At 60.4% G+C, this 52,769-nt stretch carries 53 protein-coding genes and 2 pseudogenes (1 of these 55 only partly in view); 25 read left to right on the top strand and 30 right to left on the bottom strand.

Translation table 11 applies throughout. The annotated features are described in order from the left end of the window. On the bottom strand, positions 1-368 hold a 368-nt coding region (locus AC3WTM_RS12975; protein WP_256586119.1), incomplete at its 3' end, for a hypothetical protein. 443 nt (positions 369-811) lie between these two features. Between AC3WTM_RS12975 and AC3WTM_RS12970 the strand changes: the two genes are divergently transcribed. Further along, positions 812-1,534 carry a GNAT family N-acetyltransferase gene (locus tag AC3WTM_RS12970; RefSeq protein ID WP_102671368.1) on the top strand — a complete coding sequence of 241 codons (723 nt, stop codon included), beginning with the start codon at positions 812-814 and terminating at the stop codon, positions 1,532-1,534. A 250-nt stretch (positions 1,535-1,784) separates the two neighbouring features. On the opposite strand, the gene AC3WTM_RS12965 is transcribed toward AC3WTM_RS12970, so the two are convergent. After that, positions 1,785-2,915, bottom strand: a complete 1,131-nt coding sequence (locus AC3WTM_RS12965; protein ID WP_102671369.1) for a DmpA family aminopeptidase — start codon at positions 2,913-2,915, stop codon at positions 1,785-1,787. Positions 2,916-2,983: 68 nt separating this feature from the next. Beyond that, on the bottom strand, positions 2,984-4,087 hold the full coding sequence (locus AC3WTM_RS12960; RefSeq protein WP_102671370.1) for an extracellular solute-binding protein: 1,104 nt from the start codon (positions 4,085-4,087) through the stop codon (positions 2,984-2,986). Positions 4,088-4,197: 110 nt separating this feature from the next. Between AC3WTM_RS12960 and AC3WTM_RS12955 the strand changes: the two genes are divergently transcribed. Next, positions 4,198-4,971, top strand: coding sequence for a helix-turn-helix transcriptional regulator (locus AC3WTM_RS12955; protein ID WP_102671371.1), 774 nt, complete (start codon positions 4,198-4,200; stop codon positions 4,969-4,971). A gap of 107 nt (positions 4,972-5,078) precedes the next feature. Here AC3WTM_RS12955 and AC3WTM_RS12950 read toward each other — a convergent pair whose 3' ends face one another. Beyond that, positions 5,079-6,014, bottom strand: a complete 936-nt coding sequence (locus tag AC3WTM_RS12950; RefSeq protein WP_102671372.1) for a class I SAM-dependent methyltransferase — start codon at positions 6,012-6,014, stop codon at positions 5,079-5,081. Positions 6,015-6,293: 279 nt separating this feature from the next. Between AC3WTM_RS12950 and AC3WTM_RS12945 the strand changes: the two genes are divergently transcribed. From AC3WTM_RS12945 to AC3WTM_RS12925, 5 genes are all read left to right on the top strand, one after another. Then, positions 6,294-6,911 (top strand): cytochrome b/b6 domain-containing protein, encoded by a 618-nt coding sequence (locus tag AC3WTM_RS12945; protein ID WP_102671373.1) that lies wholly within the window; start codon positions 6,294-6,296, stop codon positions 6,909-6,911. Further along, positions 6,908-7,693: a molybdopterin-dependent oxidoreductase gene (locus AC3WTM_RS12940; RefSeq protein ID WP_090456473.1), complete on the top strand. Its 786-nt coding sequence runs from the start codon at positions 6,908-6,910 to the stop codon at positions 7,691-7,693. Before AC3WTM_RS12945 ends, AC3WTM_RS12940 begins: the two co-directional genes overlap by 4 nt. Positions 7,694-7,746: 53 nt before the next feature. After that, positions 7,747-8,001: a pentapeptide MXKDX repeat protein gene (locus AC3WTM_RS12935; RefSeq protein ID WP_102671374.1), complete on the top strand. Its 255-nt coding sequence runs from the start codon at positions 7,747-7,749 to the stop codon at positions 7,999-8,001. Positions 8,002-8,171: 170 nt separating this feature from the next. Then, positions 8,172-8,579, top strand: a complete 408-nt coding sequence (locus AC3WTM_RS12930; protein ID WP_102671375.1) for a response regulator — start codon at positions 8,172-8,174, stop codon at positions 8,577-8,579. 60 nt (positions 8,580-8,639) lie between these two features. Further along, complete coding sequence (locus tag AC3WTM_RS12925; protein WP_102671376.1) at positions 8,640-9,302, top strand: HAD-IA family hydrolase; 663 nt, start codon at positions 8,640-8,642, stop codon at positions 9,300-9,302. 104 nt (positions 9,303-9,406) lie between these two features. Here AC3WTM_RS12925 and AC3WTM_RS12920 read toward each other — a convergent pair whose 3' ends face one another. Further along, positions 9,407-10,066 (bottom strand): methyltransferase family protein, encoded by a 660-nt coding sequence (locus AC3WTM_RS12920; protein WP_102671377.1) that lies wholly within the window; start codon positions 10,064-10,066, stop codon positions 9,407-9,409. Between the two features lie 159 nt (positions 10,067-10,225). On the opposite strand from AC3WTM_RS12920, the gene AC3WTM_RS12915 reads away from it, so the two are divergent. Next, positions 10,226-11,218, top strand: coding sequence for a pyridoxal-phosphate dependent enzyme (locus tag AC3WTM_RS12915; RefSeq protein WP_102671378.1), 993 nt, complete (start codon positions 10,226-10,228; stop codon positions 11,216-11,218). Here AC3WTM_RS12915 and AC3WTM_RS12910 read toward each other — a convergent pair. Further along, positions 11,212-11,532, bottom strand: coding sequence for a DUF2388 domain-containing protein (locus tag AC3WTM_RS12910; RefSeq protein ID WP_102671379.1), 321 nt, complete (start codon positions 11,530-11,532; stop codon positions 11,212-11,214). The two genes, AC3WTM_RS12915 and AC3WTM_RS12910, sit on opposite strands and share 7 nt — an antisense overlap. Before the next feature lie 118 nt (positions 11,533-11,650). Between AC3WTM_RS12910 and AC3WTM_RS12905 the strand changes: the two are divergent. After that, positions 11,651-12,760: pseudogene (locus tag AC3WTM_RS12905) on the top strand (NAD(P)/FAD-dependent oxidoreductase). A gap of 72 nt (positions 12,761-12,832) precedes the next feature. Beyond that, positions 12,833-13,429, top strand: a complete 597-nt coding sequence (locus tag AC3WTM_RS12900) for a DinB family protein (protein ID WP_102671380.1) — start codon at positions 12,833-12,835, stop codon at positions 13,427-13,429. Between the two features lie 60 nt (positions 13,430-13,489). On the opposite strand, the gene AC3WTM_RS12895 is transcribed toward AC3WTM_RS12900, so the two are convergent. From AC3WTM_RS12895 to AC3WTM_RS12880, 4 genes are all read right to left on the bottom strand, one after another. Next, the gene (locus AC3WTM_RS12895; RefSeq protein ID WP_102671381.1) at positions 13,490-14,632 is read right to left on the bottom strand and encodes an RHS repeat-associated core domain-containing protein; all 1,143 of its coding nucleotides are present in this window, start codon (positions 14,630-14,632) and stop codon (positions 13,490-13,492) included. A 296-nt stretch (positions 14,633-14,928) separates the two neighbouring features. Then, entirely contained in the window at positions 14,929-15,213 is a 285-nt protein-coding gene (locus AC3WTM_RS12890) for a DUF6124 family protein (RefSeq protein WP_102671382.1), read from the bottom strand. A gap of 401 nt (positions 15,214-15,614) precedes the next feature. Beyond that, on the bottom strand, positions 15,615-17,018 hold the full coding sequence (locus tag AC3WTM_RS12885) for a sensor histidine kinase (protein WP_102671383.1): 1,404 nt from the start codon (positions 17,016-17,018) through the stop codon (positions 15,615-15,617). Further along, positions 16,996-17,679: a response regulator transcription factor gene (locus tag AC3WTM_RS12880; RefSeq protein ID WP_090456447.1), complete on the bottom strand. Its 684-nt coding sequence runs from the start codon at positions 17,677-17,679 to the stop codon at positions 16,996-16,998. The genes AC3WTM_RS12885 and AC3WTM_RS12880 overlap by 23 nt, the downstream gene beginning before the upstream one ends. A 133-nt stretch (positions 17,680-17,812) precedes the next feature. Between AC3WTM_RS12880 and AC3WTM_RS12875 the strand changes: the two genes are divergently transcribed. Then, positions 17,813-18,163, top strand: a complete 351-nt coding sequence (locus AC3WTM_RS12875) for a YdcA family protein (protein WP_102671384.1) — start codon at positions 17,813-17,815, stop codon at positions 18,161-18,163. Between the two features lie 148 nt (positions 18,164-18,311). On the opposite strand, the gene AC3WTM_RS12870 is transcribed toward AC3WTM_RS12875, so the two are convergent. Continuing rightward, positions 18,312-18,917 (bottom strand): glutathione S-transferase family protein, encoded by a 606-nt coding sequence (locus AC3WTM_RS12870; RefSeq protein WP_102671385.1) that lies wholly within the window; start codon positions 18,915-18,917, stop codon positions 18,312-18,314. Positions 18,918-19,287: 370 nt separating this feature from the next. On the opposite strand from AC3WTM_RS12870, the gene AC3WTM_RS12865 reads away from it, so the two are divergent. From AC3WTM_RS12865 to AC3WTM_RS12855, 3 genes are all read left to right on the top strand, one after another. After that, on the top strand, positions 19,288-19,692 hold the full coding sequence (locus AC3WTM_RS12865; RefSeq protein WP_007935965.1) for a TraR/DksA family transcriptional regulator: 405 nt from the start codon (positions 19,288-19,290) through the stop codon (positions 19,690-19,692). A gap of 234 nt (positions 19,693-19,926) precedes the next feature. Beyond that, complete coding sequence (locus AC3WTM_RS12860) at positions 19,927-21,534, top strand: methyl-accepting chemotaxis protein (RefSeq protein ID WP_492574078.1); 1,608 nt, start codon at positions 19,927-19,929, stop codon at positions 21,532-21,534. Positions 21,535-21,662: 128 nt separating this feature from the next. Then, positions 21,663-21,866, top strand: a complete 204-nt coding sequence (locus AC3WTM_RS12855) for a hypothetical protein (protein WP_090457950.1) — start codon at positions 21,663-21,665, stop codon at positions 21,864-21,866. Between the two features lie 5 nt (positions 21,867-21,871). On the opposite strand, the gene AC3WTM_RS12850 is transcribed toward AC3WTM_RS12855, so the two are convergent. From AC3WTM_RS12850 to AC3WTM_RS12840, 3 genes are all read right to left on the bottom strand, one after another. After that, positions 21,872-22,108 (bottom strand): DUF2789 domain-containing protein, encoded by a 237-nt coding sequence (locus tag AC3WTM_RS12850; RefSeq protein WP_007973758.1) that lies wholly within the window; start codon positions 22,106-22,108, stop codon positions 21,872-21,874. Between the two features lie 129 nt (positions 22,109-22,237). Beyond that, positions 22,238-22,468, bottom strand: a complete 231-nt coding sequence (locus AC3WTM_RS12845) for a hypothetical protein (RefSeq protein ID WP_007973761.1) — start codon at positions 22,466-22,468, stop codon at positions 22,238-22,240. Between the two features lie 160 nt (positions 22,469-22,628). Next, on the bottom strand, positions 22,629-22,877 hold the full coding sequence (locus AC3WTM_RS12840; RefSeq protein ID WP_102671386.1) for a hypothetical protein: 249 nt from the start codon (positions 22,875-22,877) through the stop codon (positions 22,629-22,631). 433 nt (positions 22,878-23,310) lie between these two features. Between AC3WTM_RS12840 and AC3WTM_RS12835 the strand changes: the two genes are divergently transcribed. From AC3WTM_RS12835 to AC3WTM_RS12820, 4 genes are all read left to right on the top strand, one after another. After that, positions 23,311-23,760: a hypothetical protein gene (locus AC3WTM_RS12835; RefSeq protein WP_172435400.1), complete on the top strand. Its 450-nt coding sequence runs from the start codon at positions 23,311-23,313 to the stop codon at positions 23,758-23,760. Then, positions 23,760-23,963: a hypothetical protein gene (locus AC3WTM_RS12830; RefSeq protein WP_102671387.1), complete on the top strand. Its 204-nt coding sequence runs from the start codon at positions 23,760-23,762 to the stop codon at positions 23,961-23,963. Before AC3WTM_RS12835 ends, AC3WTM_RS12830 begins: the two co-directional genes overlap by 1 nt. A gap of 118 nt (positions 23,964-24,081) precedes the next feature. Next, the gene (locus AC3WTM_RS12825; RefSeq protein ID WP_102671388.1) at positions 24,082-25,095 is read left to right on the top strand and encodes an ABC transporter substrate-binding protein; all 1,014 of its coding nucleotides are present in this window, start codon (positions 24,082-24,084) and stop codon (positions 25,093-25,095) included. Between the two features lie 118 nt (positions 25,096-25,213). Further along, on the top strand, positions 25,214-25,651 hold the full coding sequence (locus AC3WTM_RS12820; protein WP_102671389.1) for a DUF3995 domain-containing protein: 438 nt from the start codon (positions 25,214-25,216) through the stop codon (positions 25,649-25,651). A 130-nt stretch (positions 25,652-25,781) separates the two neighbouring features. Here the strand turns inward: AC3WTM_RS12820 and AC3WTM_RS12815 are convergent, their stop codons facing one another. The 7 genes from AC3WTM_RS12815 to AC3WTM_RS12785 all read right to left on the bottom strand — a co-directional run bounded on the left by AC3WTM_RS12815 (position 25,782) and on the right by AC3WTM_RS12785 (position 33,052). Beyond that, on the bottom strand, positions 25,782-26,144 hold the full coding sequence (locus AC3WTM_RS12815; protein ID WP_090456437.1) for a Na+/H+ antiporter subunit G: 363 nt from the start codon (positions 26,142-26,144) through the stop codon (positions 25,782-25,784). Beyond that, entirely contained in the window at positions 26,141-26,419 is a 279-nt protein-coding gene (locus tag AC3WTM_RS12810) for a K+/H+ antiporter subunit F (protein ID WP_102671390.1), read from the bottom strand. Before AC3WTM_RS12810 ends, AC3WTM_RS12815 begins: the two co-directional genes overlap by 4 nt. Continuing rightward, the gene (locus AC3WTM_RS12805; RefSeq protein ID WP_102671391.1) at positions 26,416-26,904 is read right to left on the bottom strand and encodes a Na+/H+ antiporter subunit E; all 489 of its coding nucleotides are present in this window, start codon (positions 26,902-26,904) and stop codon (positions 26,416-26,418) included. The genes AC3WTM_RS12810 and AC3WTM_RS12805 overlap by 4 nt, the downstream gene beginning before the upstream one ends. Beyond that, on the bottom strand, positions 26,901-28,586 hold the full coding sequence (locus tag AC3WTM_RS12800; protein ID WP_102671392.1) for a monovalent cation/H+ antiporter subunit D: 1,686 nt from the start codon (positions 28,584-28,586) through the stop codon (positions 26,901-26,903). Before AC3WTM_RS12800 ends, AC3WTM_RS12805 begins: the two co-directional genes overlap by 4 nt. Next, entirely contained in the window at positions 28,583-28,927 is a 345-nt protein-coding gene (locus tag AC3WTM_RS12795) for a Na+/H+ antiporter subunit C (protein WP_007986256.1), read from the bottom strand. The genes AC3WTM_RS12800 and AC3WTM_RS12795 overlap by 4 nt, the downstream gene beginning before the upstream one ends. Continuing rightward, positions 28,927-31,845: a monovalent cation/H+ antiporter subunit A gene (locus tag AC3WTM_RS12790; protein WP_102671393.1), complete on the bottom strand. Its 2,919-nt coding sequence runs from the start codon at positions 31,843-31,845 to the stop codon at positions 28,927-28,929. The genes AC3WTM_RS12795 and AC3WTM_RS12790 overlap by 1 nt, the downstream gene beginning before the upstream one ends. 274 nt (positions 31,846-32,119) lie before the next feature. Then, complete coding sequence (locus tag AC3WTM_RS12785) at positions 32,120-33,052, bottom strand: DMT family transporter (RefSeq protein ID WP_256586118.1); 933 nt, start codon at positions 33,050-33,052, stop codon at positions 32,120-32,122. A gap of 84 nt (positions 33,053-33,136) precedes the next feature. Between AC3WTM_RS12785 and AC3WTM_RS12780 the strand changes: the two genes are divergently transcribed. Then, the gene (locus AC3WTM_RS12780; protein WP_102671395.1) at positions 33,137-33,700 is read left to right on the top strand and encodes a helix-turn-helix domain-containing protein; all 564 of its coding nucleotides are present in this window, start codon (positions 33,137-33,139) and stop codon (positions 33,698-33,700) included. 15 nt (positions 33,701-33,715) lie between these two features. Then, positions 33,716-35,134 (top strand): FAD/NAD(P)-binding protein, encoded by a 1,419-nt coding sequence (locus AC3WTM_RS12775; RefSeq protein ID WP_102671396.1) that lies wholly within the window; start codon positions 33,716-33,718, stop codon positions 35,132-35,134. A 684-nt stretch (positions 35,135-35,818) separates the two neighbouring features. Here AC3WTM_RS12775 and AC3WTM_RS12770 read toward each other — a convergent pair. Together AC3WTM_RS12770 and AC3WTM_RS12765 are read right to left on the bottom strand one after the other, a co-directional pair. Then, complete coding sequence (locus AC3WTM_RS12770) at positions 35,819-38,065, bottom strand: Ig-like domain-containing protein (RefSeq protein ID WP_102671398.1); 2,247 nt, start codon at positions 38,063-38,065, stop codon at positions 35,819-35,821. A gap of 35 nt (positions 38,066-38,100) precedes the next feature. After that, on the bottom strand, positions 38,101-39,447 hold the full coding sequence (locus tag AC3WTM_RS12765; protein WP_102671399.1) for a hypothetical protein: 1,347 nt from the start codon (positions 39,445-39,447) through the stop codon (positions 38,101-38,103). A gap of 279 nt (positions 39,448-39,726) precedes the next feature. On the opposite strand from AC3WTM_RS12765, the gene AC3WTM_RS12760 reads away from it, so the two are divergent. The 4 genes from AC3WTM_RS12760 (at position 39,727) to AC3WTM_RS12745 (ending at position 45,468) form a co-directional block, all read left to right on the top strand. Continuing rightward, entirely contained in the window at positions 39,727-41,196 is a 1,470-nt protein-coding gene (locus tag AC3WTM_RS12760; protein WP_102671400.1) for a sensor histidine kinase, read from the top strand. A gap of 173 nt (positions 41,197-41,369) precedes the next feature. Beyond that, entirely contained in the window at positions 41,370-42,470 is a 1,101-nt protein-coding gene (locus tag AC3WTM_RS12755) for an SCO family protein (protein ID WP_371918621.1), read from the top strand. Between the two features lie 102 nt (positions 42,471-42,572). Next, entirely contained in the window at positions 42,573-44,066 is a 1,494-nt protein-coding gene (locus AC3WTM_RS12750; RefSeq protein WP_102671402.1) for an ATP-binding protein, read from the top strand. After that, positions 44,035-45,468: a sigma-54-dependent transcriptional regulator gene (locus AC3WTM_RS12745; RefSeq protein ID WP_102671403.1), complete on the top strand. Its 1,434-nt coding sequence runs from the start codon at positions 44,035-44,037 to the stop codon at positions 45,466-45,468. Before AC3WTM_RS12750 ends, AC3WTM_RS12745 begins: the two co-directional genes overlap by 32 nt. Positions 45,469-45,471: 3 nt before the next feature. Here AC3WTM_RS12745 and AC3WTM_RS12740 read toward each other — a convergent pair whose 3' ends face one another. Then, the gene (locus AC3WTM_RS12740) at positions 45,472-45,849 is read right to left on the bottom strand and encodes a hypothetical protein (RefSeq protein WP_102671404.1); all 378 of its coding nucleotides are present in this window, start codon (positions 45,847-45,849) and stop codon (positions 45,472-45,474) included. A 171-nt stretch (positions 45,850-46,020) separates the two neighbouring features. Between AC3WTM_RS12740 and AC3WTM_RS12735 the strand changes: the two genes are divergently transcribed. Continuing rightward, positions 46,021-46,833: a class I SAM-dependent methyltransferase gene (locus tag AC3WTM_RS12735; RefSeq protein ID WP_102671405.1), complete on the top strand. Its 813-nt coding sequence runs from the start codon at positions 46,021-46,023 to the stop codon at positions 46,831-46,833. A gap of 45 nt (positions 46,834-46,878) precedes the next feature. Here the strand turns inward: AC3WTM_RS12735 and AC3WTM_RS12730 are convergent. The 6 genes and pseudogenes from AC3WTM_RS12730 to AC3WTM_RS12705 form a co-directional block, all read right to left on the bottom strand. Then, positions 46,879-46,965: pseudogene (locus AC3WTM_RS12730) on the bottom strand (addiction module antidote protein); the annotation flags it as partial. Positions 46,966-47,027: 62 nt separating this feature from the next. Beyond that, entirely contained in the window at positions 47,028-47,822 is a 795-nt protein-coding gene (locus tag AC3WTM_RS12725) for a ChbG/HpnK family deacetylase (RefSeq protein WP_102671406.1), read from the bottom strand. Then, positions 47,794-49,011, bottom strand: coding sequence for a GNAT family N-acetyltransferase (locus tag AC3WTM_RS12720; RefSeq protein WP_102671407.1), 1,218 nt, complete (start codon positions 49,009-49,011; stop codon positions 47,794-47,796). Before AC3WTM_RS12720 ends, AC3WTM_RS12725 begins: the two co-directional genes overlap by 29 nt. A gap of 4 nt (positions 49,012-49,015) precedes the next feature. After that, positions 49,016-49,702 carry an N-acetyltransferase gene (locus AC3WTM_RS12715; RefSeq protein WP_102671408.1) on the bottom strand — a complete coding sequence of 229 codons (687 nt, stop codon included), beginning with the start codon at positions 49,700-49,702 and terminating at the stop codon, positions 49,016-49,018. Positions 49,703-49,786: 84 nt separating this feature from the next. Then, a complete protein-coding gene (locus AC3WTM_RS12710; protein ID WP_102671409.1) occupies positions 49,787-51,706 on the bottom strand; it encodes a hypothetical protein in 1,920 nt (639 codons plus the stop codon). Beyond that, positions 51,703-52,769 carry the 3' portion of a lipopolysaccharide biosynthesis protein gene (locus tag AC3WTM_RS12705; protein ID WP_102671410.1) on the bottom strand. 238 nt of this gene lie beyond the right edge of the window, so the window shows 1,067 of its 1,305 coding nt (coding positions 239-1,305); the start codon falls outside the window, past its right edge; its stop codon occupies positions 51,703-51,705. Before AC3WTM_RS12705 ends, AC3WTM_RS12710 begins: the two co-directional genes overlap by 4 nt.

The following is a 52,769-nucleotide window of genomic DNA, read 5'->3' as shown; positions in this document are numbered from 1 at the left end:
GTGGGGATTTTGAAGGATGTCTGCAGGGCTGGCGGCAGCACGTTGTCGGTCGTTGGCGTGGTGCGGGTGCCGTACACACCATTGGGCAGGGCGTAGGCGCCCTGGTTGGTGGGAGGCATGGTCTCTATGGCATCCAGCGCAGCCTTGGGGTCGGCCGGCGGGTTGGTATACGCCGAAGGATCTGTTGGCGGCGGCGGGCTGACATCGTCAAGCGGTGCTGCGTTGACGATGCCGAAGCTGACGTTGATCAGCATCACAGCGACGATGCCCGGTTTGCTGAAAAAGCTGAGCGATTTGAGGTCAGTTTTGTTTTTCATCTTGTTTCCTCGGGGCGCGTCGGTGTGGCTGACGTTCTCAAATCGCTCGATGCAATAGGTGCGCCAATCGCGGGGAAATTTGGGGGAAACAAAAACCTGTTTGATATCAAAAGGCTGGCGGTTTGGGTTTCGGTCCTGATGGCGCAGTAGGTGGGAATCCTCAAAGTTGGGGGCTTTCACCCACCCGTTCTCCCCCGTTCATACCCGATGTCGGTGTGGTGGTAACCGCTTTCGCGAGCAGGCGAGCTCCCACAGCAGATTGAGGTGTGGGCAATACCGCTGTCCCCTGAAGGAGCGGGCCTGATCGCGAAGAGGCAAGTTCATCCAGCACAATGTGTGCCGGACTCACTGTTGTCGGCCTTGAAAACGCAACCAGGCGTCCGCCGGCGATGCGCATGGCTCAAAGAGGGTGTATGTCTGTCCATCACCTTCGGACCGGATGTGCCAGGCGCGCTATGATAGGCGGCCCTTGCCTCCCGGAGCCTGTCACCGCAATGCCCCTGATCAGCCATTTCAAGACCCCGTGCCCCGAGCACATCAATAGCCAGATCCTGCAGATGGTGGTCGACAACCTGACCGACATCAGCATGGTCGCGATCCCGCCCAGCAACCTGCTGTACAACCTCTATCAATACGCGATCGGCTATGAGGTGCACCTGTATCTGGAGGCGCTGAACGGTGAAAAAGGCATTGCCGTGGAGTTGATCGTCGCCACGGACGAAGACGACCCGCAAAAGGTGACGGGCTTTGTGCTGTATCTGCCGGTGCAGGACGACCCCGAGGCCTGCGGCGTGGCGTACATGGCGGTGCAGGCCGAGTATCGGCGCCAGGGCGTGGCCCGGCGGATGCTGCGGGAAATGGTCGGTCGCTACCCCCATGCCGAGCTGACCTGCTCGGTGGCCAAGGTGCCGTATTTCGAGGCGATGGGCTTTGAGGTGGTGGGCGTGCGTGCGACCCAGGTGTTGATGAACACTCGCGACCACGCTACCGCTGGCTTGATGGCGCTGCTGGATGTGGCGTCGATCTACAGCTCGCTGGAAGTGCGGCAGATTCATACCTACCTGCTGCAAAAGCATGGCAAGCGGGCCATGACCGACGCGGAAAAACAGCGCGACCGGCATCTGGACCAGTTGACGCGCAAGGCTCAGGCGTTTGTGCGGGGGCGGTTGGGTGACGATGCCGTGCCGGCCGCTGGCCCTCGGTTGCGCCTGGTCTGATCGCACTCTCCTGAACCCCCACAGATCCCCTGTGGGAGCAAGCTCGCTCCCACAATGAACAGTGTTGGTTTTCAGAGGTAAAAAAAGAGCCTCAAAGCTCTTGATGGGGAGGAAGTGGAGCCGTGAGGCTCAAGATGCGCATGAAACAAGTGGTGAGCTTGGTAGGGGTTCAGTTCACTCACCACTTACGCAGCGGCTTGCGCAAGCAAGCGGCTGCGTAAGTTCATCCTAAAAAGACCGAGTGTTTCACTCAAGTACCGCTAGTCGCATCCCCTGGCCAGCCGGCGCGGCGCAACGCCTTGAGCAAGGTTTCTGCATCCAGCCCCTGCACCCCATGCCCGTTGCCTTCGGCGGTGTCGGCGGCGAGCAGGGCATTGATGATGGCTTCTTCCACGGCTTCGGTGGCGGCCAGAAACAGTTCGCTGATGTGGTCGTTGTTGACCATGCTCAGATTGTGGGTAGTCGGTGCTTTCTTGCTCTCGTAAGCAGCTGGTGGCACGTGATCGTTACCGGTGGCGAAGGCGATGAAGATGTCGCCGCTGTGGTCTTCATTGCCGCCGCCGGTGCGGGCCAGGCCGAGGCTGGCGCGCTGGGCCAGGCGTGTGCACTGGTGCGGCAGCAACGGCGCATCGGTGGCCAGGCAGACCACGATCGAACCCATGCCAGGATGGGGCAGCGAGGCCTTGAGGAACGGCGAGTCGACCTGTTCCATGTAGCGCCCGACCGGATACCCGTCGACGCGCAGTTCATTGCGAATGCCGTGGTTGGCCTGGACAATCGCCCCGACTGTCCAGCCCCCCTGGGCACTGTTCAAGCGGCGCGACGCGGTGCCGATGCCGCCCTTGAACTCGTGGCAGATCATGCCGCTGCCACCGCCGACATTGCCTTCGGCCACCGGACCGCCCGCTGCCGAGCGCACAGCCTGTGCCACATGTTCAGGTTTTACGTGAAAACCGTTGATGTCGTTGAGCAGGCCGTCGAAGGTTTCCAGCACCACTGGCATATTCCAGTAAAGGCGCCCGTCATCCGGCTGCTGCTCGCGGTCGAGCACGATCAGCGCGTCGCGCACCACGCCCAGGCTGTGGGTGTTGGTGAAGGCGATTGGGCTGGTCAGTAAGCCTGCCTCGCGTATCCACTCCAGCCCCGTGGCATCGCCGTTGCCGTTGAGCACATGCACGCCGGCAAAGCAGGGTTGCTGACTGGTGGAGCCGGCGCGCGGTTCGATGACGGTGACGCCAGTGAGGATGTCGCGGCCATTGGCCGTGCGGCCTCGTACGTCGCTGTGGCCGACCCGTACGCCGGGGACGTCGGTGATGGCATTGAGCGGACCGGGTTGCAGTTGGCCGATTGGGATGTTCAGGTCGCGGGAGCGTGGTTTCATGGTTTTCTCATCTTCGATTCGTGGCAGAAAAAATATTCTTTGGACACCACGGACACTGTGGTGTCCGGTCATTGACCGTTTTTGACCTTGCTCCAGATCCGCGTGCGCACGCGCTCGGTAGCGGGTGGCAGTGGCTGGAGGGTGAACAAAGTGGCCATGGCTTTGGCGGACGGATAGACGGCCGGGTTGCTGCGGGTCGCTTCGGCCACCAGAGTGGTGGCGCTGCGGTTGCCGTTGGGGTAGTTGAGGTGGTCACTGACCGGGGCGATGACTTCGGCGCGCATCAGGTAGTCGATGAAGGCCATGCCTTGTTCCGGGTGCGGAGCATCCTTGAGCAGCACTAGCGTATCGAACCACACCGGCGCGCCTTCCTTCGGCAAGCTGTAGGCGATCTTCACGCCATTGCCGGCCTGCTCGGCGGTGGATTTGGCTTCGAGCATAGCGCCGGACCAGCCCACCGCCACGCAGATGTTGCCGTTGGACAGGTCGCTGATGAACTTCGACGAGTTGAAGTAGGCGATGTGCGGACGCAGTTTCAGCAGCAGCGCTTCGGCCTTTTTGTAGTCCTCAGGGTTGGTGCTGTTGGGCGGCAGGCCGAGGTAGTGCAGGGCAACCGGCAGCATCTCCGACGGCGAGTCGAGCATGGCCACGCCGCATTCGCCGAGTTTCGCCAGGTTCTCTTCCTTGAACACCAGATCCCAGGAATCCACCGGCGCCTTGTCACCCAGCAGCGCGCGCACTTTATCGATGTTGTAGCCGATACCGTTGGTGCCCCACAGGTAGGGTACGGCGTACTGGTTGCCCGGATCGCTGTTGGCCAGTTTGGCCAGCAGTTCGGTGTCCATGTTCTTGAAGTCCGGCATCTGCGCACGGGGCAGGGGGGCGAGGGCGCCGGCCTTGATCAGCGTGGGCAAACTGAAGTTGCTGGCCACCACCACGTCGTAGCCGCTGCGGCTGGTGAGCAACTTGCCTTCGAGCACTTCGGCGCTGTCGAAGGTGTCGTAGACCGGTGCAATTCCGGTATCACGCTTGAAGTCCTGCAGGGTGGTGGGACCGATGTAGTCGTACCAGTTGTACACGTGCACCGTCGGGGCTTCGACCGCAAAAGCCGACAGCGAAACCGCCAGACAGGCACCCAACCCCAGATTGAAATACAAGCGGTGACGACTCATGATGCGGCACTCCTGGCCTATTGCGGCCGGTGGTAATCAGGAGTTTGCAGCGTATCGACCTGGGTGGCCTTCACCCATTCCCATCATGGGTTACTCAAAAGGGGTAGTGCGTGGACGCGTTGTTGAAAGAGTTGCCGGTGCATCAGGGGCTGGCGCGGGTCTTTACGGCGGTGGGGCAGGACAGTTTCTGGCGTGCGCTGGTCGATACCCTGCGTTTGCTGGTGCCGCTGGATAACGCGCTGGTGGCGCTGATGCGCCCGGGGCATGTGCCGCGCCTGCTGATTGACTTCGATGCCAAGGGCAACAGTGATGAGCAGGAAGAGCTGGCGGATTACCGCGCCGGCATGTACCTGCTTGATCCGTTCTATCAAGCTGCTTGCGCCGGCATCGCCGACGGTTTGCACAGCCTTGATTCGGTGGCCCCCGACCAGTTTCAGCACAGTGAGTACTACCTGAGTTACTTCAGCACCGTGGTCGGTGGGGATGAATTGCAGTTCATGGTTAACGTTGATGGCGCCGTGCTCGGCCTGTCCCTGGGGCGTTCGACACGCTTCAGCCTAGAGGAGCAGGGCCGTCTGCTGTGCGTGCGCGACTGGGTGCTGGCGGCGATGCGCCGACACCTGGATTTGCTGCCATTGGAGGGGCCGGTCGCCGAACCACCGGCCGGTGATCTGGCGACCTTGCTTGATCGCTTCGACGCACGCCTGACACTGCGGGAAATCGAAACCGCGCGCCTGATTCTCCAGGGGTTCTCCAGCAAAGCCATCGCCCAGCAAATGGGCATCTCCCCGGAGACGGTGAAAGTGCATCGACGCAACCTCTATCACAAGCTCAACGTGAACGGGCATGGCGAGTTGTTTGCACTGGTGCTGCAGCCACGATAAGTCCGTTGACCCTGGTGACCATACCGACGTCTTCGCTCCAAGAGGTGTCGTGAGCGCCGCCAATCCAGTGTGGGAGCGAGCCTGATCGCGAAGGGCATGACTCGGTGTTACTGCCGAAACACCAACGCCTTCAACCCACACTCGAGATCGGTATCCGGAAACTCCGGCGGATTCTCCAGCCGTTGTTCGAACCGCAGGCTTGGCGCCTCGTGTGTCACGCCATCGATCAGGAAATCAGCTCCGAAGGCCGGGTCGTTCATGCATGCCAGCACGGTACCCTGGGGGCTGAGCAATTCCGGCAACCGGCGCAGCACGCGCTGGTAGTCCTTGGTCAGCAGGAAGCTGCCTTTCTGGAACGACGGCGGGTCGATGATCACCAGGTCATAAGGCCCCTTGCCGATAACCTTGCCCCAGGACTTGAACAGGTCGTGGCCGAGGAAACTGACCTTGCTCATGTCGTGGCCGTTGAGCCGGTGGTTGTCACGGCCACGGTTCAAGGCCGGGCTCGACATGTCGAGGTTGACCACGTGGTTCGCGCCGCCTTCGATGGCCGCCACCGAAAATCCGCAGGTGTAGGCGAACAGATTCAATACCCGCTTGCCTTCGGCGTTGGCCCGTACCCAGTCGCGACCGTAGCGCATGTCGAGGAACAGCCCGGTGTTCTGTTTGCGGCCCAGATCCACCCGGTATTTCAGGCCACCTTCGGTGATTGTCAGTTCGTCGATCTCTTCCCCAAGCAGCCACTCGGTGGTGCTTTGCAGCAGGTAGCGGTGTTGCAGCAACAGCGTATGGGCGCCGGACCGGGCCCACTGCTCAGACTGGGTGATCGCCATCAGCAGCAGCTTCAGGTCTTCCAGCTGCGCCGCTTCCGGCTCCTTGAACAACGCCACCAGCACCACGCCCTGCAACCAGTCCACGGTCACTTGCTCCAGCCCCGGCCAGCAGCGGCCACGGCCGTGGAACAGACGGCGGGTTTCGGCGGGGGGTGTTGCCAGTGCCGTCAGCAAGTGGTCGTGAAGGGTGGAGAGGGCGTCTGCGTTCATTGGTCTGGGTCGGCAATTTGCGGGGGCGGCATTTAACCATAATTGCACAACCGACGGACCACCACAGAACACTGTAGGAGCGAGCTTGCTCGCGATGGACGTCAACGAAATCGCGCCCATTCTGAATAAACGCAGTGTCATTGAATGCATCGCGAGCAAGCTCGCTCCTACAAGTGTCCGGCGGTAGTAGTTATCACGTTTAATTTAACTTTACGTGAGGATTTGGCGATCTTCCGGCTCCCATACTCGGCTCCAACGAACAACAAACGGGAGCCGGACATGTCGCAGACAACTGCTTCACCCAAGGCCAGCCATCCACGCTGGCTGCGGCTGACCCATTGGTTAAACGCCCTGGCGGTGCTGGTGATGGTCACCAGCGGTTGGCGCATCTATAACGCCTCGCCGATCTACGATTTCAGCTTTCCCAATTCGATCACCCTCGGCGGCTGGCTGGCAGGCGCGCTGCAATGGCACTTCGCGGCGATGTGGTTCCTGGCGATCAACGGTCTGATTTACCTGGCCTTCAACCTGTTCAGCGGGCGCCTGAAGCGGCGTTTCTTCCCGGTGTCGCCCAAAGGCGTGTTGCACGACCTGTGGGCTGCCTTGCGGGGAAAACTCGGGCACGCCGACCTCAATCATTACAACCAGGTGCAGCGTTTTGCATACCTGTTCGTGATGGTCGACATCCTCCTGTTGGTGCTCTCCGGGCTGGTGTTGTGGAAGTCGGTGCAGTTTCCGCTGCTGCGTGAGTTGCTGTTCGGCTACGAAGGTGCGCGTCGTGTGCACTTCTTCGCCATGGCCCTGTTGGTGGGGTTCGTGGCGGTGCATCTGGTGATGGTCGCAGTGGTTCCAAAAACGCTGTGGGCCATGATCGTCGGCCACAAGGAGCAGGTATGAAAAAGCGCATTCAGGTAGCCGGGCTGGACGAGGATTCGATCCTCACCGACGCCCGCAAGATCCTCGCCCCGCAGATCGAGGACCGCTCCCGCCGCTCGTTCCTGTTGCGCGGCCTGACCCTTGGCGGCGTGGCGATGCTGTCCGGCTGCAACATCACTGACAACGACAGTGTTGAGACTGCGCTGTCGTCCATGTCGCGCTTTAACGACCGGGTGCAAGGCTGGCTGTTCAACCCCAACGCGATGGCGCCGACCTATCCCGAATCGATGATCACCCGGCCGTTTCCCTTCAATGCCTTCTACGGCATCGACGAAGCGCCGACGGTAGAGGAGGAGGGCTATCGCCTGGAAGTCACCGGCCTGGTCGCCGACAAGCGCAGCTGGCGCCTTGAAGAGCTAAGGGCCATGGCCCAGACCGAGCAGATCACCCGGCACATTTGCGTCGAAGGCTGGAGCGCGATCGGGCGTTGGGGCGGCGTACGCTTCAGCGATTTCCTCAAGCGCATCGGCGCCGACACCGATGCCAAATACGTCGGTTTCAAATGCGCCGACGACTACTACACCAGCATCGACATGGCCACCGCGCTGCATGCTCAAACCCTGTTGGCACTGACCTGGGACGGCGCGGTACTGCCGCGCGAATACGGCTTCCCGATGAAGCTGCGCATGCCCACCAAGCTTGGTTACAAGAACCCCAAACACATTCAGGCGATTTTTGTCAGCAACACCTACAGCGGCGGTTACTGGGAAGACCAGGGCTACAACTGGTTCGGTGGCAGCTGATGAACGTCCGAAACATTCACCGTCCGCAACCCCGTGCTCCAAGGAGAACCATCATGAAAAAGTTGACCACTGTTGTTCTGTCCATGTGCCTGGCCGTTGGTGCTGCCTCCGTATTCGCCGCGACGGCTGTTGATAACGGCAGCATGAGCAAGGACTCGATGTCCAAAGACGGCATGTCCAAGGATGCGATGAAGAAGACCGATTCGATGTCCAAGGACGCCATGTCCAAGGATGCAATGTCCAAGGACGCGATGAAGAAAGATGCCATGTCCAAGGACAGCATGAGCAAAGACGCCATGTCGCAATAATCAAAGGCAACACAAACCCTATGGGAGCAAGCAAGCGCGCTCCCATAGGGTTTTCCTATTGTTGATCTGCTGTATCAAAATTGAATTTCCACCGATTCAGCTGCTCATACCTTTTAGGTGGCGGATCAGACCCCGCGATATCATCGAGACAATCAGGGAGCGGCACGGTCATGAGTCGAGTACCGACAGCGGGTGGGGATCTTCCTGGCGGGTTGATTCTGGTGGTTGAGGACGACCCGCTGATCCTGGAGTTTCTCTGTGAAATTCTTCAGGAGGAAGGTTTTGTCGTCGAGCCGAAAATCAGCGCGGACGCGGCAGTGATTTATCTGGAGCAGCATGCGCCACAGGTGGGCATGCTGCTGACAGACATCACCATGCCCGGCACGCTCAACGGCGCGGACCTGGCCAACCAGTTCGGCGATCGCTGGCCGGACAAGCCGATCATGATCATGTCCGGTTTCGAAACCCCTGAAAGCTCAGGCGTGCGGCACGCGGTCTCTTTCATCAAGAAACCCTGGATGATTGGCGGGCTGCTCGATTGCGTGGACCAGACCTTCAAGTCCAAACGACTCAACTGACCTGCGCGCAGATGCTACATTGCCGGGCAAATCCGTCCGGCACCTACGAGGTTCTTTTCCTTGTCCGATAACTCTGTATTCAACTCAACTTACCGTGCCTTTCTGCTCGATATGGACGGCACCGTTCTGACGTCCATTGCCGCCGCCGAGCGGGTCTGGACCACCTGGGCGATACGCCATGGTGTCGATGTCGACAGCTTCCTGCCGACCATCCACGGTGCCCGCGCCATCGACACCATCAGGCGCCTGGACTTGCCCGGGGTGGATGCCGAGGTCGAAGCCGCGTGGATTACCGAAGCGGAAATCGTCGACGTCGACGGGGTATTGGAAGTGGCTGGCGCGGCAAAATTCTTGCGGTCCTTGCCAGCCGGCCAATGGGCCATCGTCACTTCCGCCCCGCGGGAACTGGCGTTGCGGCGCATGGCGGCGGCAGGGATACCGGAGCCTGACGTCATGATTACGGCCGAGGACGTCACGGCCGGTAAACCCGATCCGGCGGGGTACACACTCGCGGCCCGGCGCTTGGGCGTCGAGCCTGGGCAGTGCCTGATTTTTGAAGATGCCACGGTGGGGATTCTGGCCGCCGAGGCGGCGGGGGCGGACTTGATGATTGTCACGGCGACCCATGAGCAGCCGATCGAGACGTTGCATGCGACGTTGGCAAGTTATGAATCGGTGCGGGTTCTGGTGGATGCCGCAGGTCTGCGCCTGCACGCCGTCTAATGTGGGAGCGAGCTTGCTCGCGATAGCAATTTTCCAGTCAAATCAATAGCAAACAGGTAGACGCTATCGCGAGCAAGCTCGCTCCCACAGGGGCCTGCGTTTCTTCAGTAAAGCCCAGGGATCAACCGCCAGGAGCGGGCGCAATAGGCCTCGTATTCGCTGCCGAACTGCGCCCTCAGCAAGGCCTCTTCCGAGTGAATGCGTGCAATCAGCGGGATCAGCGTCAGCGCCACCAATATCAATCCGACACCAGAACGAAAGGCCAGCGCCCAACCGATGCCGATGACCATCATCCCCAGATAACTGGGGTTGCGCAGGTTGCGGTAGATCCCCTCGGTGACCAGTCGATGCCCCGGCTGAATGGCCACCAGCCCACTGAAGCGCTTGCCCAGCACAAACACCGGCCACAACCGCAGCGCGCCGCCGGCGATGAACAACAGCGCCCCAAGCCAGCGCACGCCTTCACCACCAAAGGTCCAGAAATCGATGCGGTCGGTATAGGCCGGCAGATAGCCGCTCAGCAACCCGATCACCCCGAAGGCCGGAATGACCCAGCGGTTGGCCCGGTCTTCGCGTTCCCCCGAACTCAGGTTGACCTCGGTGAACAGCGACGCGACAGCCATGATCAGGGTGGCCAGGGCAACGACAACCAGTGAACCGTGACTGAAATAGGCTGCGAAACCACCCAGTCCCCAGATCGCCAAGGCGAGGTAGGCGAGGGTGCTGATGACGGCGAAAAACGCCAATTTTGCCGAGATCTTCATGGTGCCTCCACGAATTAGCTTACCTCTAAGTGTAGGAGCCTGCGCCAGACCGCTGAGACGGTCACCCCGGACCGGGTGAACTAAACTTGCATGAGAGAACCGTTCACCGCTGGCTCGTTGACCTGTTCCGCGAGCCGGTGGCGTGTAACAGGAACCGATATGCTTCACATCCGAACGCCTTTGATCCTGCACCCTGGCCTGTCTACCCCGACCCGCCGTATCTGGCTGAAACTGGAAAACCTGCAACCTGGCGGCTCGTTCAAAATACGCGGCATTGGCTTGCTGTGCAGCCGGGCGGCGCAGCAGGGCAAGCGCAAGGTGGTCTGTCCCTCCGGTGGTAACGCGGGACTGGCCACGGCCATGGCCGCTGCATGCCTGGGGCTCAAGGCATGCATCGTGGTACCGCACACTACCCCGCAAAGCACCCGGGCGCGGATCAGCAATACCGGCGCCGAGGTGATCGTCCACGGCAAGTTCTGGGACGAAGCCAATCAACGGGCCCGGGAACTCGCCCAGGACCCGCGCAGTGAATTTGTGCCGGCCTTCGACCACCCGGTGTTGTGGGAAGGGCACAGCACCATGGTCGATGAAATCCTCGAAGACTGCCCGCCAGTGGATGTGCTGGTGACATCGGTGGGCGGCGGTGGCTTGCTGGCGGGGCTGCTCACTGGCCTGATACGTCATCGGCACACCGATTGCCGCATCGTTGCCTGCGAAACCGAAGGCGCGGCATCATTCGCCGCGGCGGTGGCGGCCGGGCACCCGGTAAAACTGCCGAAAATCGATACGGTCGCCACGTCCCTGGGCGCCGCACAAGTGGCCGCCTGGCCGGTCAAGCACATCGGCGAATTCCCCCATGAGTGCGTGGTGCTCAGTGATGATGAGGCGATCATGGGCGTGGTGCGTTACGCCAATGATTTGCGTCAGCTGGTCGAACCTGCGTGCGGGGTTTCATTGGCGATTGCCTACCTGGATCACCCGGCGATTGCCGACGCCAATGACGTGGTGATCGTGGTGTGCGGCGGGGTGAGTATCAACGCGCAAATCGTGGCCGGGTGGGCACGTTTGTCCACTGGCAAGCACGCCAGGCAGGGCTGGAAACGCTATCCTGGTGTCACAAGCCCCACCGCTGGCGATGACGATCTTCAGTGATCGGTGGTAACGCCTTCCTGGACGAGAATGGCGCGGGCCAGGTCTTCGTCGCTTGCAGTGTTGAGGGCGGGATTGTCCTGGCGGACCTTTTTCAACAGCGCCTCCAGGTAAGCACCACGAATCGCACCGCCGCTGGCGACGAAGCTGGAAGCGTCATCCCGGGCGGGAATCATGAGTTTGTCGTCTTTGAACGTCGAGTACAGCGAGGCGGATACCCCGGCTGAAGTGGCGACGTCACTCGCATCCACATCGGCCAGAGCCGAGCCAAAGGGTAAACAAAGTACCAAGGAAGAAATGATAAATAGGCGGCGCATGACGGTGTCCTCCGACAGCATGAAGCATAAGGGAAGTACCACATAATTTAGGATGCGTGACGGTCGCCGAGAGTTCCCTGGCATTAGCGAGGAACGGGGCGAGGGGGAGGCAAGGTCGTTGAACGTCGATATTCAAAGCGTGGTGATCGGGGCCGGCGTGGTCGGGCTGGCGGTGGCCAGGGCCCTGGCCAGGAACGGACGGGAAGTGCTGGTGGTCGAGGCGAGTGAGGGTATCGGCAGGGGCATCAGTTCGCGTAATTCAGAAGTGATTCACGCTGGCATCTATTATCCGGACGGTAGCCTCAAGGCGCGGCTGTGCGTGGAGGGTAAGCAGCGTCTCTACGCCTATTGCGATGAACACGGTGTCGATTACCGGCGCGTGGGCAAGCTGATAGTGGCCACCGACGAGCAGCAGCACGCGGCTTTGCAGCGCCTGTTGCGGCAGGGGCGTGCCAATGGTGTCGATGACCTGCAATGGCTGGATGGCCCGCAGGCCCGGGAGCTTGAACCCGCGCTGTCCTGCGTCGCGGCGCTGTGGTCACCGTCTACCGGCATTGTCGACTCCCACGGGCTGATGCTGGCGCTCTAGGGCGATGCCCAGCGGTTCGGCGCCACGCTGGCCTTGCACACGCCGCTGCTGTCGGCCCGTTGCATCGAACAGGGTTTCGAGCTGCACATGGGCGGCAGTCAACCCATGACGCTGTGCTGTCGGGAACTGATCAACTGCGCGGGGCTGTCCGCTCCCGAGGTGGCGCGCGCTATCGTCGGTCTGCCTGGGACATTTATTCCCCAGGCGTATTTGTGCAAGGGCAGTTATTTCAGTTTCAGCGGCCTGGCGCCGTTTCGCCACCTGGTGTATCCGGCCCCGGAGAGCGCGGGACTGGGTGTGCACATGACCCTGGACCTGGGCGGGCAGGCGCGCTTCGGGCCGGATGTTGAATGGGTCGAGCACATTGATTACCGCGTCGAGCCCAATCGGTCCGAGGGGTTTTATCAGGCGATCCGCCGCTATTGGCCGGGGTTGCCGGACAATAGCCTGCAACCGACCTACAGCGGCATTCGCCCGAAAATCAGCGGGCCGACAGAGCCGACCGCTGACTTTCTCATCAGCGCTCGCGCCGAACATGGCGTGCCGGGGCTGGTGAATCTGTTCGGCATCGAGTCACCGGGGCTGACCAGTTGCCTGGCGCTCGCCGAGTTGGTGGTAAAACATCTGGACGACCGATGATCAGGGCTGACGCTGCTTTGTGGCCATCGGGTCTATGCTAGGGAATGCGCTTACTGCCATCGGAGAACTCTGATGATCACCGTACGCACTGCCTGCCTGCTGGCCGATTACAAGCGCTGGGCCAATCAGCGCCTCTTTGATAGCCTCGCCGCGCTCCCTCCGGGCGAAGTCAAAAAAGAACGGGTGTCGGTGTTCAAAAACATGATTGGCACCCTCAATCACGTATACGTGGTCGATTGCATCTGGCAGGCGCACCTCGAAGGCCGGGGGCATGGTTTCAAGACTTCACACGACCTGCTGCATGCCGATCTGTCCGAACTGTGCATGGCGCAAAAAAACATCGATCGCTGGTACTGCGACTGGAGCGCCCGACAAACCGATGCCTCCCTGGACAAGCCCCTGGAATTCACCTTTGTCTCAGGCGAAAGCGGCACCATGAGCGCCGGTGCGATGCTGATGCACGTGGTCAACCACGCCAGCTATCACCGTGGCTGGGTGGTGCAGATGTACTTCGAGATTCCGGCCATGCCACCAGTGACCGACATGCCGGTGTACCTGCGCGAGTCCGAGCCGGTAGCCCTGCAGGCGATCAATGCCCCGATAGTGGCGCCGCCATGTGCTGTGCAATTTTCGAGCGCAACCAGCGTTCTGCCGGATCGTTATCGTTGATCAGCAGGTACATATTTACGTGACGTAGTTCGTTGTGGTTTATGGTTGAGTATTGGAATTTCAATAATGGAAATGGCTGTTGAAAATTTCGGCTCTGATTTCCTTGGGTTTTCTTTTTTTGTATTTTAAGACATGCAGTTTCCGGAGGTATTTTTGTGCGAGATCCTTGTTTAATGGTGTTTCTATGCCATTCTTTATGAAATATTCTTGGTGATTTGCGGCTTTATTAAGCCTCAAGATTTTTTCTATTTTAGATGATGTTGAATCTCCGTTTATGTATTCCATTAGATTGATTTGGTCGGATAATTGATTCGGCGACATCTTGCGTTGTTGGTGGGGGTAGGGATGGTTAGGGTGATGGTTGCGCAGCTTAGATGGAAGGCTGTCCATTGAGAGGAGGGATGAATTCATTTTGTCTCGTGCAAGCATTTCCAGATTTAGAGAGGGGAGCTCTATAATGCTGGAACTTTCTCTAAGTTTGAAGTCGGTTTCTAATGTGGCGCTTATACTTATATTTAGGTTCTTTAGTTTTTTGGTAGTCTGGTTTATTTGGTTGGCTGCACTTCGAGCTTGGTTGAGGGTTATGTGTGCATGGCGTTTTAGTTTTGTGCCGTTCATTACGTACTCTACTATTCCGGTAGATACCTTCCGTGGAATTATTTTTCCGAACATATGCCCGCTAGGGTCGTATTTATTTATGGGGTCTCCTGCGCAATACGCATACGCATTCAACCCACCATCTCCAAACGGACTCCAACTGTCCGAACTATTAAATCGCATCAACACCGGATTAAAAGCCCGATACCCGTTCCCCAATAAATAATGCCCGGTCACCGGGTCGGGTCGTTCACCATTGAACCCCAAAAGACTAAGCCATCCATTTTCAGGGTGGCGATGGCCATAGGGCGAATAGGTGATGGGTTTTGAGTGAGAGTTCGCATTGAGTGTGCGTAACACCGAACGCTGTTGGTCGGTAGCCAGCAAGTGGGCATTGCGTTCATTACCTTCGCGCTGTTGCTGTGCAAGCAGCAAGTCGCCGTGCTGAATGATGGAATGCTGTGTCGTGCCCTGTATTTCGGTCGCAAGGCGGCTTTTACAGTAGAAGCGCTGAAGTTGTGGTGCTTGCTGCGGACTACTTTCGATCAACTGGTCGAGGGCATCGTAGCGATACTGGCAGAGTACGGTTTTGTGTGGCGATAGCATGGGTGGGTGCTCCGAGGGGCCGAAGTGCAGGCGTTCAGTATTGGCAGTTATGCAACCGGTTGGAACTATCAGAACTGATAGGTAGGTTTTGTGGTGCGTAGGGATTTGTTGACGGTAGCCTGCTTCAATTCCGCTGGGCAGCAGTCGCAAGTTTGGCCCGAGAGATGACCAGGACAGTCAGGAAGTGCGCGCAACCTGTGGGAGCGAGCCTGCTCGCGATAGCGGTGTGTCAGTCACTTAAATGTTGGATGTGCTGCCGCCATCGCGAGCAAGCTCGCTCCCACACGTATGGAGCTTTACTCAGGCGGATCAAGTCGATCCAGCGCCCGGTTCACCGCCAATTCACCCAGCATGATGACCTGTGCAATGCCCAGCAGCGTATTGCGGTGCGAGCCCTCAAGAAAACCCGCCAGATCGTTGGTCATCACATTGGCTGAGGCCAGCGACTCGCAGGCGTGGGCCAGCAGGGTTTCGGTGTCGATGTCAGGGTTGATGGTGAACATCGTGGACGGTTTGTGGGGCGTGGCCATGATGTTGGCGGCGGAATCTGTTTCTGACGGGTTGGGCGTTGGTTTGATCATCGATAGAACTCCAGTACTGTAAAAATTGGAGCCATCACTTTCGCTACCAAACGAAGGGCGGTGGCCATGCACAGGTTGGTAGACCGGAGTACTGGAACCGGCGCCCCCGAAGAGGCCCTGCGCATGACAACCATAAAAGCAGCAACTGCTTGAAGTGGCACTACGCGCAGTACTCCGGGCTACCAAACCCGATCGCTGTTTGTCAGCGACCGGCTAACGATAATGCCCGGACTCAAGACGCGTAAGCCGGCGGATTCTGGCGTACCCGTAGGCAATGACGCAAGGCGTTGTAGCTTTCATCAAGTTACGCTGACAGCCGTTAAACATGTGCTTTAAACAGGCGCCGCCATCGCGGGTGAGCTCGCTCCTACAGGTTTTGTGTCAGTTCAGGCAGATTTTTATCAGGCCGGGGGAATCAGGCTCTCCCGACAATCAAGCACCAGCCGCGCGCCACCCAGTTCGCTGCTGCCCACTTCCAGGGTAAACCCGTGCAGACTGACAATCGCCGCGACGATGGATAGCCCCAGCCCGAAGCCGCTTTTATGATTGCCCGCCTCGGCGCGATAGAAGCGCTGGAACACCGCTTCACGTTCCGCTTCGGGAATGCCCGGGCCAGAATCGAGTACTTCGATTCGCGTGTGCCCGCCATCATTGATCCCGCGCAGGATCACTGCGCCGCCGGGCGGGGTGAATTTGATCGAGTTGCTGAGCAGGTTCGCCACCGCTTCGAACATCAGCGCGCGGTCGCCATTAAGGGGTGGCAATGACGCGGGCAGGTGAAGTTGGAACACCAGGTCGTCGTCTTCCGCCAGGGGCAGGTAGAACTCATGCAGTTCCTGCAGCAACGCCACCGGGTCCACCTGGACGAAACCGGAGCGACGCTGGCGATCCTCCAGCTCGGAGATCCGCAGCAAGCCACGGAAACGCGCCATCAGCGTATCGGCCTCGGCCAGCACCAGATCCAGTTGCATGGCCTGCGGCGAGCCTTCGCCGGCTTGTTGCTGCATGCGGTAAAGCTGCGCGCGCAGACGGGTCAGGGGCGTGCGCAGGTCATGGGCGATGTTGTCGCACACGCCCTTGACCTCGTTCATCAGGCGCTCGATGCGTTCGAGCATGGCGTTGACGATGGCGGCGAGCATGTCCAGTTCGTCACGCCGGTTGGACAGTGGCAAGCGTCGGCTCAGGTCGCCGGCGACGATGGCCTCGGCACTGGCCTGAATCCCGCGAATGCGCCGCAACGGGCGGCGGCGCAGCAAATACCAGCCAACGATGCCCGGCACGATGGTCAGGGTCACACCCCAGAACAAGGCGTGAAGGATGATCCGGGTCACGGCAAACAACGAACCGTTGTCGCGTACCAGCACCAGCCAGCGGCCATCGAGGGTGCGGGTCGCCACGGCGTCACAACTGTCGGCGGGCAGCGTCTGCTCGTCGCTGTCGTCGGAGGCATCGCAATCGCGCAGCATGTGGATCTTGCCATCGAGCGGCAAGCCGTCCGGAATGTAGCGCAGGGCGCCGCTGAGGTAATGGTGCCGGGCATCGAACAGGCCGTAGGCGTCGATGCCGCGGATGTCGAAGGTCATGCTGACGGCGAGGGCGTCCACCAGTTGCTCGCCGGAGAAGCGTGAAAACAGGTGCTGGCGTTGCATCAGCGAATGCTTGGCCAGGTTGTCCAGGTAAGCGGAAACCTCGTAGTACATGACCCCCATGAGAATCCCGCTCCAGATCACGAACAGCGAACTGTAGAGCGCCAGCAGACGGCTGCTGGAAGAGCGCCAGCCTTTAGACGGGTTCGGCAATGACATAACCCGAGCCTCGCACGGTCCGAATCAGTGGGGCATTGCCAGGCGGGTCGATCTTCTTGCGCAGACGGCCGATGTGTACGTCGATCAGGTTGGTGCCGGGATCGAAGTGGTAACCCCAGACCTCTTCGAAAATCATCATCCGCGAGAGGATTTGCCCGGTATTGCGCATCAGGAATTCCAGCAGTTTGTACTCGGTGGGCAACAGCGTCAGCAGCTGACCGTCGCGACTGGCTTCGTGGCTGATCAGGTTCAGTTCCAGATCTGCCACCCGCAAAGTGGTGGCCTGGGCGGTCACGGTGTTCTGCCGGCGTAGCAGGACTTCAACCCGGGCGGCCATTTCATCGGTGGCGAAAGGTTTGGTCAGGTAGTCGTCGCCGCCGGCGCGCAAGCCGCGTACGCGCTCATCGACGTCGGACAGCGCGCTGATCATCAGGATCGGCGTGGCCACGCCCATGGTCCGCAGTGTGGTGACAATCGCCAGGCCATCGAGTTCGGGCAACATGCGGTCGAGTGTGATCAAGTCGTAGTTGCCGCTGACCGCGCGCTCCAGCCCTTCGCGGCCATTGTCCACCCAGTCGACGTCGAGGCCGTGGCTACTCAGTTCGGCGACAATCTCCCGGGCGGTCACGGCGTCGTCTTCGATGGTCAAGATGCGGGTCATAGGGCTGGCCTGATAAGCAGTTCAATACGAAGTTGCGAGCATTTTGCCAAGAATTGCCCGCGACTTAATAAATTAACTTTCATCTAGGCGGGGTCGCTGTTCGCAACGTTGATATCATTGGGCCACAACTTCAATGGGGGGCTGCATTGTGCGCAACTCGATCCTGTGTGGCTGGATTCCGATTTGTCTGTTGTTGTTAAGTGTTTTCAGTTCGCCTGCCTGGGCTGGTAATACACCGTGTTCCGGCAAGAAAGGTGGAATCGATCGATGTGACGGCGATCTGTTCCTGTGTAACGACGGCTCTATCAGTGGGTCGAAAAAAAGTTGCTCGGCAATGTTTGGCGGTAAAGGCCAGGCGCGACCGCAAACGTTACTCCAGGACACGCAGGGTTGCGCCTGTGGCACCGGTTCGTTTTGTACCGGGCCCAGAGGTGGCGTTTACTGCCTGACCCCTGGTGGCAATAAAAGCTATAAGCGCAAATAAACAATGCGTGTGTCGACTGACCCGACGTCATCGCGAGCAAGCTCGCTCCCACAATGGATTGATGTCGAACACAAGGTCCGCGTACGACGAAAATTACTGTGGGAGCGAGCTTGCTCGCGATGACGACAGAACAGGCAAAGTGAATCCGTCAGTCAATCGGCGTACTGACAAACACCTCTAGTCCCTCGGCATACTTCGTGAACGCTGCGATCCGCGCAAACTGCGGCGCACTCACCTGGTCCGGCACCACCAGGTTGGTAAAGCTCCAGGCCACGGCGAGGGTAATGCCGTCCTGCTCAATCGAACCGTCAGTTTTCAGCGGCTGCTTTTCCAGCTCCCTCTCCAGCGCCGAATAGGCTGCCGTCAGTTGTCCTTCGACCCGTTGCACCCAGGGTTCGAATTGAATCTCCGCTGGCCGCAGGTTGCGCTCGTAGTAAAGTTGTACGGATTTTTCGCAGGCGGCCAGTGCCAGCCCAACCAGGCGCAACCCACGCAGGCGCTGAGCCGGTTCGATGGGCATCAGGCTTTTGTTCGCCAGGGTTTCCAGGTAGTCGATGATCAGTGTCGAGTCCATCAACACCTCACCGTCATCCAGCACCAGGGTGGGCGCCTTGACGACCGGGTTGATCTGCTGGAATTGTTCGAAGTGACGGAACACCGAAACCGACTGATGTTCCAGCGAGACTCCCAGGCATTTGGCGGAAATGGCGGCGCGCCGTACGTAGGGCGAATCCAGCATACCGATCAACTTCATGATCCTTTCCTTTATATGGCCATTTCGGGAGGGACAACCTTAGCTGAGGTTCGCAGCCCTGCAAATGACAGTGAAAAATGCCCGGTCCAGGCCGTTTGTCATCTATATACAGCCGCTCGATTGAATTTCTTGCTATAAACGCACTCCGATTACCGCCTCAAAGCCTGCCGTAGACCATTTTCAGGGCTTTGTCGGACAAATTCGCTGTCTTTTCAGTTGCTGAGGCCTCAAGTCGGCCTTAGACTGCCGCCCCTCGTAAATTGAGTGCCGGGTGGCGCTTGGAACAAACGGCGCCTTTCCGATGGCCTGCCCAGGCCTGCCGGAACGCTCCCTTATTCGCCTTAATGCACGTTTTTTTATAGAGATATCAATGACAAAGGACAAGTTGCTGGCCATGCCGGCGGATGACTACATGAATGCCGAGCAACATGCTTTTTTCTCCGAGCTGTTGCAGAACATGAAAGTCGAAACCCATGAGCGCATCGAACAGAACCGCATCGCCATCGAAAGCCTGGACACCCCGGCTGATCCGGCAGACGCGGCTTCGGTCGAAGAAGAGCGCACCTGGCTGGTGAATGCGATCGATCGCGACCAGCGCATGCTGCCTCAGTTGGAACAAGCGCTGGAACGCATCAAGGAAGACAGCTTTGGCTGGTGCGACGACAGCGGCGAGCCGATTGGCCTCAAGCGCCTGCTGATCAGCCCGACCACCAAGTACTGCATCGAAGCTCAGGAACGTCACGAGCAAATCGACAAGCACCAGCGTCAGGCCTGATTCTGTGAGGCAGCCCCGTTAATCCGGGCTGCCTTGAAAAGATCGCAGCCCGCGGCAGCGCCTACGCCATTGACGTAGGCGCTGTTGCAGGCTGCGATCTTTGTTTTCTGCCGTCTTCGATTTCCCGGTTCTTCTATTGATCTGCTGCAGCGTTCGCGACTAAAGGCTCATGGATAATGGCTTTATGGTGGCGTTTAATGCGAAGACAACAATTAGAAGCTTTACGGGGTGACGATGATGACGCGAGACGGGTCTCTGGTTGCGGCAGTGCCCGCACCGGTGCTGTTGCCGAAAAACCGCTGGCTGATGCCAACGCTGCAAAGCATCGCCCTGATGCTGTTGTTAAGTGGCATGACACTGGGCGACGGGTCGCTATACCTAGGCCTGCCCCTGGCCGTATTGATTATCTGGCTGCCTCGTCTGCGTTCGCGCGCGACCCCGCAGGCGGCTTGCCCCGACAACCCCGATGCCATCGGTGCGTTGACTCGCGATCTTTCCTGTACCACCAGCCATAACGCACTGTCGGCCGCCGGTGTGGCGTTTTCGGTTCGGCAACTGGCGGACAAACTGCAATCGCAGCTCACGTCGGCGGCACAGATCGTCAGCAATGCCGAGGTCATGATCACCACTGAACAGGCCACCTCGACCCTCAGTCGCCAGGCGCTCAGCGCCGCCAGCGAGGCACATCAAAGCGGAGTGGTCGGGCGTACGGAATTGATCGAGTCCATTTCGCGCATGCATCAGCTCAGTCAGCGCGCCAGCAACAGCCGTGAACTGATCGAAGCGTTGAGCCTGCGCAGCGATGATATCCAGCGAGTGACCCTGGTGATTCAATCCATCGCCAGCCAGACCAATCTGCTGGCATTGAACGCTGCGATAGAAGCGGCGCGGGCAGGGGAGCACGGTCGCGGGTTTGCAGTGGTGGCCGACGAGGTTCGCGGGCTCGCCGCACGCACAGCGACCGCCACGGGGGAGGTGGGCGAGATGGTGGCCGACATTCAGCACCGCACGGCACAGGTGGTGGAGCAGATCCGCCAATTGTCCAGCGACCTTGACTCCGGTGTGGAACAGGTAGAGCGGACGGGGCAACACCTGGAGAACATTGCCCGTCTGGCGGCCAGTGTCGAGTCCCAGGTCGGGGAGATCGCCCAAGGAGCAGACACCAACCGCGAACAACTCGACAGCCTGTTTCACTCCATCGAACAGATGCGCAGCGATCTGGTGGTCAGCGACCAGCAGACTCAGCGCCTGGCTCATGCGGCGGTGCAAATGGAAGGTCAAGCCGAAACCATCAGTGAGCGTCTTGCCGAAGTGGGGCTGGATGACTATCACCAGCGGATCTATGACCTGGCCCGAGACGCCGCGAGCCAGATTGCAGCGCGTTTCGAAGCGGATATCGATGCCGGTCGAATCAGTCTCGACGATCTGTTCGACCGTAATTACCAGGTCATCCCCAATACCAACCCGGCCAAGTACCAGACGCGTTTCGACCGTTACACTGATCAGGTTTTACCAGCGATTCAAGAACCGTTGTTACCGCGTCACGAAGGATTGGTGTTCGCCATCGCCTGCACACAACAGGGGTATGTGCCGACCCATAACAAGGTGTTCAGCCAACCGCTGACGGGGGACGCGCAGGTCGATGCCTTGCAGAACCGGACCAAACGCAAATTCGCTGACCGCACCGGGATCCGCTGTGGCAGCCATCAGAAGGCCGTGCTGCTGCAAACCTATACGCGTGATACCGGAGAGTTGATGCACGATCTTTCGGTGCCGATCATGCTCAAGGGCCGGCATTGGGGTGGTTTGCGCCTGGGTTACAAACCGGAAAAGCCGCGCTGATAACGTCGTGCTGCCGGGTGATTGTTGCAAGTTCTGCAATTAACCTGTGCAGGGTTTTGCTGTTTCCTCGCTGGAAAACTAATTAACATACCTACTAATTAGGTTGCTAATGAAGTGCGAGGGGCAGCATGCAAGGCAAAGTTGATGTCGCGGTCATGATCGGCAGTGGAGTACCTGCCAATCTTCGCTCCATGGGACGCAAGGTTTGCTGGGTAGTGTTGCTCAATGGCGAGCGCCGGGGCACGGCGTTCTCCAGTCGCGACGAAGCGGAGGAGTGCAAGGCTGCCTGGCTGGCGCAATTGAGCGCCGAAAGTCCTGGCAGCCTGCACTGAAGTTGTCAGTGGGTCTGGTGCATGCGCAGGTTCAGGTCGTCGACCACCCGCGCCCAGTCAGCGTCTTCGCGCAGTTGTTCCTTGAGGAAGCCGGCCTGTTGCGGTGACCAGAACTCGGCGTCGATGAGTTTCTTGTCGTCAGGCAGGGAATGGCCGGCAATGAAGTCGTCGATCGCTTTCTGGCTGGAGTCCAGACCGAGCTGGTCGAACAGGCCTTTCAAGTCATGGGTCGGTGATTCCATCTTCATCTCCTTGCAGGTCATCGGTCGGGTCGAGGGACGAGACGCACCCTGGATTCGAGGGCGCCGCACCGGTGGAGTTCGATCGCAATGTTCAAGTGCAACAATGAGCATAGACTGCCAACCCGACCATCAGGCTTTCAATGCGCCCGCATCGACCGCGGCCTTGAGTTCCCTGGCCGATTCCTGGGCCGCGATGGCGGCGACATCCGGTGTTTTGAACCAGCGATCCTTTTCGACCTGGTGATACGTCACGGTCTTGAGCGGTGGTTTGGCCCGCATGACAATCACGGCCTGGAATTCACCCTCGACTTCTCTGGCTTCACCCCGGATAAAAAACTCGCCGATATCAAATTCCGTCACGTTGCCGACTTCCCTTGGAAATACATTGTTGTTGTCAACGCACCCGATTTTCTGCGGATCCGTTTTATTGGGCGGGCAGTATGGCAGTAGTTGCCCGTCGACGGCTGAGATAAGTCGACGGGCAGACGAAACGTCGATGGAAGCGAGTGCGGTGGGCAAGTCAACCGTGCGATTCAAGAAACCGGGCGAGGGCACAGGCCTCGTTATGATTGGCTCGGAAACCTCTTACGGAGCCTGTCGAAATATCCTTGATATGAAAGAAGGCAATGCCCGCCATTACCACCTGAAATCGCGGGCGGGTCGGGGCATCGGGAGCTGGTTCATGGAGGCAGAACCGTGTCGGGTGCGGGTTTGGTGCTGTTTTCGAGCCAGGCACCATGGGATAGGCAAAGTGTGTCAGCGTGCACATATGAAGTCCTTTTCATTGTTTACCGACGTATGTACGTCGTTTTGGCTAGTCGCCAAGAGCATCGCTGCTCTAGAATCACCCTCACTGGTGGGTGAATGACGTTTATCTAAAGCAATTTTTTGCGGACGATATGTAGGAAAAGTTTTTTTCTTGATGAGATTTTTCCCCGAAGTTGATAGTCCATAATTTTCTGGCAGCAGGAAGGGTGTTTTCCTTCAACCTGTGACGAACACCCGTCAGGACGACGTGAGTGTCGTTCCAGTAGTCTTCTCAAGCTTCGTGATGAATGAGTGCACTGCTCGTTCAGGACTTCAACCCGGGTTCTTTGGCTACACCTTCGGCATTGCCGCTTTTTTGGCTGTGCGTTCATTTTTCGCGCACGGCACCATTATTCAGATGTGGGGATGTTTCCTTGGCAGTAAGTAATCTCGATATGCATGCTTTGTTCGTGTTGGGTGATTTGCGCGCAAAGCTGGTCAAGCAGTTTCAGTCACGTTTCGTATACATCACCGAACAGAACGCTGAAGGCATTTACATTGCCGAAATCGACACCGAGTCAGCCCTGGTTGTGGACGACAAGCCGGGACTCAAGCTCAAGGTCGGCGATCATTTCAGCGCGTCCGTGCTGCCCAGCCGCGAAGGTGGCAAGCTGGACATCAGGTTCCGCGACATCAAGCTGACGGTCTACGGAATAGGCGATTACGCCTTCGTGACCACGGCCGACGGTCAGGGGATCGTGTTCAAGGAGGGTCATAGCGTGGTGATGGTGTTCGCTGCCCATCAACAGTTGCAGGAAGGCCTGACCAAGACCCTCAAGGCCGTGACCGCCAAAGCGGCCAAGTGGCGCAAGGGCGAGTTGGTGACCTTCAAGGCCAGCGAGTGATGATCCTGACCCGCGCCGATTTCCACGAACAGAACCTGGCCAGTGCTCAAGACGAAGCGCGGCGGCTGTTCGGGCAGAAGACCATTCTGCAAGGAGCCTGGCTGAATTGGGTGGCGTCACAGCTTTACCAACTGCAACCGGCACCCTACGCCAGCATGGTCAGACGAGAGCTGATGCGTTTGCAGGAAAGCTGCGAAAACTGACCCATGCACCTCGAAAGCAGGAACCTCTACTACAGTCAATGGACTGAGTATTCAGAGGCTTGGCGGTCTACTGCCAGGCCACCCTGCTATTGCTGTGAACAGCACGAGGTGCAAAAGCATGAACGGATTTCGACGGTTGCTGGTTGCGGTCCTGGCCACTTTCGGTTTGCTGGTGACGCCGGCCCCGGCGTTGGCCGCCCAGAAGCCAATCCACTTTGCCGACCTGAACTGGGAAAGCGGCAGCCTGATAACCGATGTCCTGCGCATCATTGTCGAGAAGGGCTACGGGCTGCCGACCGATACGTTGCCGGGCACCACCATCACTCTGGAAACCGCGCTGGCCAACAATGACATCCAGGTCATCGGCGAAGAGTGGGCCGGTCGCAGCCCGGTGTGGGTCAAGGCGGAAGCCGAAGGCAAGGTCGTCAGCCTCGGCGATACGGTCAAGGGGGCTACCGAAGGTTGGTGGGTGCCGGAATATGTGATCAAGGGCGACCCGGCCAAGGGCATCAAGCCGCTGGCGCCGGACCTGCGCAGTGTCAGCGACCTGCCGCGTTACAAAGACGTGTTCAAGGATCCGGAAGCCCCGACCAAGGGACGTTTCCTCAACAGCCCTATCGGCTGGACCTCGGAAGTGGTCAACAAGCAGAAGCTCAAGGCGTATGGTCTGGACGACAGCTATGTGAATTTCCGCAGCGGTTCGGGCGCGGCACTGGATGCGGAGATCAGTTCCTCCATTCATCGTGGCAAGCCGGTGCTGTTTTACTACTGGTCGCCCACACCGTTGCTCGGCCGCTTCAAGCTGATTCAACTCGAAGAGCCACCGTTCGACGCCGAAGCCTGGAAGACCCTGACCGACGCCGACAACCCCAATCCTAAGCCGACCCGTTCCTTGGCCTCCAAGCTGTCGATCGGTGTGTCGACTCCCTTCCAGAAGCAATATCCGCAGATTGCCGAGTTCTTTGCCAAGGTCGACTTTCCGATCGACCCGCTGAACAAGGCCCTGGCCGAGATGAGCGAGAAACATACACCGCCGCGCCAGGCGGCAGAGGCGTTCATGAAGGCCCATCCTGACGTCTGGCGGGCCTGGCTGCCCAAGGACGTGGCAGATAAAGTCTCCGCCGCCCTGTAGGCGCTGCCGCAGGTCGGGATCTTTTGATCTTTGTCATGGAAATGCAAAATCAAAACATCGCAGCCTGCGGTAGCTCCTACAATGTTCAGTTCATTTCCCCTTCAAGGATCTCTGAACCATGACCCTGGTGTTGGCTCAATCGCTGGTGACGATCTTCGCCGCGATCAGTCTGGTGCATGTGTATTGGGCGTTAGGTGGCGAGTGGGCGGCGGTGGCGGCGGTCCCGCAAGTACCGCAGGTGGGCAGCGCGCAACTGCGACCGGCGTTTAAACCGCGAGGCTGGATCACGCTGGTGGTGGCCGGGCTGTTGCTGTTGATTGCCGTGTTGGTGTGCTTGCGAGTGGGTTGGTGCCTGCCACCCTTGCATCACTGGTCGTTGCAGTGGGTGCTGAGTGCGATTGCGATTTTGCTGTTTGCCCGGGCCATTGGCGATTCGGATCTGGTGGGTTTTTTCAAAGAGGTCAAAGGTTCGAAATTTGCCCGGCTCGACACCTGGGTTTACTCGCCGTTGTGTGTGGTGCTGGGGGCGGGGTTGTTGGCGGTGGCCTGGGTCTGATCAGCGACGTTTCTGTAGTGACAATACTGGCCTCATCGCGAGCAAGCTCGCTCCCACAGGGATTGCGCTGAACCTTGTGGGAGCGAGCTTGCTCGCGATGAGGCCGGTCCAGTCAATACAAATCCTTGGTCTAACTACCGCTCTCCGTCCGACGACTGCTCACCTCAGCCGGCACATCATCCCCGGCCATGCGTTTACGGAACAGCGCTGCCCGGGCCAACAGCAAGGTGGTCACCGGCACGGTAATCGCCAGCAGGATCGGAATCAGCCAGGCGTGCAATACCGGCGCGGACTTGAGCGCCGAAAAATAGATGATCGAAGCCAGCGCCACGCACCAGGTTCCGAGCGTTGAGGCCAGGGCCGGTGGGTGCATGCGTTGGAAGTAGTCCTTCATGCGCAGCAGGCCCGTGGCGCCGATCAAGGCAAACAGACTGCCGAGCACCAGCAGGATCGCCACCGGGATTTCCACCCACAACGACAATGGTGTATTCATTCGATCACCTCGCCACGCAGCAGGAATTTCGCCAGGGCGAATGAGCCGACGAAACCGAACAGGGCGATCAGCAACGCCGCCTCGAAGTAGGTGTCACTGGCATAACGTATGCCCAGCGCCAGCATCATCAGCATCGCGATGATGTACAGGTAGTCCAGCGCCAGAACCCGATCCTGGGCCGATGGCCCCTTGAACAGGCGGATCAGGGTCAGGATCATCGCCAGGGAAAAGAAGAACAGGCTTAGCAGGATCGCGTTCGCCAGCAAGGGGCTCATTCGAAGATCTCCATCAGCGGACGTTCGTAGGTCGCCTTGAAGTGCTGGATGAACAGCGCCTCATCGTCCAGGTCGAAGACGTGCAACAGCAGAATGCTGCGGTCCAGCGCCAGCTCCGACCAGACTGTACCGGGCACCACAGTGGTGATCATCGACAGCGCGGCCAGGCCGTTGGCATCGCGCAAATCCAGCGGCACCTTGATGAATTGCGAGCGGGGCGGGCGGCGACCGGCATTGAGCACGCTCCAGGCCACGGCAAGGTTGGACACCAGCACATCGCGCCCGACCAGCAGGATCAAACGCAGGATTACCCCGGGACGACGGATGCGCACCGGCAGCGGACGCAGCCTGCGCATCATCAATGGCGCACAGAATCCCAGAGCGGCACCCAGCAGCAGGTTGCCGGGGCTGATCGACAGGTTCAGCAACAGCCACAGCAGCCACAGGGCCAGTGATAGCAGCGGTGCCGGAAACAGGCGCTTCATGGCTGCACCTCCTGCGGGGCCGCTACGGCTGACGGGTTCGGTACGACACGTGTGTCGAGCACCGCCATCACGTATTGCTGCGGGTTGTACAGGGCATCGGCGGCGGCCTGGGTGTAGCGCAGCAGCGGATCGGCCTTGAAGGTCAGCGCAATGCTCAGGCCCAGCAGGGCGAAGATCGGTACGCATTCAAGGCGTCGCAACAGGGGCGATGGTCGTTCCGCAGGCGTCCAGAAGCGCTGGATACCCAGGCGCGAGAACGCGATCAGCGATGCCAGCCCAGACACGATCAACAATACCAACAGGCCCCACGCGGCGTTGGAAACCGGTGTGTCGCCGCTGTTGCCCAGGCCTAGCGGATTGAGCAGGGCGCCGATCAACCCGAGCTTGCCGATAAAGCCAGAGAGCGGCGGCATGCCGATGATCAGCAAGGCGCAGGCGATGAAGCTCAGACCGAGAAACGCCATGGTCCAGGGAATCACCTGGCCGACCACGGCTTTCTGATCGTCGTCGAGGTTGGTGCCTTTGGGCGGATACAGGGATTCCAGTGGCCGCGGCAGCAGTTCGGCTTCATCTTCGAGCAGGACTTCGTTGGCCGAGCGCGAGCGCTCGATCAGCTCGGCCAGCAGGAACAGGGCGCTCAACGCCAGGGTCGAGCTGAACAGATAGAACAGCGCAGCGCCAACCAGGTTCGGCTGGGCGAAACCGATGGTCGACAACAGAATGCCCGCCGACACCAGGATGCTCAGGCTGGCCATGCGCTCCAGGCGTTGCGCGGCGAGGATCGCAATGGCAGCGCAGACGATGGTCGCCATCCCGCCGTAGATCAGCCAGTCGCCGCCAAAGAACGCCGATGCCCCGGCCTGGGCGGAGAACAGCAGCGTCCACAGGCGCAGCAAGGTGTACACGCCCACCTTGGTCATGATCGCGAACATCGCCGCCACCGGCGCGCTGGCCGAGGAGTAGGCCGGCACCAGCCAGAAGTTCAGTGGCCACATGCCGGCCTTGGCCAGGAACGCGATGGCCAGGATCCCCGCGCCAGCGTGCAGCAAACCGCGATCAGCTTCGGACACCAGCGGGATTTTCACCGCCAGGTCGGCCATGTTCAGCGTGCCGGTGACCCCATAGATCAGCGCCGCGCCAATCAGGAACAGCGACGAGGCCAGCAGGTTGATCGAGATGTAATGCAGCCCCGACGACACCCGCGCCCGGCCCGAACCGTGGAGCATCAAGCCGTAGGACGCGGCCAGCAGCACCTCGAAGAACACGAACAGGTTGAACAGGTCTGCGGTGAGGAATGCGCCGTAAAGGCCCATCAACTGGATCTGGAACAGCGCGTGAAAACTCGAACCGGCGCTGTCCCATCGGGCCATGGCGAACAGCAGGGCACTGACGCCGATGAGGCCGGTCAACACCAGCATCAACGCCGACAGGCGATCGACCACCAGCACCAGGCCGAACGGCACTTGCCAGTTGCTCGGCAGGTACACGCCGATGGAGCCGGGCACGTCGGTGGTCTGTGTCCATTGCAACAATGCCACGGCAATACCCAGCCCGAGCAGGCTGGAGAACAGGTTGATCTTTGCCTTGAGCGGCCGGTGCTTCTCGCCAAGCATCAGCATGATCGCGGCGGTCAGCAGCGGCAGCAGAATGGGCGCGACGATCAGGTGAGTCATCGCCATCATTCTTTGGGCTCCCGGCCATCCACATGGTCGGTGCCGGTCAGGCCCCGAGAAGCCAGCAGCACCACCAGGAACAGCGCGGTCATGGCAAAGCTGATGACGATCGCCGTCAACACCAGTGCCTGCGGCAGCGGGTCGGTGTAGTGCAACAGGTCCTGCGGCACGCCGTCCTTGATGATCGGTTCCTTGCCGATGAACAGGCTGCCCATGCTGAAGATGAACAGATTGACCCCATAGGACAGCAGGCACAGGCCCATGACCACCTGGAACGTCCGTGGGCGCAGGATCAGCCAGACGCCGGACGCGGCCAGTACGCCGATGGCGATTGCGATGACTTCTTCCATCAGACGGCTCCTTTGGCGGCAACGGATCTGGGCTGGGCGGCGGTTTTGTGGCCGCGCACCGATTGGTGGGCGAGGGCGGTGAGGATCAACAGGGTCGAGCCGACCACCACGCCGTACACACCGATGTCGAAGAACAGCGCGCTGGCCAGGTGAATGTCACCCAGCAGCGGCAACGAGAAATGCCAGGTGTGGGTGGTCAGGAACGGATAGCCGACGACCATCGCGCCCAGGCCCGTGGCCGTGGCAATCATCAGTCCCGTGCCCATCCAGCGCAGTGGCCGCAGGCTCATTTGTGCCTCGACCCACTGCGTGCCGGCGACCATGTATTGCAGGATGAACGCCACCGACATCACCAGCCCGGCGACAAAACCGCCGCCCGGTTGATTGTGCCCGCGCATGAACAGGTAGAACGAGACCACCAGCGCCACCGGCAACAGCAGGCGCACCAGCACCGCCGGCACCATCATGAAACCGAGCGCGGTGTCGCTGGCGTGACGCGGGTTGACCAGGTCGGTCACCACATCCGGCGCGAGCAAGCGTTGCTGGGCCGGCAGTTGCAGGCTTTCTTTGGGCGGGCGGAAGCGGCGCAGCAGGGCGAACACGGTCAGGGCCACGGCCACCAGCACGGTGATTTCACCGAGGGTGTCGAAACCACGGAAGTCCACCAGCATCACGTTGACCACGTTGCTGCCGCCGCCTTCGGGCAAGGCGCGACTGAGATAGAACGAGGAAATATCGTTGGGGGTCTGGCGCGTCAGCATGGCGTAGGCCAGCAACGCCATGCCGACACCGACCGAGGTCGACAGCAGCAAGTCGCGGATACGCCGCACCCGCGCCCGGCGCAGGCTGCCCGGCAACGGCGAGACTTCCTCGATCCGTCGTGGCAGCCAGCGCAGGCCCAGCAGGATCAGCACCGTGGTCACCACTTCGACCGCCAGTTGGGTCAGGGCCAGGTCCGGCGCGGAAAACCAGACGAAGGTGACGCAAGTCATCAGGCCGCAGACGCTGACCATGGTCAGGGCCGCGAGACGGTGGTACTTGGCCTGATAGGCCGCGCCAAGGGCGCAGGCGATGGCCAGCAACCACAAGGTGACGAAGACGATCGACCCCGGGATTTTCGGCCGGTCACCCCAGTGAAGGCTGCTGTGGAGCATGGGAATCAACCCGGCCAGTACGGCGGCGAGCACCACCAGGAACAACTGCATTTGCAGGCGCCTGGTGCCAATCCGGGGCTCCAGGCGACGGGCCAGGCGCATGATGGCGACCAGCGTGTATTCGAACAGGTGCTTGCCGTCCAGGCGACCGATGACGGGCGGACGATCGAAACGTCCGCGCTTGAATTGATTGCGCAGCAGCAGATAGAGCAGGGTGCCGCAGGACAATGCGATCAGGCTCATGATCATCGGCGCGTTCAGGCCGTGCCAGATGGCCAGGCTGTACTCGGGCAGCGTGCCGCCGACCACCGGTTGCGCCGCCGCCGCGAGCAGCGGGCCGACTATCTGGGCCGGGAAAATTCCCACCAGCAGGCAGGCGAACACCAGCAACTCGACCGGCGCGCGCATCCAGCGTGGTGGCTCGTGGGGTGTGTGGGGCAGGTCGGTCGCGGGCGGGCCGAAAAACACATCCACGGTGAAGCGCAGGGAGTAAGCCACGCTGAAGGTACCGGCGATGGTTGCCACGATCGGCAAGCTCAGTTCGATCCAGCGCGTGGCATTGATGAAGACGGTTTCGGCGAAGAACATTTCCTTGGACAGGAAGCCATTGAGCAACGGCACGCCGGCCATCGAGGCGCTGGCGACCATGGCCAGGGTGGCGGTAAACGGCATCAGCTTGTACAGGCCGCTGAGTTTGCGGATATCGCGGGTACCGCTTTCGTGGTCGATGATGCCGGCGGCCATGAACAACGAGGCCTTGAACGTCGCATGGTTGAGGATGTGGAACACCGCGGCGACGGCGGCCAGCGGGCTGTTCAAGCCAAGCAACAGGGTGATCAGGCCCAGATGGCTGATGGTCGAGTAGGCCAGCAATCCCTTGAGATCGTTCTGGAACATCGCGCAATACGCCCCGAGCAACAGGGTGCAGGCGCCGGCGCCGCTGACGATGTAGAACCATTCTTCACTGCCCGAAAGCGAAGGCCATAGCCGCGCGAGCAGAAACACCCCGGCCTTGACCATGGTCGCCGAGTGCAGGTACGCCGACACGGGCGTCGGCGCGGCCATGGCGTGGGGCAGCCAGAAATGGAAGGGGAACTGTGCGCTTTTGCTCAAGGCGCCGATCAGGATCAGGGGTAATAGAATCGGGTAGAGGGCATGGGCGCGAATGAGGTCGCCGGCGGCCAGGACCTTGTCCAGGTCATAGCTGCCGACCACATGGCCGAGCAGCATGACCCCTGCCAGCAGGCACAAACCGCCCGCACCGGTCACCATCAGCGCCATGTAGGCGCCGCGCCGGGCATCGGCGCGATGGTGCCAGTAGCCAATCAACAGGAACGAGAAGAGGCTGGTCAGCTCCCAGAAAAACACGATCTGTATCAGGTTGCCGGAGATCACCAGCCCGAGCATGGCGCCCATGAAGGCCAGGAAAAACGCGAAGAATCGTGGCACCGGATCGTTCGGTGACATGTAGTAGCGCGCGTACAGCGAAACCAGGGTGCCGATGCCCAGCACCAGCATGGAGAACAGCCAGGCGAAACCGTCCATGCGCAGGACGAAGTTCAGGCCCAGGCTGGGCAGCCATGAAAACTCTTCGCGAATGACGCCGCCATGGGCGATCTGCGGGTACAGGAAGGCGACCTGAGCGGTGCCGATCAGGGCGATCAGGCCAGCCAGCAGGGATTCGGCGTTACGGGCATTGTGCGGCAACACGGCCGCCAAACAGCTGCCTATGAAAGGCAGAAGCAGTAGAACTATCAGGGACATAGGCTTCTAATCTGCGGAAGTTTGTGAAGCATCATACGTGCCAGCTCCCGGATCACCAAACGCCAAGCTGTCGCAGAATCCTACACGGTAGACGGAAACGCCCTGATTCACATTGTTTCAGAGAGAGGTCGGGGAGCCCGTTCCGGCCCCTTCGCGAGCAAGCCCGCTCCCACAGGGTATGAAGTTGTACACACAATCTTGTGTTCAACCCAAGACACTGTGGCGAGCTTGCTCGCGATGGCGGCCTATCCGGCAATGCAAAGTTTGCGACTTATCACTGTGTTTCCCGCTCCAGTTCTTCCTCAGGCGCCGCAGCCTTACCCTTGGTCTTCAACTCGCTGACAATCACCGCCGCCACAATCAATCCGGCGCCGACCAGGGCAATCGCCGGCAAGCGCTCCCCGGCAATGCGCCCGACAATCCCGGCCCATACCGGCTCGCCAGCATAGATCAGCGTGGCGCGGGTCGGTGACACGCTTTTCTGTGCCCAGTTCATCGCCACCTGAATCGCCGCGCTCGCCGCCCCGAGCCCCAGCGCGCTGCACAACAGCAACCAGGAGAAGTCCGGAATCGCCTCGTTGGTCGGCACCACCATCAGGAACGACAGCACCGAAGTGACCGCCAGTTGCACCACCGTCACCCGGCGCACATCGACCTGGCCGGCATAGGTACTGATCAGGATGATCTCGGCCGCAATGGCCACGGCGCTGATCAAGGTGGCGATTTCACCGGGGCTGAAATTGAACGACGCACCTGACGGCCCGGACAGCAGCATCAACCCGGTAAAGGCCAGCATGATGCCGATGCTCGGCATCAACCCCGGACGCCGCCCCAGCACCAGCCATTGCAGCAACGGCACAAACGGGACGTACAGTGCGGTAATGAATGCCGATTGGCTGCTGGGAATGCTCTGCAACCCGACCGTTTGCAAGCCGTAGCCGAGCATGATCGCCACGCCGATAAACGACCCGGCCTTGAGTTCGAACAGGGTCAGGTCGCGCAGGTGACGCCAGGAAAACAGGGCGACGATGCTCGCGGCAGCGGCAAAGCGCAGGCCGACGAAAAACATCGGGCCGCTGACGGTCATCGCATGCTGTACCAGCAGGAAGGTACCGCCCCAGACCATCGTGATCAGTACCAGCACGCATTCGGCCTTGCTGAACCTTGTAAAACGGGAGGAAGCCTTTGGGGAATTCACCGACGTCATGACCTTGCACGCTACTGGAGGGGGACGCACAATGCGTCGAATGTTGCGCAGTATACTGCCCAACCCCACTCAGTGAGCAATATAGTGCACAAAGATTCTACCCAGCGGGCTTCGGTCCTCCAGCACGTCAGTCAAAACGTCCGTCGTTTACGTCATGCCGCCGACCTGAGCCAGACCGCGCTGGCTGAAAAGTCCGGTGTCAGCCGTCGAATGCTGGTGGCGATCGAGGCAGGGGAAAAGAACGTCAGCCTGACCACCCTCGACCGGGTGGCCGAAGCCCTGGACGTTGCCTTCAGTGATTTGATCCAGGCCCCCGATGCCCGCGATCCCAGCCGTATCAATGAGTTGGCCTGGACCGGCACGATCCCCGGCAGCAGGGCGGTGTTGCTTTCCAAGGCCCAGGCCAGCCGCGAAGTCGAGCAGTGGGAATGGTGCCTGCAACCGGGCGAGGTGTATCCGTCGGAGCCGGACGCCGATGGCTGGAGCGAGCAGATTTATGTCTTCGAAGGGTGCCTGACCGTTATGCTCGGCGACCAGCCGCAGAATATCGCGGCGGGTGAATTCTTTATGTTCGCCAGCAACCAGCCACACTGTTATCGCAACGACGGGGTGGTGGCGGCTAGGTTTGTACGTAATGTGGTGATCTGAACAGGGAGTGCACGGATGGGCCAGACCTTGAACAACGACGCCGACATCCTGATTGTCGGTGGCGGCCTCAGTGGTGCGATGTTGGCGGCGCAGTTGATGCGTTTGCCGGGCCGGCGCCGGGTGCTGGTGATTGAGCCCAGGGCCGGGTTGGGGCGGGGTGAAGCCTATAGCGCGGTAGAACTGGGTCATACGCTCAACGGCAATGCGGCGCGGATGAGTGTTGACCCGGACAACGCTGACGACCTGACCCAATGGCTGACCGAGTACATCGAGGCGGGCGGCTGGCCGGAATCGGATCAGCAGCATGTGCCAATAAGCGAGTTGTTTCCGCCTCGGGGCGTTTTCGGCCTGTACGCCCGGCAGCGTCTGGCAGAAGCGCAGGCGGTGGGCGCCTTGGTCGGTTCGACGGTCGAGCACGTGCAGGACGAGGTGGTCGATTTGCAAGCCGATGCAGACGCCGTGCGGTTGACCCTGAGCGATGGCCGATGCTTGCAGGGGGCTTTTGCGGTACTGGCCACCGGGATGTTTCCCGCCGCGCGCACGCCACAAACCCGGTCCAGCGGCTTGAACGCAGCGGCCCTCGATCCGTGGGATGTGGCGGCCATGCGGCAACTCGATCCGCAAGCGACAGTCATGATCATCGGCTCGGGCCTGACCATGGTCGATGCTGTGGTGTCGCTGGAACAGGCCGGGCATCGTGGGCCGATCGAAGTGTTTTCTCGCCATGGGCTGCTGCCCCATGTGCGTCGCCAGCCACCGGCCTGGGTGGATTTTCTCGCGCAGGATCAGAGCATCCGCACACCTCGCCAGTTGATGCGCGAACTGCGTCGGCACTGTCGGGACGCTATTGCCCAAGGCATCGACTGGCAGGCGCCGCTGGACACGGTGCGGGCACATATCGGCCGCTTGTGGCATCAGGCGACCGACGTGCAACGTCGGCAGTTCGTGCGGCATGTGCGACCGTGGTGGGAAAGCCATCATCACCGCTCGCCACCCTTGAGTGCCGAACTGGTTGAGCGCTTGTATAAAGAAGGGCGGTTACGTATTCACGCAGCTTCCTACCAGGGCCTCGAGCCATCGCTGAATGGCGAGGTGAGTATTCGCCTTCGACGGCGGGGTGAGGCGCAGACCTGTGTGGTCAGCGGTGTTGCCCTGATCAACTCCAGCGGTATCGAATACGACTGGCGCCGGGTTGCGCGACCGCTGCCCCGGCAACTGCTCGCCCGAGGCCTGGTCCGGCCCGGGCCGTTGGCCTTGGGCATCGCGGCGGAGGTCGATGGTGCGGTTCTGAACGCCGAGGGTCAGCCCGCCAGCCGGCTGTTTGCCATGGGCCCGCCGTTGCGCGGTATGTGGTGGGAAAGTACCGCCGTCACCGATGTGGCGAGCCAGGCCAAGGCGTTGGCCGAGCGACTGTCGATCAGGTTGGGGGGCTGAGTACATATCCGTTGCTGCGGTGACGGCTGCTTATGGTTTCGCCCTTACGGCGAGTCCCTTTGGCAAACGCCGGAGTGCCGGCCCAGCCCAAAGGAACCAAAGGTCTCGCCCCTTACGTACGGCCCCTCGCTAAGGCTCGGGGTTCCTTCGCTCCGGCATTCATCCGGGGGCATCGCCCTCCGGTTGGCTTCGCTGGCACCTACATGCGATGTGTTCGACTGCGTCGAACGGCGCTGCGCGCCAATCCCCGGATGAACACCTCCACTCTGCCTGCCGAGGGGGCGGGTGGATCAAGATCAAGAGCTGCAGGCGAGCTAACGCTCGGCCTGATGAGTGGTGAAGAGCGTGGTGTACGCCGCTCTGTCTTTGCTCTTCTGTGGGAGCGAGCTTGCTCGCGATGGCGGCCTGCCAGCTGACCAAATTCTCAAAGATGCACCCAATCCCCTGTGGGAGCGAGCTTGCTCGCGAAGACGGCCTGCCAGCCGATCGAGATCTTTCAGATGTACTGAATACCTGTGGGATTGAGCCAGGTCCGGGCACCGCTCCAGTGATGGCAGCCAGACCACCGCTGGATAGCTCCCATCAATGCACCCGGCAAAAAACCGCGGCCCCCCACCCGAGGCCGCGGTTTTCCATAGGGTTGAAGCCGGCCCCATCAACCTGCGTGGCTAATGGGGCGCGGGCTCAGTTGGCGATCACCGGCACCGTGCGCACGGAGCCTTGGGACGAGGTGATCGTGGCGGTCGGGTTCGCCGACGGAACGACCGTGGTGGTGTTGTTCACGGTCAACCGCCAGCGTCCATTCGCCGGTACGGCGGTGGTGCCCAGGGTGACCAGCCCGGTCGGAGTGGTGACCTTGATGGTGATGGTGTTGCCGGTGGTCACCGATGAGGTGCCGGCAAAGTCCCAGGTGAAGCGGTTGTTGGAGCGGGCTCTCACCGTTGCGGTGGTCACTGCGAAGGTTTCCGCAGCAGGCCGTGGCGAGACCTGCACCGTGACTGTGGCTGGCGACGTCGATTGGGCGCCGAAGCTGTCCCGGGCAAAGTAGGTGAAGGTCGTGGTGAAGGCCGTGGTGACGGTGGCCGGTGGGGTGTAGGTGAGCACCGTGCCGTTACTGCTGACGGTGCCGCCACCTGCCAGCGGTTGAGTGAAGCCGGCGACGGCTAGCGGCACATTGCCTTCTGGATCGGTGTCGTTGGCCAGCACGTTGATTGGAATCGCCACACCCAGTGTCGTGACGGCATCGGCGACGGCCACCGGAGGCCGGTTAGGCGACACGGTCATGCTCACGGTTGCCGCTGTCGTCGAGGCCAGGCCTTTGACGTCCTGGGCCTTGTAGGTGAAGGTCGTGGTCAACGGCGCGTTGACGACAGCTGGAGGGGTGTAGAGCACCGCCGTAGTGCCGCTCAATGCCACCGTGCCCTGGCTGGCGGCCGGTTGGGTCAGCGCAGTAATGCTCAGCGGCGTATTGCCGTCCGGGTCCCTGTCGTTGGCCAGCAGGTTGAGAGTGATCGGCACGCCAAAGCTGGTGCTGCCGGTATCGGCGACGGAGATCGGTGCCTGGTTCGCACCAGTGTCCGGTGCAGTGCCGACGACTACGACCGGCTCGGTGTCACTGCCGCCGGCAGCGGATTTGACCGTTACGGTTGCAGGGGGTTGGGGCAAGTCAGCCACCGTCAGGCGTTGCAGGATTCCGGTTTTCGACAGCCGCCCGTAACCCTGGGCGACCATGTCCGGTACCACCACTTCGTCTGTGGAAGTGGCCTCGATCAGCAGGCTGTGATTACTCCAGCTGTAACGGGCGGTCTGGATTTTCACCACGTCCGAGAGCTTGCTCGACACCGCAGTCGGGCGGGTGGTCCCGGCGGGGTTGGTGGCGGTGACCACCAAGACCGGCGGCACCGTTGCGTTGGCCAGCAGATTCTGGGCGAAGAACACGCCGTTGTTATCGCTCACCATGTTGGTCTGGCAAGGTGACACAGGCGGGCCTGGGACCAGGGCAATGCTTTCGCGAAAACACAGGGTCGAACCGTTGGCGGCTTTGGCAAACACTTCGACCCGGGTGGTGTTGCCGCCCGTGCCGGCGATGCGGCGGTAAGTGGCACGGGTCATGTCCACCGCAGTCTGCGCGCGGTTGTCGAGCACCTTGCCGGACAGGGTGAAGAGGTTGGTCTGGATGGTCCCGGCCGGACCCTGTATGCGCACGAAGTTGGTGTTGTTGGGGCTGCCGGTCACGGCTTCGGTGAGGTTGGGGTCGCCGACGAAGGTTTCGATGGCGCCGGTGTCCGGGTTCACCTCGGTGTAGGGGCCGTTGACGCTGCGCAGGAACGGCCCGATCGGACCGTTGACCGCACCGCTGAAGACCCCCGGCGCACCGATGCCGACGTCCCTGGTGATGTTGATCGCTCGGCGCCCGGTGGTGACGTTGACCGTTTCCACGCCATAGGGGTGGGTAATGGTGTAGGTCCCGGCAACGGGAATGTTCACCCGTAGACGAATCCGCGCGAAGCTGATCTGGTCACCATCGAGCGGGTTGCCACCGGCAAATGCAGCCTCGATCCCGGCGACATAGACGTCCATGCCATAGCCGGCGGTGTTGTTGGGGATGCTTGTCTCGGCAAGGAACCAGAAGGCTTCGTCTGGCCAGTTATCGGGGAACACCATTGGCAGGGTGTCGTCGAAAATGCCCGGTGTCGGCAGCAGGGTACACATGTAGGCCGGTGGCACGCTGGCTGCCACCCGCGAGCTGGCGGCGCGGGACTGGCACAGCTCCATCGACAGTTGATTGTTGTCCTGATACCAGATCGGGAATTTCCCGGTGGCAAAGGTATAAGGACCGGGATCGACGGCGGCGAGTTGCGCCAAAGCACTGCCGGTCAGCAATAGAGTCAGTCCCAGGGCGTTGAGCGCCAGGCGTGGCCATTGGTTCATGATGCCTCCTGATGAGGATCCGGGCATGTGGGCGTTCATTGCACGATGACCACTTCTTCGGTATCGCTGCCGCCATTGGAGGACGACACACGAACCAGGGCTGGCGGAATAGGCGAGATGCCGGTGGCCAGGCTTTTAACGGCGCCGTCACCACTCAGGGCGCCGATGGCGATGCCGGTGCCGGAGGTGGCGGTGAGCACCGGTGGCGACGTTTCATCGCTGGTCGAAGCCACGATGGTGATTTGCCCGGTGCTCAGGCTGTACTCGGCGCGCGAGATCGTCACCAGGTCGGTCAGCGGCATGGGCAAGGTGGTCGGCGCGCTGCTGGCGATGGCCAGGTGGTTGTCGGCGGTCACCTGCAACGTGCTCGGCAGCGTCGGATTGTTCGGCGATTGCGCATACCAGTGTCCGGTGGTGTTCGCCTCGGTGAAGTTCAACACCGGGTTGTTGCTGTCCAGGGTCACGGTGGCGGGTGGCGGCGGGGCCATCACGAACACGTCCTGCCGGGCTACCGGGGCGCTGGTGCCGGCCTGTCGCGAGTAGGTGCTGCGCTCGGCGATCACCGGGGTCGGACGGACTGCCGACGACAACTTGCCGGAAACAGCGAAGAGGTTGGTGCGCAAGTCCAGGCCATTGGGGCCTTCGATGCGCACGTAGTTGGTGTTGAACGGGCTGCCTGTGACGGCTTCGGTGAGGTTCGGATCACCGACGAATTGTTCGGCCTGGCCGGTACTCGGGTTGGTCTCGGTGTAGGGGCCATTGACGCTGCGCAGGAACGGCCCGACGTCGCCCTTGAGCGCGCCGTTATAGGTTTTTGGCGCGCCGATGCCAATGTCCCGGGTCATGTTGATAGCCCGACGGCCAGGGGTCTCGACGTTGAACACTTCGACGCCGTAAGGATGGGTGATGACATAAGTGCCGGCGATGGCCACGTCGATGCGAACACGGATCCGGGCGAAGCTGATCTGGTCGCCCTCCAGTGGATCCCCACCACTGAAGGCTGCTTCGAGCGCCGAGACATAGGTCAGGTCGATGCCTCGGGCGGCATCGACGATGGTTGTTTCACCTGTTGCCCAGAACGCTTCGTCGGGGAAATTGGTCGGGAAGACCAACGGTTGCGTGTCATCGAAAATGCCGGGATTAGGGATTAGCGAGCACATGTAAGTCGGGGAGCCCGGCGCGCTGGCAACCCTGGAACTGACAGCCTTTGATAAACACAGGTCAAGAGTTCGGCCGTGGCTGTCTTGATACCAGGCGGCGAAATTGCCATTGGCTGGCAGGTAGGGACCGGGGTCTACGGCAAACAGCGCGGCCTGGGCAATACCTTGGGCTAGAGCAGTCACAACCAGGGCGGACGCCGTTTTGCACAGTAGCGGGTGCATGAGTATTCCCTCTGTCGAAGTACCAGCCCCTTGGGGTGGGCCAGTTAGCAAGGAGATCGGCAACTTCCATACCAATCGGCGAAAACGCCCGTGAGAAGCCCGCAGTAAATGCGTTCGAGCGGTCGCCGGCGGCAGACCGGAAAGTTATGGCATGGGCAGCTACCCCCGATTTTGGGGGTGACGGAGCCGCGGAGCAGGTGGGGTATCGCAGTCCCCAGGTTCGGCCAAACGGCCTTGGCTGGGCTATAAACCTATAGGGGGTTTCCGGGAACCGTGTCCATGAACACAATCGCCAAAGTACTTGCGACCGACAGCGAAGTTCGCTTGAACACGCGCAAGGAGCCCTTCAATCTGCTGCGCTGGTTTTCACTGGTCAGCATGGTGGTGATCGGCACCGTGGCGGTGGCGCTGGGAGCGGTTTCCACGCGCTTCGTGATTACCGAAAGTGTGCAGCGCGATGCGCTATTGACCTCACAATTCATTCAGGCGATTGCCTCGGCCGAGGTGCACCATGTGTCGATTCCCAACGTCAGGATCATGGGCGAGTTGCTCGACCCACGAAAGGACATGGACTTTCCTGACGTCGACCCTCTGTCCCGCGCCAGTGCCCGTCGTGAATTCCTCGACCATATCGCAAACTTGCCGGACGTGATTCTGGTCAACATCTACGCCCCCGACCGCATGGTGATCTGGTCGACCAACCAGGCCTTGATGGGCATTACGATCCATGGCAATGAAGACCTCGATCGGGCATTCAACTCGAAAATCTCCGTGTCGACTGCTTACCACGGTGTGGATAAATCCCGCATGGAGCAGAAGTTCCTGGAACGCCCCAAATACGCCTTCATCGAAAACTACATTCCCTTGTTCGACGCCGATGGCAGCACCGTCACGGCGATGGTCGAGATCTACAAGGAACCCCAGGACCTGATCAACCGCATGGAGCGCGGCCTGGTGCTGATCTGGCTGGCAACCGCGCTGGGCGGAGGTCTCATTTACCTGGGGCTGTACTGGATCGTGCGGCGGGCGGCGATCCTGCTGGCGACGCAGCAGAAACAATTGATCACCAACGAAACCTTTGTGGCTCTGGGAGAGGTGTCCTCGGCGGTCGCCCACAGTCTGCGCAATCCGTTGGCGAACATCCGTTCAAGCGCCGAGCTGGCGATAGAGTTCGACAGCGGTCCGGCACACGGGAACATCAACGACATCATTGGTCAGGTCGATCGCATGTCGAAATGGGTACGGGAGTTGCTACAGTCCCTGCGACCGCTCAATGACGAGGCCGAACCTGTGAACCTGGTAGCGGCTCTGCATGACAGCCTGATGGCTTACGAGCATCAGATCAACAAGGCCAAGGTCAACGTGGTGTTCGAGCCGGACCAGACGCCCATGGTGCTGAGCCAGCACGTACAACTGACCCAGCTCCTCAACAGCCTGCTGTCCAATGCGGTGGAAGCCATGGACGGCGGTGGCACCCTGACCATCCAGATCGAACCGCGCGATGCCCAGCGCGTCAGCGTGAGGGTGAGCGATACCGGCAAAGGCATGAGCGAAGAAGAACGCACTATGGCTTTCCGGCCGTTCTTCACCACAAAACAGGGCGGGCTGGGAGTCGGGCTGGTGCTGGTCGAGCGGATCATGGAGCGATTTGGCGGTGCGGTGACCCTCGACAGCAGTGAAGGCGAGGGCACCACTGTGCGCCTGTCCTTTGTTCTGGCACCTGAAAACGGGGATGTCTACCCCCAATAACGGGTGCCAATCCCCAGTCATTTCCCCGGTCATTGCACATTGATTTTGATAAATCACTGTTTTGTCGAGTGTTAGTACGTTTTTATAAAAAAACACATGATTGGCGAGCTCCTTGCAAAACCACCATCCCCCCCTTCACCACATCGAGGCGGTTGGTGATGGAAAAAAAAGAGATGCATTCACCACGCTCGCGAGCTTTGGGCATGCACCTGGTGCTGATGCTGGTGACCGGTTTGCTGGCCAGCCAGTTGCTGGTCGCCAGCCAGCCGACGTCGACGCCTGGACCTGCTCCGGCATCCACTGCCGAACCCGCTGTCGTTGAAGCCGTCACCCCGTGGGGTGCCGACTATTTCCCCAACACCCTGCTGACCGACCAGGACGGACAGCAGCTGCGTTTTTTCGATGATTTGATCAAAGACAAGGTGGTGGTGATCAACTTCATCTTTACCTCGTGCAGTGACTCCTGCCCCCTGGAAACCGCGCGCATGCGCCAGGTGCAGAAACTGCTGGGGGATCGGGTCGGCAAGGACATCTTCTTCTATTCCATCAGCATCGACCCCTTGAGTGATACCCCCGAGGTGCTCAAGGCCTATGCGCAACGCTTCCAGGTCGGCCCCGGGTGGAAATTCCTTACCGGGGAATTCGCCGACGTCACTGACCTGCGCAAAAAACTGGGGCTGTTCATCGAAGGCGTCGATAACGGGCGCAATAAGGACCATAACCTGAGCCTGATCGTCGGCAACCAGGCAACGGGCCGGTGGATGAAAGCCTCGCCGTTCGAAAACCCGTGGATTCTGGCCGACCAACTGGCCAATACCCTGCATAACTGGAAACAGCCCAGTGTGGAGGAAAGCTACGTCGACGCCCCCGAGATCCGTCCGCCGAGCAATGGCGAAGAGCTGTTTCGCACCCGCTGCGCGTCTTGCCACAGCCTCGGTCCGCTGGACGGACAGGGCATCGGCCTGCGCAGCATCGGCCCGGACCTGATCGGCGTGACCTATCAGCGCGATCCGGCCTGGCTCATCCGCTGGATCCGCGAACCTGACCGCATGCTCGCGGAAAAGGACCCGATTGCGATGGAACTGTTCGAGCGCTACAACAGGATCTCGATGCCCAACTTGCGGCTGGATGCGAATTCCGCCCAGTCCCTCATCGATTTCCTGAAAGAAGAAACCGACCGTCAACATCCGCCAGCGGCGCCATTGGCCAGTGGTAACGAGGAGCCTGAACAACATCATTCGGTCGCGCACCCCGAGACGTCCCGGGTGCAATAGTGTCAAAAAAAATACGCGGACCAGTCGGGGGCTATCAATGCCACCTACACTGATCCTGAAAGCGGCTGAAAAGGCTCGATTTCAAGCACCCAGGACACAGCCATGCAGATACTCGAACAACAAAAAGTAGCTGCGCCACAGACCCCGGCAGCACAACGCAAGGGGTGGCGGCTGCAGTTCAATTTGCTGCGCTGGTTCTCCCTGGCAAGCTTTCTGATCATTGCTGTGGTGGCGCTGGGGCTGGGTTACATCTCCACGCGCTTTGTTGTCGATGAAAGTATCGAGCGCGACTCGATGCTGACCGCGCAGTTCATCCAGTCCATTGGCGAGGCTGAAATCCGGCATGCCGGCATTGCCCAGGGGCGAACCATGGGTGAAATGCTCGACCCGCGCATGGACGATGCCTACCCCGACGTCAACCCCGTATCCCGGGCCGCCGCGCGCGTTGAGTTTCTCGACCATGTGAAGCATCTGCCGGACATCCTGTTGGCGACGGTGTACTCCCTGGATCGCACCGTGGTCTGGTCGACCAACCCTGAGTTGATCGGCGTGCGTATCGAAGGCAACTTTGAGCTGGACGAATCCTTCGACATGAAATCGCCGGTGTCCACCAGTTATCACGAAATCGATGAGGAACGTCCCGAGCAGCGCTTGCTGCGCGAACCGGAGTACCTGTTCGTCGAGAACTACATTCCGATGTTCAACGCCGATAGAAGCAAAGTGATTGCCATGGTGGAAATCTACAAGGAACCGGTGGATCTGGTGGCGCGCATCCAGCGTGGCTTCAAGGCAATCTGGCTGGCCACGTTGATCGGCGGGGCAGCCATTTACCTGGGGCTGTTCTGGATTGTGCGACGCGCGGCGACGCTATTGCGCAGCCAGCAGAAACAACTGATCGCCAACGAGACCTTTGTCGCCCTTGGCGAGATGTCCTCGGCGGTCGCCCACAGCTTGCGCAACCCGCTGGCCAATATCCGTTCCAGCGCCGAGCTGGCCCAGGACATCGCCAGCCAGACCGCACAGAAAAACATCGGCGACATCATCAGTCAGGTCGACCGCATGTCGCGCTGGGTCCGTGAATTGCTGGTGTCGTTGCGGCCGATGAATGACGACTGTGAAACGGTCGACCTGGTGCTGGCTCTCGAAGACACCCTGAGTGCCTTTGAGTCCCTGATCAAGCGTTCGGACGTTGAAGTGCGTTTCTCCCCTGTCAGTGTGCCGCCGGTCGTCAGCCAGCAGGTGCTGCTCACGCAAATACTCAATAGCCTGTTTGCTAATGCACTGGAAGCCATGCCCAAGGGCGGCGTGCTGACGATCGAGATCAATTCCTCGGTGTCCGGCGACGTGAGAATGACATTGACCGACACCGGCAAGGGCATGTCAAAACAACAGCAGCAAATGGTCTTCAAGCCGTTTTTTACCACCAAGCAAGGTGGGTTGGGTGTGGGCCTGGCCCTGGTCAAACGAATAATGGAGCGTTTTGACGGTTCGGTCGAACTGACCAGCCGAGAGCAGGAAGGAACCCGTGTTTGTCTCAATTTCAAAGTGGCAACGGGAGGGGTATATGGAGCACAGCATTCTGCTGGTCGAGGATGACGAAATCCTCGCCGAGAATATTCAGACTTACCTGGAGCGTAAGGACTTCGAGGTGACCGTCTGCCACTCGGCTGAAGATGCACTGGAACAATTGGGTTCTTTCGCGCCTGACGTGGTACTGACCGACAACTCGCTGCCGGGCATGAGTGGTCACGACCTGATCCAGAAGCTGCGCATCAGCGCGCCGGATCTCAAAGTGATCATGATGACCGGTTACGGCAACGTGGAAGACGCCGTGGTGGCGATGAAAGAGGGTGCCTTTCACTACGTCACCAAACCGGTGGCCCTGCCAGAGCTCAAGTTACTGCTGGACAAGGCCCTGGCCACCGACCGCATGGAGCGTACGCTGTCGTTTTACCAAGAGCGCGAGGCCCAGAATTCGGGAGTGCAGGCACTGATTGGCGAGTCGGCACCGATGGCTTACCTCAAGGGCACCATCACCCAGTTGCTCGACGCCGAACGGCGCATGGCCAACAGCGATCTACCGCCGGTGCTGGTAGAAGGCGAGACGGGTACCGGCAAGGAACTGGTGGCCCGGGCCTTGCACTTTGATGGCCCGCGCGCCAAAGGCCCATTCATTGAATTCAACTGTGCTTCGATCCCGTCCAATCTGGTGGAGTCGGAATTGTTCGGCCACGAGAAGGGCGCCTTCACCGACGCCAAGGATCGTCGCATGGGGCTGGTGGAAGCGGCCGATGGCGGCACGCTGTTCCTCGATGAAATCGGTGAAATGGACCTGCTGCTGCAAGCCAAGCTGCTGAAACTACTTGAAGACCGGACCATTCGCCGGGTCGGTTCAGTGAAGGAGCGCAAGGTCGATCTGCGGGTGATCAGCGCTACCAACTGCAATCTCGAACAGATGATCCAGCAAGGCAAATTCCGTCGTGACCTGTTCTTCCGCCTGCGCATCATTTCCATCAAGGTGCCGCGACTGTATACCCGTGGTGCCGATATCCTGCTGCTGGCCCGGCACTTCCTGGCACTACATGGCAAACGCTACGGCAAGCCGAACCTGCATTTCAGTAACCAGGCCGAAGATTTGCTGCTCAGCTACAGCTGGCCGGGCAACGTGCGCGAATTGCGCAACATGCTGGAGCAAACCGTGTTGCTGGCGCAAAGCGACACTATCGCCGCTCATCAGTTGAACGTCTGCTTGAGCCTGATGGATGAGCCACCGATGTTTCATCACGAGCCGTCACACTTCAGCGAGCCGCGTCCGTCCTTCAGCGGCAGTGACTCCATGAACCTGCCGGAAGTGGAGCGCGACATGGTGCGCAAGATGCTCGACAAGACCGACTGGAACGTCACCAAATCGGCACGCCTGCTGGGTCTGAGCCGTGACATGTTGCGCTACCGGATCGAAAAACTCGGCCTCGCGCGTCCGGACAAACGCCAGTGGTAAGGCTCACTGCAGCACCGGGCCCTGCCTCAGACAGGACAGCATGCAGCTGGGGTTTTCGACTTCCTGGTTCACGTACACACCGCGCTCTGGATCGTAGGAGCGGATAAACACCCGAACCGTGGCGTCGGCCACTGTCGGCAGGCGCGAATCGGAAAACACGTGCTCACTTGAAACCGGAATGAATTCCCTGGGCGCGGTAGGGATGTACGAACCCGGCGGCACAATGTTCATCGACGGTGGTGCGGGGTGCGCGAAGGGTTGGTCGGCGCCGTAATAGTTGAATTCGCTGCTGTAGTTGGTGGTGGGCATGTCTTCCGCGTGGAGGACAGTGGTTGCGCCCAGGCAGACGGCGAGCAAAAGTGTCAGGTCGGTCTTTTTCATGGCAACACCCGCTAAATCGGTTTAACCACATTCTCCCCAAGGTCTTTAACTATAGCTGGCGCCGTGGACAGCCGACGGTGCCGCGCGGATTACAAGTTCACAACACCTGCCAGGATGGGGTTGATCTAGACTTCGCCGGTCAAATCGACAACCCGGACCCTGGAGCGTGCAATGGAACTGCCGACAAAAGAACAAGCCATCGCCAGCAACCGCGAGGCCTGGAATGACTCCGCCCGTCACCACAAGGACTCCAGCGAATGGCAAGCCTTGCTGAAGGGCGTGGAACACGCGGATTTTTCCTGCCTGGACGACACCCTGACCGCTTTGCTGATCCAGACTGGTATCGACGGCAAGGACGTGGTGCAACTAGGCTGCAACAACGGTCGTGAAAGCCTGTCGCTGTTCGCTCTGGGCGCGCGCAGCGTGGTGGGCGTCGACCAGTCTGAAGCCTTTCTCGGGCAGGCTCGGGAACTGGCGTCCCGATCGCCCCACGCGCCGCAATTCATCGAAGCGGACATTCACCAATTGCCGGCCGGACTGCTGGAGCGCTTTGACCTGGCGCTGATCACCATCGGGGTCTTGAACTGGATGCCAGACATCGGCGAATTCTTCCGCCATGTTGCGCACACGCTGAAGCCGGGTGGGGCGCTGGTGGTGTACGAAACCCATCCGTTCCTGGAAATGTTCGACCCGGAGGCAGCCGATCCTTTTCGCCCGACCAGCTCATACTTCCGCAGCGAACCGTTCGTGCAGCACGAACCGATCGTCTACGAAGGCAGGATCGAACAGCCGGCTGCGCCGTCCTACTGGTTCGTCCACACCCTGGGCGACCTCTTCAGCGCCGCCATTGCGGCAGGGCTGCAGATCCATCACTTCAGGGAATACCCACACTCCAACCGCGAAGAACTCTATGACCGCTATCAGCAGCAGGCAGCGCAGTTGCCATTGTGCTTTACGTGGGTGGTGGTGAAGCCTGCAACATAACGCGGAGAGTCAAAATAGGGATTTGTGTGATTGACGGTGCCCTGGCTACGCGCAGAGATCTATACCCAGGGCATGAATGACCTTCAGGAGCGTATCGAAACGTGGTTTTGCTCCCGGCGCGAAAATCTCGAACCGAGGCGTGCCATGCTGCGAAAGTAGCGGTTTGCTGAATGAGATAATTCAGTGTGAGGGCGCTATTCCAGAACGGTATGTGCACGGTGAGGTGCGGCGTTGCCAGCAGCGGTGTAGGCCACCCGCGGCACACCCGGCAAACGCTGTTCCAGCAACGCGCTCAATGACTCTCCCGGTTCCAGGTAGGCATCGCCGAAGTCGGCACCGAGCCGGTTCGGGTGGGCGACGATTTCCAGCAATCCATCGGGTGGCGGCTCGGCGTTGCGCAGATCCACCGGGGTGCACACGTAGTCGGCGGTGGCACCGGCCAGATTGCTCAGGCGACGGTTGAACAGGTCCTTGAACACGCGCTTGGGAAGGCTGAGGTTTTGCCCCAGATTGCGTGCCAGACGCACCGGCACCCCCTGGCCGGCGGCGAAGCGCGCGACGATCTCGCCGATCGGCCAGATATTGTGCACGTGTTGATGGGAGTCCAGGTGGGTGGGGTGCAGGCCGTTTTCCAGGCAGCGCTGCCACTGGGCTTCGAGTTCTTCGAGCACGGCGTTGCGATCCCGGCGCCCGAGCCAGAGGCGGGTGCGGGGCAGGTTGAGGTCGAACACGCCGGCACCGTCGCAAAACGTCGGGCGCTGCACAATGCTCTGGCTCAATGGACGGCCATAGGTCAGGTTGAAGTGCAGGCCGATTCGGCCTTCGAGTAACGGATGCTGGGCCAGGACGCAGGCTTCTTCGAACGCCGGCATGTTCGCCATGGCGGTGGCGGAGCTGATGAGCCCGGCCTGGAACGCGCCCAGGATCACCGCGTTTTCGCAGGCACTGAGGCCAAAGTCGTCAGCGTTGACTATCACTTGCCGAGGCATGTTCACCCTCCTTGAGATTTTCCGTGGGCGCAGGCGCTTTGACAGCAGGTGCCGCGCCGGACGTCGTGGTGACGACTACGGCCGCGGCGCGTCGGGCGCGCCATTGCTGCAATCGGGGTTTTACGCGTTGCCAGCCCCGCAAGGCCAGCCCCAGCACCAGACCGCCTGGACGCCAGGAGTAAAAACTCCAGCGCCAGTGTTCCAGTTGCCCGGTCATGCGTTCGTGCAGTTGATGGCTGGAGTTTTCCAGGCTGACCCGCGACGCATCGATCCACTGCCAGTTATCTTCCAGGCCCCAGCGAATCCACTCTTCGAGCAGCACCCGGCCGCTGCCCAGGTGGGCATATTGCGGCAGGAACGCCAGGTTGTAGTCGTACAGTCGGCCCTGTTCCAACAAACCGAGTCGATAGCTGATGCAGCGTCCTTCCAGCTCCAGCACCACCACGCGCACCAGGCCTCGGGCCGCCAGGGCAGTGAAGGCACGGTCCATCCACTGGCGATGGCGCGCATCGGAAAAGATCCCGACGCCTTCATCGCCTTTCCAGCTCACCGCTTCGATTTCACTGATTTCCTGCAGCAGCGGCCCCATGGTCAGGGCGTCAGGGATAATCCGTCGCACCAGGGCACCACACGCGGCGATACGTTTGCGCGCCCGGCGCAGTTTGTAGCGCGGATCACCGGAGACTTCCTGATGGTCAGCCTCGCTGATCAGGTGCACTGGCACTTCACAACTGAGCCGTTGTTCGGCGGTCGAACTCAGTGCCTGCCACGGTGCCAGGGCCTGCGCCAGGGCCGTGGAACCGGCCAGTTCGTTGAGTTGCAGCACGGCATGGGGCAGGTGCTTACGGATCAGCGTCAGCGCCTTGCGTAAATTGTCATCGTCCAGCCTCGTCAGCAGTGCGAGGCGGTCGGCGAGGGGATAGCCCAAATGATGCAGGACCCGAAACGGCAAGCGCGCAAAGCGCTCCATGGACGCCACCAGCGGCAGGCACAGTGCCAGTTCGTCACCCTGCCAGCCAAGCAACACGTGCAACTGCTCGCCGGGCTTGAGTGCCAGTTCCGATGCGTATAGCCAGGCCAGGGTGTTGAATGGCGTGTGGTCCGTTACGCGCTGGCGCAACGCTTCGTAAGCCGCTACCGGAAAGTCGTGGGTGCACAGCGACGTGCGCCATTCGAATCGTGCAGACATAAGATCAGCTCGCCTCGGCTGGAACAGGAGAGGGTGCCGGTTTGCGCAAGGCATTCAGGCGTGAACCGCTGTAGCGGGTTTCGCGGAAGAAGCGCCAGCCGAACAGGTGGTAGATGTTCATGATCCGTCCTTGCTCGCGATACCCCATGCGGATGTGCAGCTTGAGCGCGGGAATGTTGTGGGCCTCGCAGATATCCACCACTTTGTTGCAGCCCTGATCAGCCATGGCTTTCCACAGGTTCAGCTGGAAATCGACCGACAGCGTGGTGCCCCGGTAGGCAGGAATCTGCTCGAGAGCGAACTCGAAGAACTCGCCCGGCTTCACCGGAAACATGCAGCCGTAGTAATGACGGTCGAGATAATCGCGTGTGCTACCCCAGATAAAAGCCACGGTATCGCCGTTTTCATCCAGGTACATGTGGCCGGTGTACCCTTCGGACGCCAACTCGACCATGATGTCCACGCGATCACCGAAGTGCCTGGTGAACGCAACGGCGTTTTGTGGGGTGATGGTTTCCAGTCGCAGCGGTGAATAGGGCCGAAGCTTGTGTGGCGGTACCGGGCTCACCAGGTCGCGTTCCATCCACAACAGTTCTTCGTGGAAAAATACGTAGTGTTTCCACAACTTGCCGACGGTGGCGCGCAGGCCTTTTTGCTTGATGTGATCGCTGAGTTTTTTCAGAGCATTCATGTTTTTGACTCCTGACGGTGTTGGCCGTGAGTGGAGTGACTCAATGCGCGACGAATCGTCCACGCGGTAAAAAATCAATGGCGTTCATGAGGTGCTCCAGCTGAGGGAAAACAGGGTTTCTCCTGGTAAATCGAAACTGATGAGACCTTCCAGGCATTTGAAAGATGCGTCGCGACTGCGGTTGTCGGCGCCGAAATAGCGCAATGATCCGTGAGGCAATGGACATTGCGCTCCAGCCAGGCTCACACGCTGCAAGCGTGAGCCTTTATTCACGCCCAGCAGGTTGCGTTGGTGCCCGGCAGACATGGCCAGCACGTCAACCTCGAAGGCGTCGTTCTCCAGACGCATGACATCGTGTAGCCAATGCTGGCGGATAAATTGCTGCGCCAGGCCCACGGGCTTGAGCTCGAACTCATCCTTGCCGAGTACGCGCAACATGCCCTTGGGGTACTCAGGTTCGTCGGCGGCCTGGAACCAGCCGAGCATGTCGAGCAAGCCGTCCTGAGAAGCATTGATGATGACCGAGGCCCACCATAACGAGGCGTAGTGGGTTTCCTGATCGTAAGGGCTGAGGCTGGCCCCGCTGGACATGTTGGTTTGGTCCAGCAACAAGGCTTTGCGCGGTCGTCCCTGGGCGTCGAACCCCACCAGCTCTGCCGCTTTGCGTACGCTATCGCGGTAGACACGGGTCGCCAGCAGGTCGCGAACCATCCATTCGTGCCAGGCCAGCGCATCGATCTTGTCGCCGGACTCGGCCAGCAAGCGTCGGGCCCAGTCGATGCCGCGCTTGTCAGCGGCATGGTCGACGAACGGGCCATTGACGAACCGGGAGCTGGCCGGCATGGCGATACGTACGCCGGCTTTGGCGTTGTCCGGGTTGCTGCGTACTTGCCAGGCCATGCTATTGAAGATGCGCTGGTAGCTGGCGTAGTCCGGGTAGTTGAGGTTCGGTTCGTCGGCAAAACCGATGTAGTGTGTGCCCTTGCCGCCGAGTGCGCGTGTGGCGGCTAGCCAGGCGGCAAGGCCGGCGTTACTGGTGGTGTCGGCGCGCAGGTAGGCCAGACGCTGTCTGCCGGCCAGCAGCGTGATGTCCTGAGTGATGCCCAAGCGATCCTGATACAGCCGGCGGAACACGTCTTCGTAACGCGGCCGCGTCGCCATGATGTCGACCAGACTGTAATAGGTTCCGGCCTGTGGTTGCAGGGCTTCGAGCACGGCGAAACCGGAATCCGGCAGTTGCGCATAGGGCAGGGCGATACCCAGGTTCGGGGTCTTGCCGAGCACGTCGTTGTGCAGCGTCAGCCGGGTCTGGCCTTCGTCTTCGCGCAAAGGTTTGAGCTGTTGCGGGTTCTGGGCGAACAGGTTGGCCGTGCCATCGAGCCAGAATGCGACCTTGCCACTGCCGCGCAGGTGCAGGCGCCAGACTTGATCGGTAGTTGCAACGGGCAACTCGACTTTGTCGAACTGCCAATAGGCGGGGTAAGGCTTTAGAGAAAGTGAAAGTTGTTGGCCGTCACTCACGCGCTGCGCTTGCAACGCGCCGACGCCGCCGTGGAATTTACCGGCCAGCACCGCGTGCTCACCGGCCGCGACCTTGAAATACAACTCCTCACCGTCCCGGGGCTCGGCGCTGAAATGCACCTTGGCCGGGGCAAACAGTGCGACGGTGTGATCGTCGTGCTCAACCGTATAACGGCGGAAGCTGTAGCCAGGAATTTCCAGTCGATAACTGGCGGCGCTCGGCGCCAGGTTCCAGCGTTGACTACCGCTGGGCTCATTGGCGGCAATCAGTCGTTCGCTCTGGAGTTTGCCCTGGCCGTCGAGCAAGTAGAGGTGTTCTTCGTTGGCTTCAGCCTGCCACACCGGGGTCCAGAGCACGGTCAGGGTGTCGGGGCGGTCCGTTTGCAGGTACAGGCTGCCGTCACGGATATCGGCCCAACGCATGGGCGCAGCTTCGGCAGTCAGCCCGAGTCCAAGACTCACCAGCAATAACAGGTGTTTCATGCCGATTTCCGTTGCAGCATCAGCAGCATCGGCGCGATGTCGCCGGGCAGGACGATGAACGTTTGCCAGACCGGCACGTGGCTCAACCGGCAATACACCACCAACAGCGCCAGGGTCACGGCCAGGTACGCGATAGAGGACGCCGCTGCTGCGCCGACGATGCCATAGGTCGGGATCAGCAGCACATTGAGCGCCAGGTTGAGCAGCGCGCTGAGGCCCATCAACAACGAAATCGTGCCGGGCCGGTTTTTGCCCAGCAGGTCCAGGCGCAGAATGCTCGCGTAGCACAGGCCCAACAGGCCTGGCAGCAACGCCAGCAACGCCGGGTATGCTGGCTGATAGGCCTCGCCAAAAAGCGTCACGATCAACCATTCACCCACTACTGCCATGGTCAGGCAAGCGCCGATCATCACCGTAGCGGTCAAGCGCAAGGCCAGTGGCGTGACTTTTTCGATGCCTTCTTCCTGTTGCAGCAGGCGCTTCATCAGCGGCGTGGTCACTGCTTCCGGAACGATCAGCAGCAACTCGGCGGCTGCGCTGGCCATGGCGTAGTGACCCAGTGCCGTGGTGCCGAGCAGGGTGCCGATGATCAGGTAGTCGGAGCGCAGGATCACTTGCTGGAACAGCAGGTCCGGATGGCTGCGGGCGCTGTAGCGCAGCAATTCGTTTTGACTGGCGCGGTCCCATTGCAGGCTCAGCGGATGCTCGCGCTTGAGCCAGACCCAACCGGCCAGTACCACCAGGCTGATCCCCGTCAGCCAACTGATCAACGCCGCTTCCAGGGCCGCGCTTTTCCACATCCAGAACAGGGCAAGGAATACCAGCAGCGGCGCCAGCGACTCGATCAGGCGCAAGGCATTGAAGGCGACCACGCCGCCCGAGGCGTTGTGCAGGGTCAGCAAACCGCTTTTGAGCACGGTCAGCGGTACCGCCAGCAGCAACAGCCAGGCGAGCAGGCCCAATTGCGTGGTGATCTCCAGTTCACTGCCGAATTCGCGGGTCAGCGCCACCACCGCCAAGGTCAGCAACGCCGCCAGCAGGCAACCGTACAGCAGCACCTGGC

Source organism: Pseudomonas sp. EU05-FHT14B02 (genome assembly GCF_058791055.1).
This window is presented reverse-complemented; position numbering and strand designations above follow the sequence as displayed.

Bases quoted from the DNA above. Each gene is read 5' to 3' on its own strand.
- AC3WTM_RS12940 (WP_090456473.1), top strand. From the start codon at position 6,908: ATGAAAAAGCGCATTCAGGTAGCCGGGCTGGACGAGGATTCGATCCTC.
- AC3WTM_RS12750 (WP_102671402.1), top strand. From the start codon at position 42,573: ATGCAGATACTCGAACAACAAAAAGTAGCTGCGCCACAGACCCCGGCA.
- AC3WTM_RS12880 (WP_090456447.1), bottom strand. From the start codon at position 17,679: ATGACCCGCATCTTGACCATCGAAGACGACGCCGTGACCGCCCGGGAG.
- AC3WTM_RS12745 (WP_102671403.1), top strand. From the start codon at position 44,035: ATGGAGCACAGCATTCTGCTGGTCGAGGATGACGAAATCCTCGCCGAG.
- AC3WTM_RS12965 (WP_102671369.1), bottom strand. From the start codon at position 2,915: ATGAAACCACGCTCCCGCGACCTGAACATCCCAATCGGCCAACTGCAA.
- AC3WTM_RS12945 (WP_102671373.1), top strand. From the start codon at position 6,294: ATGTCGCAGACAACTGCTTCACCCAAGGCCAGCCATCCACGCTGGCTG.
- AC3WTM_RS12830 (WP_102671387.1), top strand. From the start codon at position 23,760: ATGATCCTGACCCGCGCCGATTTCCACGAACAGAACCTGGCCAGTGCT.
- AC3WTM_RS12720 (WP_102671407.1), bottom strand. From the start codon at position 49,011: ATGTCTGCACGATTCGAATGGCGCACGTCGCTGTGCACCCACGACTTT.
- AC3WTM_RS12855 (WP_090457950.1), top strand. From the start codon at position 21,663: ATGCAAGGCAAAGTTGATGTCGCGGTCATGATCGGCAGTGGAGTACCT.
- AC3WTM_RS12900 (WP_102671380.1), top strand. From the start codon at position 12,833: ATGATCACCGTACGCACTGCCTGCCTGCTGGCCGATTACAAGCGCTGG.
- AC3WTM_RS12805 (WP_102671391.1), bottom strand. From the start codon at position 26,904: ATGAAGCGCCTGTTTCCGGCACCGCTGCTATCACTGGCCCTGTGGCTG.
- AC3WTM_RS12970 (WP_102671368.1), top strand. From the start codon at position 812: ATGCCCCTGATCAGCCATTTCAAGACCCCGTGCCCCGAGCACATCAAT.
- AC3WTM_RS12735 (WP_102671405.1), top strand. From the start codon at position 46,021: ATGGAACTGCCGACAAAAGAACAAGCCATCGCCAGCAACCGCGAGGCC.
- AC3WTM_RS12810 (WP_102671390.1), bottom strand. From the start codon at position 26,419: ATGAGCCCCTTGCTGGCGAACGCGATCCTGCTAAGCCTGTTCTTCTTT.
- AC3WTM_RS12725 (WP_102671406.1), bottom strand. From the start codon at position 47,822: ATGCCTCGGCAAGTGATAGTCAACGCTGACGACTTTGGCCTCAGTGCC.
- AC3WTM_RS12850 (WP_007973758.1), bottom strand. From the start codon at position 22,108: ATGGAATCACCGACCCATGACTTGAAAGGCCTGTTCGACCAGCTCGGT.
- AC3WTM_RS12840 (WP_102671386.1), bottom strand. From the start codon at position 22,877: ATGTGCACGCTGACACACTTTGCCTATCCCATGGTGCCTGGCTCGAAA.
- AC3WTM_RS12820 (WP_102671389.1), top strand. From the start codon at position 25,214: ATGACCCTGGTGTTGGCTCAATCGCTGGTGACGATCTTCGCCGCGATC.
- AC3WTM_RS12740 (WP_102671404.1), bottom strand. From the start codon at position 45,849: ATGAAAAAGACCGACCTGACACTTTTGCTCGCCGTCTGCCTGGGCGCA.
- AC3WTM_RS12875 (WP_102671384.1), top strand. From the start codon at position 17,813: ATGGGGGGCTGCATTGTGCGCAACTCGATCCTGTGTGGCTGGATTCCG.
- AC3WTM_RS12935 (WP_102671374.1), top strand. From the start codon at position 7,747: ATGAAAAAGTTGACCACTGTTGTTCTGTCCATGTGCCTGGCCGTTGGT.
- AC3WTM_RS12910 (WP_102671379.1), bottom strand. From the start codon at position 11,532: ATGCGCCGCCTATTTATCATTTCTTCCTTGGTACTTTGTTTACCCTTT.
- AC3WTM_RS12775 (WP_102671396.1), top strand. From the start codon at position 33,716: ATGGGCCAGACCTTGAACAACGACGCCGACATCCTGATTGTCGGTGGC.
- AC3WTM_RS12930 (WP_102671375.1), top strand. From the start codon at position 8,172: ATGAGTCGAGTACCGACAGCGGGTGGGGATCTTCCTGGCGGGTTGATT.
- AC3WTM_RS12825 (WP_102671388.1), top strand. From the start codon at position 24,082: ATGAACGGATTTCGACGGTTGCTGGTTGCGGTCCTGGCCACTTTCGGT.
- AC3WTM_RS12770 (WP_102671398.1), bottom strand. From the start codon at position 38,065: ATGAACCAATGGCCACGCCTGGCGCTCAACGCCCTGGGACTGACTCTA.
- AC3WTM_RS12960 (WP_102671370.1), bottom strand. From the start codon at position 4,087: ATGAGTCGTCACCGCTTGTATTTCAATCTGGGGTTGGGTGCCTGTCTG.
- AC3WTM_RS12795 (WP_007986256.1), bottom strand. From the start codon at position 28,927: ATGGAAGAAGTCATCGCAATCGCCATCGGCGTACTGGCCGCGTCCGGC.
- AC3WTM_RS12915 (WP_102671378.1), top strand. From the start codon at position 10,226: ATGCTTCACATCCGAACGCCTTTGATCCTGCACCCTGGCCTGTCTACC.
- AC3WTM_RS12835 (WP_172435400.1), top strand. From the start codon at position 23,311: ATGCATGCTTTGTTCGTGTTGGGTGATTTGCGCGCAAAGCTGGTCAAG.
- AC3WTM_RS12710 (WP_102671409.1), bottom strand. From the start codon at position 51,706: ATGAAACACCTGTTATTGCTGGTGAGTCTTGGACTCGGGCTGACTGCC.
- AC3WTM_RS12950 (WP_102671372.1), bottom strand. From the start codon at position 6,014: ATGAACGCAGACGCCCTCTCCACCCTTCACGACCACTTGCTGACGGCA.
- AC3WTM_RS12755 (WP_371918621.1), top strand. From the start codon at position 41,370: ATGCATTCACCACGCTCGCGAGCTTTGGGCATGCACCTGGTGCTGATG.
- AC3WTM_RS12870 (WP_102671385.1), bottom strand. From the start codon at position 18,917: ATGAAGTTGATCGGTATGCTGGATTCGCCCTACGTACGGCGCGCCGCC.
- AC3WTM_RS12815 (WP_090456437.1), bottom strand. From the start codon at position 26,144: ATGAATACACCATTGTCGTTGTGGGTGGAAATCCCGGTGGCGATCCTG.
- AC3WTM_RS12860 (WP_492574078.1), top strand. From the start codon at position 19,927: ATGATGACGCGAGACGGGTCTCTGGTTGCGGCAGTGCCCGCACCGGTG.
- AC3WTM_RS12885 (WP_102671383.1), bottom strand. From the start codon at position 17,018: ATGTCATTGCCGAACCCGTCTAAAGGCTGGCGCTCTTCCAGCAGCCGT.
- AC3WTM_RS12785 (WP_256586118.1), bottom strand. From the start codon at position 33,052: ATGACGTCGGTGAATTCCCCAAAGGCTTCCTCCCGTTTTACAAGGTTC.
- AC3WTM_RS12865 (WP_007935965.1), top strand. From the start codon at position 19,288: ATGACAAAGGACAAGTTGCTGGCCATGCCGGCGGATGACTACATGAAT.
- AC3WTM_RS12765 (WP_102671399.1), bottom strand. From the start codon at position 39,447: ATGCACCCGCTACTGTGCAAAACGGCGTCCGCCCTGGTTGTGACTGCT.
- AC3WTM_RS12790 (WP_102671393.1), bottom strand. From the start codon at position 31,845: ATGTCCCTGATAGTTCTACTGCTTCTGCCTTTCATAGGCAGCTGTTTG.
- AC3WTM_RS12890 (WP_102671382.1), bottom strand. From the start codon at position 15,213: ATGATCAAACCAACGCCCAACCCGTCAGAAACAGATTCCGCCGCCAAC.
- AC3WTM_RS12760 (WP_102671400.1), top strand. From the start codon at position 39,727: ATGAACACAATCGCCAAAGTACTTGCGACCGACAGCGAAGTTCGCTTG.
- AC3WTM_RS12800 (WP_102671392.1), bottom strand. From the start codon at position 28,586: ATGATGGCGATGACTCACCTGATCGTCGCGCCCATTCTGCTGCCGCTG.
- AC3WTM_RS12895 (WP_102671381.1), bottom strand. From the start codon at position 14,632: ATGCTATCGCCACACAAAACCGTACTCTGCCAGTATCGCTACGATGCC.
- AC3WTM_RS12920 (WP_102671377.1), bottom strand. From the start codon at position 10,066: ATGAAGATCTCGGCAAAATTGGCGTTTTTCGCCGTCATCAGCACCCTC.
- AC3WTM_RS12715 (WP_102671408.1), bottom strand. From the start codon at position 49,702: ATGAATGCTCTGAAAAAACTCAGCGATCACATCAAGCAAAAAGGCCTG.